This window comes from Sphingopyxis sp. GW821-FHT02C12, assembly GCF_059421785.1.
In genome coordinates this window covers 1310513-1368183 of record NZ_JBWKVQ010000001.1, presented here as the reverse complement: position 1 = coordinate 1368183, position 57671 = coordinate 1310513, and the positions used below count along the sequence as shown (strand labels likewise).

General features: G+C 66.0%; 47 protein-coding genes and 1 riboswitch (2 of these 48 running past the window's edge). Of the genes, 24 read left to right on the top strand and 23 right to left on the bottom strand.

What is annotated here, in order from left to right; all coding sequences use genetic code 11:
• A protein-coding gene (gene gluQRS / locus AC07U1_RS06405) for a tRNA glutamyl-Q(34) synthetase GluQRS (protein ID WP_495177101.1) crosses the window boundary here: on the bottom strand, positions 1-253 show its beginning. 596 nt of this gene lie to the left of the window's left edge; only the first 253 of its 849 coding nucleotides appear in the window; its start codon is at positions 251-253; the stop codon falls past the left edge of the window.
• Positions 254-424: 171 nt separating this feature from the next.
• On the opposite strand from gluQRS, the gene AC07U1_RS06400 reads away from it, so the two are divergent.
• Complete coding sequence (locus AC07U1_RS06400) at positions 425-991, top strand: HNH endonuclease (RefSeq protein WP_056342256.1); 567 nt, start codon at positions 425-427, stop codon at positions 989-991.
• Between the two features lie 81 nt (positions 992-1072).
• Entirely contained in the window at positions 1073-1495 is a 423-nt protein-coding gene (locus AC07U1_RS06395) for a YbaY family lipoprotein (RefSeq protein ID WP_492737842.1), read from the top strand.
• Between the two features lie 15 nt (positions 1496-1510).
• Here the strand turns inward: AC07U1_RS06395 and AC07U1_RS06390 are convergent, their stop codons facing one another.
• Positions 1511-2401, bottom strand: a complete 891-nt coding sequence (locus AC07U1_RS06390) for a hypothetical protein (protein WP_495177102.1) — start codon at positions 2399-2401, stop codon at positions 1511-1513.
• Between the two features lie 35 nt (positions 2402-2436).
• Positions 2437-2907, bottom strand: coding sequence for a hypothetical protein (locus AC07U1_RS06385; protein ID WP_495177103.1), 471 nt, complete (start codon positions 2905-2907; stop codon positions 2437-2439).
• 168 nt (positions 2908-3075) lie between these two features.
• Between AC07U1_RS06385 and ppc the strand changes: the two genes are divergently transcribed.
• A complete protein-coding gene (gene ppc, locus AC07U1_RS06380; RefSeq protein WP_495177104.1) occupies positions 3076-5754 on the top strand; it encodes a phosphoenolpyruvate carboxylase in 2679 nt (892 codons plus the stop codon).
• A 129-nt stretch (positions 5755-5883) separates the two neighbouring features.
• On the opposite strand, the gene AC07U1_RS06375 is transcribed toward ppc, so the two are convergent.
• The 4 genes from AC07U1_RS06375 to AC07U1_RS06360 all read right to left on the bottom strand — a co-directional run bounded on the left by AC07U1_RS06375 (position 5884) and on the right by AC07U1_RS06360 (position 9796).
• Positions 5884-6399, bottom strand: coding sequence for a hypothetical protein (locus AC07U1_RS06375; protein ID WP_187139193.1), 516 nt, complete (start codon positions 6397-6399; stop codon positions 5884-5886).
• A gap of 156 nt (positions 6400-6555) precedes the next feature.
• A complete protein-coding gene (locus tag AC07U1_RS06370) occupies positions 6556-7359 on the bottom strand; it encodes an SDR family oxidoreductase (protein WP_495177105.1) in 804 nt (267 codons plus the stop codon).
• A gap of 133 nt (positions 7360-7492) precedes the next feature.
• Positions 7493-8611: an acyl-CoA dehydrogenase family protein gene (locus AC07U1_RS06365; protein ID WP_495177106.1), complete on the bottom strand. Its 1119-nt coding sequence runs from the start codon at positions 8609-8611 to the stop codon at positions 7493-7495.
• A 3-nt stretch (positions 8612-8614) separates the two neighbouring features.
• Positions 8615-9796, bottom strand: a complete 1182-nt coding sequence (locus AC07U1_RS06360; protein ID WP_495177107.1) for an acyl-CoA dehydrogenase family protein — start codon at positions 9794-9796, stop codon at positions 8615-8617.
• A gap of 171 nt (positions 9797-9967) precedes the next feature.
• On the opposite strand from AC07U1_RS06360, the gene AC07U1_RS06355 reads away from it, so the two are divergent.
• The 11 genes from AC07U1_RS06355 to AC07U1_RS06305 all read left to right on the top strand — a co-directional run bounded on the left by AC07U1_RS06355 (position 9968) and on the right by AC07U1_RS06305 (position 22134).
• A complete protein-coding gene (locus AC07U1_RS06355) occupies positions 9968-10825 on the top strand; it encodes an SDR family NAD(P)-dependent oxidoreductase (RefSeq protein ID WP_056342234.1) in 858 nt (285 codons plus the stop codon).
• Positions 10822-12279 carry an MFS transporter gene (locus tag AC07U1_RS06350; protein ID WP_495177108.1) on the top strand — a complete coding sequence of 486 codons (1458 nt, stop codon included), beginning with the start codon at positions 10822-10824 and terminating at the stop codon, positions 12277-12279. The genes AC07U1_RS06355 and AC07U1_RS06350 overlap by 4 nt, the downstream gene beginning before the upstream one ends.
• Positions 12280-12390: 111 nt before the next feature.
• On the top strand, positions 12391-13680 hold the full coding sequence (locus tag AC07U1_RS06345) for an acyl-CoA dehydrogenase family protein (RefSeq protein ID WP_495177109.1): 1290 nt from the start codon (positions 12391-12393) through the stop codon (positions 13678-13680).
• A 118-nt stretch (positions 13681-13798) separates the two neighbouring features.
• Complete coding sequence (locus tag AC07U1_RS06340; protein ID WP_495177110.1) at positions 13799-14890, top strand: Zn-dependent alcohol dehydrogenase; 1092 nt, start codon at positions 13799-13801, stop codon at positions 14888-14890.
• Positions 14887-15954, top strand: a complete 1068-nt coding sequence (locus tag AC07U1_RS06335) for a phosphotransferase family protein (protein ID WP_056342223.1) — start codon at positions 14887-14889, stop codon at positions 15952-15954. Before AC07U1_RS06340 ends, AC07U1_RS06335 begins: the two co-directional genes overlap by 4 nt.
• Positions 15951-16724 carry an SDR family NAD(P)-dependent oxidoreductase gene (locus AC07U1_RS06330; RefSeq protein ID WP_056342220.1) on the top strand — a complete coding sequence of 258 codons (774 nt, stop codon included), beginning with the start codon at positions 15951-15953 and terminating at the stop codon, positions 16722-16724. The genes AC07U1_RS06335 and AC07U1_RS06330 overlap by 4 nt, the downstream gene beginning before the upstream one ends.
• A 1-nt stretch (position 16725) precedes the next feature.
• Positions 16726-17529: an SDR family NAD(P)-dependent oxidoreductase gene (locus AC07U1_RS06325; RefSeq protein WP_056342217.1), complete on the top strand. Its 804-nt coding sequence runs from the start codon at positions 16726-16728 to the stop codon at positions 17527-17529.
• Positions 17530-17540: 11 nt separating this feature from the next.
• Positions 17541-18488: an aldo/keto reductase family protein gene (locus AC07U1_RS06320; protein WP_495177111.1), complete on the top strand. Its 948-nt coding sequence runs from the start codon at positions 17541-17543 to the stop codon at positions 18486-18488.
• Positions 18485-19699 carry a serine hydrolase domain-containing protein gene (locus tag AC07U1_RS06315; RefSeq protein ID WP_495177112.1) on the top strand — a complete coding sequence of 405 codons (1215 nt, stop codon included), beginning with the start codon at positions 18485-18487 and terminating at the stop codon, positions 19697-19699. Before AC07U1_RS06320 ends, AC07U1_RS06315 begins: the two co-directional genes overlap by 4 nt.
• Positions 19700-19720: 21 nt before the next feature.
• On the top strand, positions 19721-21754 hold the full coding sequence (locus AC07U1_RS06310; protein WP_187139201.1) for a 3-hydroxyacyl-CoA dehydrogenase NAD-binding domain-containing protein: 2034 nt from the start codon (positions 19721-19723) through the stop codon (positions 21752-21754).
• Between the two features lie 152 nt (positions 21755-21906).
• Positions 21907-22134 (top strand): hypothetical protein, encoded by a 228-nt coding sequence (locus AC07U1_RS06305; RefSeq protein ID WP_495177113.1) that lies wholly within the window; start codon positions 21907-21909, stop codon positions 22132-22134.
• A gap of 115 nt (positions 22135-22249) precedes the next feature.
• On the opposite strand, the gene mmsB is transcribed toward AC07U1_RS06305, so the two are convergent.
• From mmsB to AC07U1_RS06260, 9 genes are all read right to left on the bottom strand, one after another.
• Positions 22250-23119: a 3-hydroxyisobutyrate dehydrogenase gene (gene mmsB / locus AC07U1_RS06300; RefSeq protein WP_495177114.1), complete on the bottom strand. Its 870-nt coding sequence runs from the start codon at positions 23117-23119 to the stop codon at positions 22250-22252.
• Positions 23120-23237: 118 nt separating this feature from the next.
• A complete protein-coding gene (locus AC07U1_RS06295; RefSeq protein WP_495177115.1) occupies positions 23238-24020 on the bottom strand; it encodes an enoyl-CoA hydratase-related protein in 783 nt (260 codons plus the stop codon).
• On the bottom strand, positions 24017-25063 hold the full coding sequence (locus AC07U1_RS06290) for an enoyl-CoA hydratase/isomerase family protein (RefSeq protein ID WP_495177116.1): 1047 nt from the start codon (positions 25061-25063) through the stop codon (positions 24017-24019). Before AC07U1_RS06290 ends, AC07U1_RS06295 begins: the two co-directional genes overlap by 4 nt.
• 180 nt (positions 25064-25243) lie before the next feature.
• A complete protein-coding gene (locus AC07U1_RS06285; protein WP_495177117.1) occupies positions 25244-26389 on the bottom strand; it encodes an acyl-CoA dehydrogenase family protein in 1146 nt (381 codons plus the stop codon).
• A complete protein-coding gene (locus AC07U1_RS06280) occupies positions 26386-26790 on the bottom strand; it encodes a RidA family protein (protein WP_495177118.1) in 405 nt (134 codons plus the stop codon). Before AC07U1_RS06280 ends, AC07U1_RS06285 begins: the two co-directional genes overlap by 4 nt.
• Positions 26783-27082, bottom strand: coding sequence for an I78 family peptidase inhibitor (locus tag AC07U1_RS06275; RefSeq protein WP_495177119.1), 300 nt, complete (start codon positions 27080-27082; stop codon positions 26783-26785). Before AC07U1_RS06275 ends, AC07U1_RS06280 begins: the two co-directional genes overlap by 8 nt.
• A 23-nt stretch (positions 27083-27105) precedes the next feature.
• Positions 27106-27648, bottom strand: a complete 543-nt coding sequence (locus AC07U1_RS06270; RefSeq protein ID WP_495177120.1) for a hypothetical protein — start codon at positions 27646-27648, stop codon at positions 27106-27108.
• Between the two features lie 47 nt (positions 27649-27695).
• On the bottom strand, positions 27696-28631 hold the full coding sequence (locus AC07U1_RS06265; RefSeq protein ID WP_495197666.1) for a polysaccharide deacetylase family protein: 936 nt from the start codon (positions 28629-28631) through the stop codon (positions 27696-27698).
• 10 nt (positions 28632-28641) lie between these two features.
• Positions 28642-30135: a CoA-acylating methylmalonate-semialdehyde dehydrogenase gene (locus AC07U1_RS06260; RefSeq protein WP_492737886.1), complete on the bottom strand. Its 1494-nt coding sequence runs from the start codon at positions 30133-30135 to the stop codon at positions 28642-28644.
• Positions 30136-30230: 95 nt separating this feature from the next.
• On the opposite strand from AC07U1_RS06260, the gene AC07U1_RS06255 reads away from it, so the two are divergent.
• The 4 genes from AC07U1_RS06255 (at position 30231) to AC07U1_RS06240 (ending at position 36772) form a co-directional block, all read left to right on the top strand.
• Positions 30231-31118: a LysR family transcriptional regulator gene (locus AC07U1_RS06255; protein WP_495177122.1), complete on the top strand. Its 888-nt coding sequence runs from the start codon at positions 30231-30233 to the stop codon at positions 31116-31118.
• A gap of 161 nt (positions 31119-31279) precedes the next feature.
• Positions 31280-32068, top strand: a complete 789-nt coding sequence (locus tag AC07U1_RS06250) for an ImuA family protein (RefSeq protein WP_495177123.1) — start codon at positions 31280-31282, stop codon at positions 32066-32068.
• The gene (locus tag AC07U1_RS06245; protein ID WP_495177124.1) at positions 31971-33509 is read left to right on the top strand and encodes a Y-family DNA polymerase; all 1539 of its coding nucleotides are present in this window, start codon (positions 31971-31973) and stop codon (positions 33507-33509) included. Before AC07U1_RS06250 ends, AC07U1_RS06245 begins: the two co-directional genes overlap by 98 nt.
• Positions 33506-36772, top strand: coding sequence for an error-prone DNA polymerase (locus AC07U1_RS06240; protein WP_495177125.1), 3267 nt, complete (start codon positions 33506-33508; stop codon positions 36770-36772). The genes AC07U1_RS06245 and AC07U1_RS06240 overlap by 4 nt, the downstream gene beginning before the upstream one ends.
• A 17-nt stretch (positions 36773-36789) precedes the next feature.
• On the opposite strand, the gene AC07U1_RS06235 is transcribed toward AC07U1_RS06240, so the two are convergent.
• On the bottom strand, positions 36790-37383 hold the full coding sequence (locus AC07U1_RS06235) for a TetR/AcrR family transcriptional regulator (protein WP_495177126.1): 594 nt from the start codon (positions 37381-37383) through the stop codon (positions 36790-36792).
• Between the two features lie 151 nt (positions 37384-37534).
• Here AC07U1_RS06235 and AC07U1_RS06230 point away from each other — a divergent pair, with 151 nt between their 5' ends.
• From AC07U1_RS06230 to AC07U1_RS06220, 3 genes are read left to right on the top strand one after another with little or no spacing between them, the layout of a single operon-like run.
• Positions 37535-38704, top strand: a complete 1170-nt coding sequence (locus tag AC07U1_RS06230; protein WP_492737897.1) for an efflux RND transporter periplasmic adaptor subunit — start codon at positions 37535-37537, stop codon at positions 38702-38704.
• A complete protein-coding gene (locus AC07U1_RS06225; protein WP_495177127.1) occupies positions 38701-41901 on the top strand; it encodes an efflux RND transporter permease subunit in 3201 nt (1066 codons plus the stop codon). The genes AC07U1_RS06230 and AC07U1_RS06225 overlap by 4 nt, the downstream gene beginning before the upstream one ends.
• A complete protein-coding gene (locus AC07U1_RS06220) occupies positions 41901-43310 on the top strand; it encodes an efflux transporter outer membrane subunit (RefSeq protein WP_495177128.1) in 1410 nt (469 codons plus the stop codon). The genes AC07U1_RS06225 and AC07U1_RS06220 overlap by 1 nt, the downstream gene beginning before the upstream one ends.
• 99 nt (positions 43311-43409) lie before the next feature.
• Here AC07U1_RS06220 and AC07U1_RS06215 read toward each other — a convergent pair whose 3' ends face one another.
• Positions 43410-44378 (bottom strand): NAD(P)H-dependent flavin oxidoreductase, encoded by a 969-nt coding sequence (locus AC07U1_RS06215; RefSeq protein ID WP_495177129.1) that lies wholly within the window; start codon positions 44376-44378, stop codon positions 43410-43412.
• Positions 44379-44510: 132 nt separating this feature from the next.
• Here AC07U1_RS06215 and AC07U1_RS06210 point away from each other — a divergent pair, with 132 nt between their 5' ends.
• The gene (locus tag AC07U1_RS06210; protein WP_495177130.1) at positions 44511-46202 is read left to right on the top strand and encodes an N-acyl-D-amino-acid deacylase family protein; all 1692 of its coding nucleotides are present in this window, start codon (positions 44511-44513) and stop codon (positions 46200-46202) included.
• Positions 46203-46205: 3 nt separating this feature from the next.
• Here AC07U1_RS06210 and AC07U1_RS06205 read toward each other — a convergent pair whose 3' ends face one another.
• The 4 genes from AC07U1_RS06205 to AC07U1_RS06190 are packed head-to-tail and all read right to left on the bottom strand — an operon-like array spanning position 46206 to position 50762.
• Positions 46206-46973 (bottom strand): ABC transporter ATP-binding protein, encoded by a 768-nt coding sequence (locus tag AC07U1_RS06205; RefSeq protein WP_495177131.1) that lies wholly within the window; start codon positions 46971-46973, stop codon positions 46206-46208.
• Positions 46970-47953 carry a FecCD family ABC transporter permease gene (locus tag AC07U1_RS06200; protein WP_187139219.1) on the bottom strand — a complete coding sequence of 328 codons (984 nt, stop codon included), beginning with the start codon at positions 47951-47953 and terminating at the stop codon, positions 46970-46972. The genes AC07U1_RS06205 and AC07U1_RS06200 overlap by 4 nt, the downstream gene beginning before the upstream one ends.
• Positions 47953-48858 (bottom strand): ABC transporter substrate-binding protein, encoded by a 906-nt coding sequence (locus AC07U1_RS06195; RefSeq protein ID WP_495177132.1) that lies wholly within the window; start codon positions 48856-48858, stop codon positions 47953-47955. The genes AC07U1_RS06200 and AC07U1_RS06195 overlap by 1 nt, the downstream gene beginning before the upstream one ends.
• The gene (locus AC07U1_RS06190; RefSeq protein WP_495177133.1) at positions 48858-50762 is read right to left on the bottom strand and encodes a TonB-dependent receptor plug domain-containing protein; all 1905 of its coding nucleotides are present in this window, start codon (positions 50760-50762) and stop codon (positions 48858-48860) included. Before AC07U1_RS06190 ends, AC07U1_RS06195 begins: the two co-directional genes overlap by 1 nt.
• Positions 50763-50939: 177 nt before the next feature.
• A riboswitch (cobalamin riboswitch) is annotated at positions 50940-51157 on the bottom strand.
• A 172-nt stretch (positions 51158-51329) separates the two neighbouring features.
• Between AC07U1_RS06190 and AC07U1_RS06185 the strand changes: the two genes are divergently transcribed.
• Positions 51330-52739 (top strand): sugar porter family MFS transporter, encoded by a 1410-nt coding sequence (locus AC07U1_RS06185; protein ID WP_495177134.1) that lies wholly within the window; start codon positions 51330-51332, stop codon positions 52737-52739.
• Positions 52740-52789: 50 nt separating this feature from the next.
• Here the strand turns inward: AC07U1_RS06185 and AC07U1_RS06180 are convergent, their stop codons facing one another.
• Complete coding sequence (locus tag AC07U1_RS06180; protein WP_495177135.1) at positions 52790-54292, bottom strand: tryptophan halogenase family protein; 1503 nt, start codon at positions 54290-54292, stop codon at positions 52790-52792.
• A 179-nt stretch (positions 54293-54471) separates the two neighbouring features.
• Here AC07U1_RS06180 and AC07U1_RS06175 point away from each other — a divergent pair, with 179 nt between their 5' ends.
• Positions 54472-57671 carry the 5' portion of a TonB-dependent receptor gene (locus AC07U1_RS06175; protein WP_495177136.1) on the top strand. It continues 97 nt past the right edge of the window, so only the first 3200 of its 3297 coding nucleotides appear in the window; its start codon is at positions 54472-54474; its stop codon lies off the right edge, out of view.

The window sequence follows — 57671 nt, the reverse complement described above, 5'->3', positions numbered from 1 at the left end:
CGAGCGCCGCCCGATAGGCCCCGAGCCTTTCCGACTGGCGCAGCGGTGCGCCGTCCCAGGCGAGGCCGAGCCAGGCGAGGTCGGCGAGCGACGCCGCGACATAGGCCTCGCGCGAGCGGCTGCCGTCGATATCGTCGATGCGGATATGGAAGGCGCCGCCGGCGCGCCGCGCGGCGTCGAACGCGAGGACGGCGCTATAGGCGTGGCCAAGGTGAAGCTCGCCGGTCGGGCTGGGGGCGAAACGGGTCAGCATGGTTTAAACCGGATTTTCCACATCATGTGGGACTCTCGGGGAAACCTTCCCATATGTTGCGGACGATGCCCCCTTGACGTCAGATTCTGATACGTCATGTAATGACCTTGTCACTTGAGGAAGGCAGTGGCGCGCCAACCCGAGAAGCAAAGGGGGCTGCGTTACCAAGCCATGTTCCATCCCGATCTTGCCCGGCATCCCGATAGTTGCCCCGCGCTTGTTTTGAACGCCGACTATACGCCGCTCAGCTATTACCCGCTCAGCCTGTGGCCGTGGCAGACCGCGGTCAAGGCGGTGTTTCTCGACCGCGTGACGATCGTCGAAAATTACGAGCGCGAAATCCATTCGCCGACGCGGACGATGCCGATCCCGAGCGTCATCGCGCTGCGGCAATATGTGAAGCCGTCGCAGCATCCGGCGTTCACGCGCTTCAACCTGTTCCTGCGCGACCGCTTCGCGTGCCAATATTGCGGGTCGGGCAAGGATCTGACCTTCGATCATGTCGTCCCGCGCCGCCTCGGCGGGCGCACGACGTGGGAGAATGTCACCACCGCCTGCGCGCCGTGCAATCTGAAGAAGGGCGGGCGCACCCCGCAACAGGCGCATATGCCGATCCACCGCCAGCCCTGGCGCCCGACGTCGTGGCAGCTGCAGGACAATGGCCGCTGTTTCCCGCCGAACTATCTGCACACGAGCTGGATCGACTGGCTGTACTGGGACGTCGAACTCGAAGGATGACGGGAACATAACGAAGCGGACAGCGTAGGTTCAGCGGGGCGGCGCTAGCGGGCCGCATCGATCGAAAACAGGAGAAACCTCATGGCGCGCTTCACCCGCAACCTCGCGCTCGCCCTCGCCGCCCTGCCGCTCGCCGCCTGCGCGACGATCATGCCGTCCGAACAGCCGGTGTCGGTCACCGGCAGCATCACCTATCGCGAGCGCATGGCGCTGCCGCCGACCGCGCAGGTCGAGGTCACGCTCGCCGACGTCAGCCTGATGGACGCACCGTCGAAGACGATCGCGCAGCAGTCGTTCACCGCCGACGGCCGGCAGGTGCCCTTCGCTTTCTCGCTGACGGTCGACGAGCGCCGCCTCGACCCGCGCGGCCGCTATTCGGTCTCGGCGCGGATCACCGACGCCTCGGGCAGGCTGATGTTCATCACCGACACGCACAATGGCGTGACCTTCGACGGCCGGCCGCGGATCGACCTGGGAACGCTGGTGCTGGTGAAAACGCGCTGAGCGAAAGCCCGCGCGTCAGCGCGGTGCGGCCGCAATCGACTGATCGACGGCGAGCACCGCGGCCTCGCCCACCTCGCGCACAGCGATGGCGCGCATGTCGCGGGTTTGTATCACGAGCGCCGGCTGCGTTATCTGCGAATAGACGATCCGGGCGTCCACCGCGGGATCGGCTTCGGCCATCGCCGCTTCCTCGCTGAGGGCCGCACTCGCGATATAGGCATTAAGCGGGTTGGGCTTGGCGTCGGCCGTCACCGTGGCCTGAAGCACGCCCGCCTTGCGCGCGAGTTCGTCGCGTTCGCATTTGTCGATCGCTTGCAGATAGGCAGTTCGGCCCTGGGCGTCGGAGCGGAATTGCGCACGGACGGCCTCCGGAACCACGAGTATTTCGGATGCCGCCATCATGTTACAATAGCGGTCGTGCCGCGCTTTTTGAGCGCGGAGCGGCCAGGAGGCGCAGCTGTTGGCTTCGGTTGCGCGCGACAGCATGAACTGGACCGAAAAGGCGGCCCTGATCGAACTGATCGTGTTGGCGGTATGCGCCTCGAACGGAAGCAGGTTGTTGTTCGAGCAACTGTCGGGCCGATTGCGCGAGAGCTGAATTGTCGCGGGCCGGCTGATCGGCAGCAGCCGTAACTCCAGCGGATAGCTGGTTCCGTCGGCGTAAAGAACTTCGACGGCATAGCGCCGTTCGCCGACCGCCGGCCGCGTCAGCTGGGTCGATGCCTGCTCGACGCCCGCGAGCGCCAGCTGCGTGCCTTCGTTCGGCAGGATGATCTGCTGCGGCCGATCCGTGGCGGGCCAGCCGAACGTCACCGTCACCGGCCCGCCCGGCGTCTGCGCGATCGCTGTGGGACACCATGCGGCGACCGCAGCCAGCAGAGGCATGAATCCCGTAGCGCGTTTCATTCGCTCTCCTCCCGATCGTCTTGCCCTGCGCCGCGTCAGCTCAGCTTCAACCCGACCTGAACCGACAGCACTCCGAGCACCCACGCGATGAACCCGCCCAGCATCAGGTTCGCCGCCTTGCCATAGGCCGTCGCTTCGTCGATTCCCGATGGCGCCCAGTCATAGAGGTGCCGCGCGAGCGTTTCGTCGCCAAGCAACACCAGCATGGTCATCGCCGAGGCGAGCGCGACGACGCACAGGACGACGGTGACCCAGAATATCAGCGGGCGGCGATCGGGGTCGGCGACATAGGCGGCACCGACCGCGAGGATGGCAGCCAGCGCCTTGCCGGTGATTCCGGCACCGCCGTTGGCGACGATCAGATTGAACAGCCAGCCAATGCCATGCTCGCCGGTGATGGTGAACCGCGCCATCGCGATGCAGGACAGCAGCAGCATGAGGCTGCTAGCCCCCAATATCAGCATCAAAATGCCGATTGCCGCATATTCCCGCCGCTCGCCGTCCATGACCCCATCCGCCTTGGAATTCGCCCCGCCAGCATCATGGCGGTTGTGGCGGCCCTTTGTATTGGACGGAAGCGCCAAGCGCAGGCGCTTATTCGACAGATCCCGCATAGCTATGCTCCGCACCACCATGCTTGACCCTGCGCCTTCGCAGGTGCAGCATCCGCACTCATGGGGCCTCCGATCCAGATCTCGCAAAATCCCGACATCCGCTATCTGGGGCGGATATTGGGCGACGTCATTCGCGCCTATGGCGGCGAGAAATTGTATCGACAGACCGAATATATCCGCTCGGTCAGCGTCGACCGGCACCGCGGGATCGACGGGGCCGAGGCGATCGACACCGGGCTCGATGCGCTCAGCCTCGACGACACGATCGCCTTTGTCCGCGGTTTCATGCTCTTCTCGATGCTCGCCAACCTTGCCGAGGACCGGCAAGGGATCGCGGCCGAGCCCGAGGCGACGGTCGCGGCGGCGCTGGCGCGACTGAAGGACGGCGGGATCGATAGCGACGCGGTCGCGCAGTTGATGAGCGCCGCGCTGGTCGCGCCGGTGCTGACCGCGCACCCGACCGAGGTGCGACGCAAGTCGATGCTCGACCACAAGAACCGCATCGCCGAACTGATGCTGCTGCGCGATGCGGGCGCCGAGGAGACCGCCGAGGGCGATATCGTCGAGGACGCGATCCGCCGCCAGATCGTGCTGTTGTGGCAGACACGGCCGCTGCGCACCGAGAAATTGTTCGTCGCCGACGAGATCGACAATGCGCTGACTTACCTGCGCGACGTGTTTCTGCCGGTGCTGCCCAAACTTTATGCGCGCTGGGAGAAGGAGCTGGGGCAGCGTCCCGCGAGTTTCCTGCGCGTCGGCAGCTGGATCGGCGGCGACCGCGACGGCAATCCCTTCGTCACCGCAGGGACGCTGCGCGAAGCGACCGCGCGCAACGCCGCCGCGGTGCTCGGCCATTATAGCGACGCGGTCCACGCGCTCGGCGCCGAACTGTCGGTGTCGGCGGGACTTGCCCCCGTGCCCGAAGCGGTCGAGGCGCTGGCCGAGACGAGCGGCGACACCGCGCCGAGCCGCCGCGACGAACCCTATCGCCGCGCGCTGTCGGGAATTTATGCCCGGCTCTGCGCGACCTTCACCGCGATCACCGGCAAGCCCGCGCTGCGCCCGTCGGCGCTGACCGGCGAACCCTATGCCACCCCCGGCGATTTCCGCCGCGATCTTGTCACGCTGGCGGACGGGCTGGAGGCGAGCGGCGAAGGCCAGCTGGGCGGGATCGGCGCGCTGGGGCGGCTGATCCGCGCGGTCGAAGTCTTCGGCTTCCACCTCGCGACGCTCGACATGCGGCAGAACAGCGCGGTCCACGAACGCGTGCTCGGCGAAGTGCTGCGCGTCGCGGGGGTGTGCGACGATTATGCGGCGCTCGATGAAGAGGCGCGCGTTGCGCTGCTCACCGCCGAGCTGGCGAGCGACCGGCCGCTCGCGGCGTCGTGGCACGAGTGGAGCGAGGAGACCGAAAGCGAACTGGCGATCGTCCGCGCCGCCGCCGATGTCCGCGCGCGGCTGGGTCCCGATGCGATCTGCCAGTGGATCATCAGCATGGCGCAGACCTTGTCGGACCTGCTCGAAGTCCATGTGCTGGCGCGCGAAGCCGGGCTGTGGCGGAGCGGCGAAGCGGCGGGCAAGAGCAATTTGATGGTCGTGCCGCTGTTCGAGACGATCGCCGACCTCGACAAGGCGCCGGCGATCATGGCGCGATACTTCGCGATGCCCGAAATCGGCCCGCAAGTGGCTCTGCGCGGGCATCAGGAAGTGATGATCGGCTATTCGGATTCGAACAAGGACGGCGGCTATCTGACCTCGACCTGGGGGCTGCACCAGGCGTCGCAGGCTTTGACCCCGGTCTTCGCCGCCGCTGGACCCTCGATGCAATTGTTCCACGGCCGCGGCGGCGCGGTCGGGCGCGGCGGCGGCAGTGCCTTTGCCGCGATCCGCGCCCAGCCTGCCGGCACGGTGCAGGGGCGCATCCGCATCACCGAACAGGGCGAGGTGATCGGCGCGAAATATGGCACGACGGACAGCGCGGCGACCAACCTCGAATCGATGGTGTCGGCGAGCCTGCTCGCCAGCCTCGAGCCCGAGATATTGGGAGCGGCCGACTGCGTGCGCTTTACCGCCGCGATGGACGCGGTGTCGGACGGCGCCTTCGCCGCCTATCGCGGGCTGGTCTACGACACCCCGACCTTCAAGGATTTCTTTCGCGCGATGACCCCGATCGCCGAGATCGCGACGCTGAAGATCGGGTCGCGGCCGTCGAGCCGCACCAAGTCGACCGCGATCGAGGATTTGCGCGCGATCCCCTGGGTGTTCAGCTGGGCGCAGGCGCGCGTCATGCTGCCCGGCTGGTACGGGACGGGCGAGGCGTTTTCGGGGTTCGCCGACAAGGTGCTGCTCAAGGATATGGCGGCGAGCTGGCCCTTCTTTGGTGCGCTGCTCGGCAATATGGAGATGGTGCTCGCGAAATCCGACATGGGGATCGCGGCGCATTATGCGGGGCTGGCGAGCCATATCGACGGGCACGACGCGATCTTCGGGCGGATCAAGGACGGCTGGAACCGCGCGCACGACGGCCTGCTCGAAATTACCGGCCAGACGCGGTTGCTTGAGAAGAATCCGGCGCTCGAGGCGTCGATCCGGTTGCGGCTGCCGTATATCGAGCCGCTCAACCTGCTCCAGATCGAGCTGATGAAGCGCCACCGCGCGGCCGAGACCGATGCCCGGATCGCCGAGGGCATCCAGCTGACGATCAACGCGATCGCGACGGCGCTCAGGAATAGCGGTTAGGCTTTAGAACCTTCGTCATTGCGAGCGTAGCGAAGCAATCCAGAGTAGGAGTAAACCGCTCTGGATTGCCGCGTCGCCCCGGATCAAGTCCGGGACTCCTCGCAATGACGCGGCATGGTAACGCGCACCCTATTTCGAAACGATCCGCACCTCGCCCTTGGCGTTCGCGCCGTCAGGGGCGAAGGCGACGGTGAAGGCGTCGCCGTCCTTGTCCGTGCCCGCGAGCGTGTCGCCGGTGCGGCTGACCTTGATCGATTTTTTCGCGAATTCACCCGCCATCCAGTCGGCCGCCTTCGCCGGGGTCGCGGGCGAGGTGAAGCCGAACTTCACCACCGCGTCATTGGCGCCATTCTTGTCATTGGCGTTGATGTCCATCGTGGTGATCTGGCTGCCCGGGAACAGCTTCACCCCATCGATGTCGAAATCGCTGTTGATGTCGAGGTCGGCGATATCGGGGATGTCGAGGTCGATATTGACCCCGGTGCCGTCGATCTTGAGCTTGCCGCCGTCCTTGCCCGAGGTGATGTGGACCGCGCCGCCGTCGCCGTCGGCGTTGATCGTCAGTTCGGGCGAATTCTTCGGCTTTTCGTCCTGCCCGCAGGCGGCGAGGAGCATCATCGGGGGAATGAGGAACGCGAAACGCATGGGCCATCTCCTTGGTGCATTAGTTATATAATACACCAAGGTTCGGGGTGAGTCAATTTCCTCTCATTTCGTCACCCCGGACTTGATCCGGGGCCTGCCTTATTCTTGCAGGAAAAAGGCGGGTGCCGGGTCAAGCCCGGCATGACGATAAGAAGATCAGGCGTCGATGCTCGTGCCGACATTGCCATGGACCAGCCCGCCGTCGACGGTGATCGTGTCGCCGACGACATAGTCGCCCGCCTTCGAGGCGAGGAAGATCGCAGCGCCCGCCATATCCTCGGGCACGCCGATGCGCTTGACCGGGATGCTCTGCGCCACCGCGTCGCCATGGTCGCGCGCGGCCTTGTTCATGTCCGACTGGAAGGCGCCGGGGGCGATCGCGGTGACGAGGATATGATCCGAAACCAGCCGCGCCGCGAGGCGCTTGGTGAGGTAGAGGATCGCCGCCTTCGACGCATGATAGCTGTAAGTTTCCCAGGGGTTGAGCCGCTGGCCGTCGATCGAGCCGATGTTGATGACCTTCGAGGGCCGCGCCGCGGTGCCGCCGGCCTTGAGCAGCCCGTGGAGCCCCTGCGTCAGGAAGAAGGGCGATTTGACGTTGATGTCCATCACCTTGTCCCAGCCCGCCTCGGGGAAACCCTCGAAGGGTTCGCCCCAGGCCGCGCCGGCATTGTTGACGAGGATGTCGAGGCGTTCCTCGCGCGCTTCGAGTTCCTTGGCGAGCGCGCGGCAGCCCTCGACGGTCGAGAGGTCCACCGGAAGCCCGATGACCTTGCCCGGATAGCGCGTCTCGAAATCGGCGACGGCTTCCTCGATCTGCGCACTCTTGCGCGCCGAGATATAGACGCGCGCGGCGCCAGCGGCGAGATAGCCCTCGACGATCATCTTGCCGATGCCGCGCGAGCCGCCGGTGACGAGCGCGATGCGGCCGTCGAGGCCGAACATGTCCTGGAGATTCATTGTCTCATCCTTTTGCTCCCTCCCCTTCAGGAGAGGGTTGGGGTGGGGCCTGTGGGCTCGATGCCCTCCCCGCTGCGACTAGCGAACGAGTTCGCAAGTCTCGCTGCCCCTCCCGCTTGCGGGAGGGGTGAGATCAGTAGCCGTTCATCCGCGCCACCTGGTCGATGTGGTAATGCACATCGCCCATATACTCCGCCAAAGCGCGGTCGCGTTTCATGTAGAGGCCGATGTCATATTCGTCGGTCATGCCGATGCCGCCGTGCATCTGGACGCCCTCGCGTACCGCGAGGTTGGCGGCGCGGCCGGCCTTGGCCTTGGCGACCGAGACCATCAGCCTGGCGCCCTCGCTGCCCTGATCGAGCAGTTCCTGCGCCTTCATCACCGTGGCGCGCGCGACTTCCATCTCGCCATAGAGGTGCGCGGCGCGGTGCTGGAGTCCCTGGAACTCGCCGATCAGCTTGCCGAACTGCTTGCGTTCCTTGAGGTAGGTGACGGTCATATCCATCGCCCCCTGCCCGACGCCGACCATTTCGGCGGCGGCACCGGTGCGGGTCGCGGCAAGCAGCGCGTCGAGGATGTCGCCGCCGGCATCGACCTCACCGATCACCGCGTCGGCATCGAGTTCGACACCGTCGAGCGTGACATGGCTGGCGAGGCTCGAGTCGACGAGGCGGCGCGGATCGACGGTGACGCCCTTGGCATCCTTGGGCACCGCGAACAGCGTGATGCCGCCGTCGGTCTTCGCCGCGACGATGCTCATGTCGGCGACATGGCCGTGGAGGACGAAGCTTTTCTTGCCGTCGAGGCGGAAGCCGTTGCCCGAGCGCGTCGCGCTGGTCGCGATGCGGTCGGGGCGGTGCTTGGCGCCCTCGTCGATCGCGAGTGCGATGATCGCTTCGCCGCTGGCGATCGCGGGGAGCCAGCGCTCGGCCTGCGTGCCGCCGGCCTTCGCCAGCGCGGCGACCGCGCCGACGCTCGTCGACAGGAAGGGCGACGGGGTCAGGTTGCGGCCGATTTCCTCGAGCACGATGCCCGCCTCCATATGCCCCATGCCGAGCCCGCCATGCGCCTCGGGAACGAGCATGCCGGGCAGGCCCATGTCGGTGAACTGCGCCCAGAGGTCGCGCGAAAAGCCGGTGGCGTCGGCGGTATCGCGCAGCTTGCGCAGGTGCGAAACCGGCGCCTGTTCGGCGACGAAGGGCGCGACGCTGTCCTTGAGCATCGCCTGGTCTTCATTGTGATACAAAGGCATGGGTCAGGCTCCGGGCAGGTCGAGGATACGCTTGGCGATGACGTTGAGCATGACTTCGCTCGTCCCGCCTTCGATCGAATTGGCCTTGGTACGCAGCCAGCCGCGCGCGCGCGCGCCGCCCTTGGTCTCTTCGCTGTCCCATTCGAGCGCTTCGCTGCCACCCCCCGACATGACGAGTTCGTGGCGGCGCTTGTTGAGCTCGGTCCCGACATATTTCATCATGTTCGACGAGGCGGGATGCGCGCGGCCGGTCTTCCACATGTCCATGAAGCGCTCGCCCATTGCGCGATAGGCAAAGACATCGACGTCGAACGCCGCCATTTCGGCGCGCAGGATCGGGTCGTCGAGTTCGCCCGCGGCATTCTTGCCGAAGGCCTTGGCAAAGGCGCCGCCGATGCTGACCATGTCGCCGCCGGCGCCGCCGCCCGAGATCATCTCGCGTTCGTGGCCGAGCAGATATTTGGCGACGTCCCAGCCGCGGTTGATCTCGCCGATGAACTGCGTCTTCGGCACCTCGACATCGTCGAAGAAGGTTTCGCAGAAAGGGCTGTTGCCCGAGATCAGCAGGATCGGCTTCGTCGTGACGCCCTTGCTCGCCATGTCGAAGAGCATGAAGGTGATGCCCTGATATTTGTTCGCCTTGTCGGTGCGGACGAGGCAGAAAATCCAGTCGGCCTTGTCGGCATAGCTCGTCCAGATCTTCGACCCATTGACGACCCAATGATCGCCCTTGTCTTCGCCGAAGGTCTGCAGACTGACGAGGTCGCTGCCCGAGCCGGGTTCGGAATAGCCCTGGCACCAGCGGATTTCGCCGCGCGCGATCGGGTTCAGATACTCGACCTTCTGCTCTTCGGTGCCGAATTGCAGCAGCGCGGGGCCGAGCATCCAGATGCCGAAGCTGTCGAGCGGCGAGCGCGCATGGATGCGCTTCATTTCCTGTTTGAAGACCTTGGTCTGCTCGGGCGTCAGCCCGGCGCCGCCATAGGGTTTGGGCCAGTCGGGGACGGTGTAGCCTTTGGAAACACAGGCATCGAGCCATTGCTTCTGCGCCGCGTTCTTGAACTTGAAGTTGCGCCCGCCCCAGCAGACGTCATCCTCGTCACGGATCGGTTCGCGCATTTCGGCGGGGCAGTTCGCCTCCAGCCATTCCCGCACGTCGGTGCGGAAAGCGTCCAGTTCGCTCATCCTTCGGGCTCCTCTTCTGCCGCCAAATCTACGTCCGCTTCGCTAGTTTACGCAAGCGTCAACTTGGGACCCGCGACCTGCCGTTACGGCACCGTAGCGTCCGATTGCCGGGCGTTGACGCGCCTTTCCACGCGCCTAAGCTTAGGTCGCAAAATAAAACGGGAGCAGGATATGCGATTCGCAGGCAAGGTCGCCGTCGTCACCGGCGCAGCATCGGGCATCGGCAAGGCTGCGGTGCTGAAACTCGCCGGCGAGGGCGCACATGTCTTCGCCGCCGACATCGACGAAAAGGGCGGACAAGCGCTGGCCGAACAGTCGAACGGCAAGATCGATTTCGTCCGCTGCGACGTCACGCAACCCTCGGACATCGAAGCGCTGATGGATGCCGCCGCCGCGAAGGCGGGCGGCATCGACATCGTGTTCAACAACGCCGCCGCGGGCGGCGATCGCGCGCCGATCGACGAAATCACCCCCGAGGGCTGGGACCGCACGATGGACCTGGTGCTGAAATCGGTGGCGATGGGGATTCGCTACGCCAGCCCGCATATGAAGGGCCGCAAGGGCGCGGCGATCGTCAACACCGCCAGCGTCGCAGCGCTCGGCGCGGGCTATTCGCCGACCGCCTATGCCGTGGCGAAGGCGGGCGTGCTCCACCTGACCAAGGTCGCGGCGACCGACCTCGCGCGCTATGGCATCCGCGTCAACGCGATCTGTCCGGGCTTCATCAACACCAATATCTTCACCGCCTCGCTCGACGTGCCCGACGCGATGAAGAGCGAGGCCAATGCGATCATCGCAGGGATGAGTGCGCAGGCGCAGCCCGTCGCGCGCGGCGGCCAGCCCGAGGATATCGCAAACGCGGTCGCCTATCTGGCGAGCGAGGAATCGAGCTTCATGACCGGCACCCATATGCTCGTCGACGGCGGGCTGACGATCGGTCAGCGCCACGCCTGGGACCCCGAAGCGCCCGGGATGTTCGACGCCCTGACAGCGATGGAGGAGGCGGCGAAGGCGGGAGCACCCGCGTGAGCGCAACGGCGAGCGCGCTACCGCCCTCCGGAAAGCTGCCCCTGCACATCAAGCTCGGCAACGGCTTCGGGTCGATTGCCTATGGCGTGAAGGACAATGGCTTCGCCACCCTCCTCATGCTGCTCTACAATCAGGTTCTCGGGCTCGATGCGCGGATCGTCGGGCTTATCTTGCTGCTCGCGCTGTTCATGGATGCGATCATCGACCCGATGGTCGGTTACTGGAGCGACAAGACGCACAGCCGCTGGGGCAAGAGGCACCCGTGGATGTATGCGGCGATCCTGCCGATGGCGTTCGCCTGGATCATGCTGTGGCACCCGCCGTCGCTCGATCAGCAGTGGCTCTATGGCTATCTGCTGCTTTTCGCCTTCCTGATGCGCGCCGCGGTGTCCTGTTATGAAATCCCCGCGCTGTCGGTCGTCCCGGCGCTGACCAGCGATTATGACGAAAGGACCTCGCTGACGCGCTGGCGCTTCGTCTTCGGCTGGGCCGGCGGGCTCGTCATGCTGACGCTGGCCTTCGGTTTTTTCCTTGTCCCGAGCGAAAAATACCCCGTCGGCCAGCTCAATCTCGATGGCTATCAGCTCTATGGCTGGACCGGCGCGGTGCTGATGATCCTTGCGACCAGCGTGTCGGCCTTGACCACCCACCGCCGCCTCGCCCACCCCGACGCGGCGCCGCCGACGCACCTGCCGCTGGGACAGACGCTGCGCAAGATCAAGACCATCCTGTCGAACAAGGCTTTCCTTGTGTTGCTTGGCAGCTCGGTCTTCGCCTTCGTCAACCAGGGCCTGACCTTTTCGATCACCGCCTATCTCCTCACTTATTATTGGCTGATGCCGCAGGCGGGCTTCATCGCCTATTCGGCGACACTCTTCGTCGGCGTGGTCGGCGCCTTCCTCGTCGTCGGGCTGCTCCAGAAACGGATGGAGAAGCGAACCGGCGCGGTGGCGGCGGGCGTGCTCGCGCTGTGTTTCGGGGTTTCCCCCTATCTGCTGCGCTTCATCGGCCTGTTCCCCGACAATGGCGCATCGGCGCTGATCCCGACGCTGTTCGCGCTGATCACCATCTCGAACGCCTTTTCGGTCGCGTCGATGATGCTCGCCCAGTCGATGGCATCGGACATCGTCGAGGCGTCGCAGGAAAAAACAGGTGAGCGGTCCGAAGGCATTTTCTTCTCGGCCTATTTCTTCGTCCAGAAATGCGCGACCGGCATCGGCCTGTTCCTGACCGGGCAGATCATCGGGGCGGCGAATTTTCCGGCCAAGGCGACGCCGGGTCAGGTCGACCAGTCGATCCTCGACAATCTGGCGGTCTATTTCCTGGCCGTGCTTGTCCTCTTCGCCATCGCCAGCATCTGGTTCATCTCGCGATTCCCGATTTCGCGTGCCGATCATGAAGCCCGTGTCGCGGCGATGGCAGAAGCGGCGGAAGCGGCAAGACCACATCCGTAACGGAAAAGTTCGCGGCGCGGCGAAAGGGTGTAATTTTCAGGCCGCAGGGCTTGGCAAGCGGGGCCGAATCGGTCCATGGGCTTACGTAAACGTAAAGGGAAGGATGCGAGCATGGATTTCGATCTCACCGACCGGCAGGTCTATTGGCGCGACCGCGTACGCGATTTCATCGAGCGCAAGGTGCGTCCCGCCGTCCCCACCTATGACAAGCAGGACAAGGAAGGCGACCGCTGGAAAGTGATCCAGGTCGTCGAGGATCTGAAGGCCGAGGCGAAAGAGGCTGGCATCTGGAACCTGTTCATGCCGCCGCGCAGCGCCGCGCACCACCATGTCGACGAAACGATCGAGTTCGAAGGCCCCGGCCTCACCAACCTCGAATATGCGCTGTGCGCCGAGGAAATGGGCCGCGTCGGTTTCGCCAGCGAAGTGTTCAACTGCTCGGCGCCCGACACCGGCAACATGGAGGTGTTCCACCGTTACGGGACGCGCGCGCAGAAGGAAAAATATCTGCTGCCGCTGATGAACGGCCAGATCCGTTCGGCCTTCCTGATGACCGAACCGAAAGTGGCGTCTTCCGACGCAACCAACATCGAGACACGCATCGAGCGCGACGGCGACGATTATGTCATCAACGGCACCAAATGGTGGTCGTCGGGCGCCGGCGACCCGCGCTGCAACATCGCGATCGTGATGGGCAAGACCGATTTCGCCGCCAAGCGCCACGCGCAGCAGTCGATGGTGCTGATGCCGCTCGACGCCCCGGGGGTGAACATTTTGCGCCACCTGCCCGTCTTCGGTTACGACGATGCGCCGCACGGCCATATGGAAATCGAGCTGAAGGACGTCCGGGTCAACGCCGAAGAGGCGATGCTGCTCGGCGAGGGCCGTGGCTTCGAGATCGCGCAAGGCCGCCTCGGGCCGGGCCGCATCCACCATTGCATGCGCACGATCGGCGTCGCCGAGGAGGCGATTTCGAAGATGGCCAAGCGCCTCCAGTCGCGCGTCGCATTCGGCAAGAAGGTCGCCGAATACAGCATCTGGGAACATCGCCTGGCGCGCGCGCGCATCGACATCGAAATGACCCGCCTGCTGTGCCTCAAGGCCGCAGACATGATGGACAAGGTCGGCAACAAGTCGGCCGCGGCCGAGATCGCGATGATCAAGGTCCAGGCACCGAACATGGCGCTGAAGATCATCGACGACGCGATCCAGGCGCATGGCGGCGCGGGCGTGTCGGAAGATTTCGGGCTCGCCAAGGCCTATGCGCATCAGCGCACGCTGCGGCTCGCCGATGGTCCCGACGAAGTGCATGAGCGCGCGGTGGCGCGGATCGAATTCGCCAAGCATAGCGAAGCGAGCGAGCCGGGTTTCTCGTCGGGCGACATCGGCGTGTCGCGCTAAACTTTCCTCCCGCTTGCGCGAGGGATTGGGGGAGGGCCTGTTCCTCCCCCGCATCGCGACCGACACGCCCTCCCCTATCCCCTCCCGCAAGCGGGAGGGGGATGATATGGAGCTTTAGATGACCAAAGCCGCCATCCTGATCGAACCCGGCAAGCCGCTGCAGATCGAGACCGTCCAGATCGCCGATTGCGGCCCGCACGAGGTCCGCATCCGCACCGCCGCGTGCGGCCTCTGCCATTCGGACCTGCACTTCATCGACGGCGCCTATCCGCACCCGCTGCCCGCGATCCCCGGCCATGAGGCCGCCGGTATCGTCGAGGCGGTCGGCAGCGAAGTGCGCACGGTCAAGGTCGGCGACGCGGTGGTGACTTGCCTGTCGGCCTTTTGCGGCCATTGCGAATTCTGCGTCAGCGGCCGCATGTCCTTGTGCATGGGCGGCGACACCCGCCGCGCCCCCGGTCAGCCGCCGCGCATCACGCGCCCCGACGGCAGCATCGTCAACCAAATGCTCAACCTCAGCGCCTTTGCCGAGACGATGCTGGTCCACGAACATGCCTGCGTGCGCATCGACCCCGACATGCCGCTCGACCGCGCCGCGGTGATCGGCTGCGCGGTGACCACCGGCGCGGGAACGATCTTCAACGCGTGCAAGGTGACCCCGGGCGAGACCGTCGCGGTCGTCGGCTGCGGCGGCGTCGGCCTCGCGACGATCAACGCCGCGAAGATTGCCGGCGCGGGGCGGATCGTCGCCGCCGATCCGGTGCCCGAAAAGCGCGCGCTGGCGATCAAGCTCGGCGCCACCGACGTCGTCGACGCCCTCGCCGACGATGCCGCGAAGCAAATTCTGGAGCTGACCAAGGGCGGCGTCGACCATGCAATCGAAGCGGTCGGGCGCCCGGCCTCGGCCAGCCTCGCGGTCGCGTCGCTGCGCCGCGGCGGAACCGCGACGATCCTCGGCATGATGCCGCTCAGCGAGAAGGTCGGCCTGTCGGCGATGGACCTGCTCAGCGGCAAGAAACTGCAGGGCGCGATCATGGGCGGCAACCGCTTCCCCGTCGATATTCCGCGCCTCGTCGATTTCTACCTGCGCGGACTGCTCGACCTCGACAGCATCGTCGCCGAGACGATCCCGCTCGCGCAGATCAACGAAGGGTTCGACAAGATGAAGAAAGGCGACGCCGCCCGTTCGGTGATCGTATTCGACCAATGACATTGGACGCACAAAAGGCCTTCAGCGGCACCGTCGCGCCCGAGGGCGCCGATATCCTCGACGAGGCGAAGCTGACCGCATGGATGGAGGCGAATGTAGAGGGCTTCGAGGGCCCGCTGACGCAGGGCAAATTTGCCGGCGGCCAGTCGAACCCGACCTACAAGATTTCGGCGCCGTCGGGCAATTATGTCCTCCGCCGCAAGCCCTATGGCCAGCTGCTGCCCTCGGCGCACGCGGTCGACCGCGAATATAAGGTGCAAGCGGGGCTCCATAAGGCCGGTTTCCCCGTCGCGCGCCAATATGGCCTGTGCACCGATGACAGCGTCGTCGGCAGCTGGTTCTATGTCATGGGCATGGTCGATGGCCAGACGATCTGGGACGGCGCGATGCCGGGGTCGACGCCGGAGAATCGCCGCGCCACTTACGAGGCGATGATCGATACGCTCGCCGCGCTGCACAATGTCGATGTCGAGGCGGCGGGGCTGTCGGACTATGGCAAGCCGGGCAATTATTTCGGCCGCCAGGTCGACCGCTGGACCAAGCAGTACCGCCTCTCCGAAACCGAGACGATGGACGAGATGGAGCGGCTGATTGCGTGGCTGCCCGCGACGCTGCCCGAACAGACGCGCACCAGCGTCGTTCATGGCGATTACCGCATCGACAATATGATCTTTGCCAAGGACCGCCCCGAAGTGCTCGCGGTGCTCGATTGGGAGCTGTCGACGCTGGGCGATCCGCTCGCCGATTTCACCTATGTCGCGATGGCGTGGGTCACCGAAAATGGCGGCCGGTCGGGGGTCGAGGATCTCGACCGCGTGGGCCTGGGCATTCCCGAACTGGGCGAAATGGTCACCCGTTATTGCGCCGCGACGGGCCGCGACGGGGTGCCCGACATGAACTGGTATTTCGCCTATAATTTCTTCCGCCTCGCGGGCATCATCCAGGGCATCAAGAAGCGCGTGATCGACGGCACCGCCTCGTCGCAGCATGCCAGGGACATGTCCGAGCGCGTCCGCCCGCTCGCCGAAAGGGCGTGGGATTTCGCAAAGAAGGCGGGCGCATGAACCTGTTCGACATGACCGGCGAGGTCGCGCTGATCACCGGATCGTCGCGCGGCATCGGCAAGGCCATCGCCGAGGCGATGGCCTTCCACGGCGCCAAGGTCGTGATTTCGAGCCGCAAGCAGGACGCGTGCGACGCGGTCGCGGCCGAACTCAACGCGCAATATGGCGAAGGCACCGCGATCGCGATCGCCGCCAATATCTCGTCGAAGGACGGGCTGCAGAATCTGGCCGACGAGACCGTCGCGGCCTTCGGCCCGGTCACCGCGCTCGTCTGCAACGCCGCGTCGAACCCCTATTACGGGCCGTCGGCGGGAATCAGCGACGACCAGTTCCGCAAGATCATGGAAAACAACATCCTGTCGAACCATTGGCTGGCGCATATGTGTGCGCCCGCGATGCTGGCGGCGGGCAAGGGGTCGATCACGATCATTAGCTCGATCGGCGGCCTCAAAGGCTCGTCGATCCTCGGCGCCTATGCGATTTCGAAAGCCGCCGACATGCAGATGGCGCGCAATTTGGCCGACGAATTCGGGCCGCAGGGCGTGCGCGTCAATTGCATCGCGCCGGGGCTGATCAAGACCGATTTCGCCCGCGCTTTGTGGGAAAATCCCGAGAATCTGGAAGTTTCGACGCGGCGATCGTCGCTGCGCCGGATCGGCGAGCCCGAGGAAATCGCCGGGGCGGCGGTGTTCCTCGCCAGCCGTGCCGGCGGCTTCACCACCGGCCAGACGATCGTCATCGACGGCGGCAACACTTCGAGCGGAGGATAAGATGGGCGCATTGGACGGCAAGATCGCGATCATCACCGGCGCCGGTTCGGGTATCGGACGCGCGAGCGCGCTGCGCTTCGCCGCCGAGGGCGCGAAGCTGGTGCTCGGCGACAAGACCGCAGCGGTGCATGATACGGCGCAGTTGGTGAAGGACGCGGGCGGCGAGGTCGTCGCGCTCGAAATCGACGCGGGCGTCGAGGCCGATGTCGAAAAGCTGGTCGCGACCGCGAAGGACAGCTTCGGCGGACTCGACGTGGCCTTCGCCAACGCCGGTATTATCGGCGACATGGGCGGTATTTTCGATTTCGATCCGGCCGCCTGGGCCGAGACGCTGCGCGTCAACCTGATCGGCCCGGCGTTGATGGTGAAGCATGCCGGCAAGGCGATGGTCGACCAGGGCCGCGGCGGCGCGATCGTCCTGACCGCGAGCGTCGCGGGGATCAATTCGGGCGCCGGCCCCGGCGCCTATTCGGCGTCGAAGGCGGGGGTGATCAACCTCGCCAAGACCGCCGCGCAACAGCTGACCACCAGCGGCGTGCGCGTCAACGCGATCTGCCCCGGCCTCACCGAGACCGGCATGACCAAGCCGACCTTCGACTATGCCAAGGCCAAGGAAGTTACGCACAAGCTCGGCCAGCTCAATCCGCTCAAGCGCGCCGCGCAGCCCGAGGAACTCGCCAATGTCGCGCTCTTCCTCGCCAGCGACCAGGCGAGCTATGTCAACGGACAGGCGATCGCGGTCGATGGCGGGCTCACCAGCTCGCACCCGGTGACGCGCCAGCTATTGGGCCAGACCTCGCACTGAGGAGAGACGAGATGCAGTATCGGCAGCTTGGCGACAGCGGCATCGAGGTTTCGGCGATCTGCCTCGGCAGCTGGCTGACCTATGGGGTCGGGGTCGACGACAGCGCGGGGCGCGCCTGCGTCGATGCGGCCTTCGATGTCGGGATCAACTTCATCGACACCTCGAACATCTATGGCCGCGGCGCGGCCGAGAGCTTCCTCGGCGACGTGCTGAAGGAGCGGCCGCGCGACAGCTATGTGCTCGCGACCAAGCTCTTCTTCCCGATGACCGAGACCGACAAGGGTTTGTCGGCGGCGCAGGTGGCGAAGCAGATCGATGCGAGCCTGACGCGGCTCCAGACCGACTATATCGACCTCTACCAATGCCATCGTTACGATCCCGACACCCCGCTCGAGGAGACGATGGAAGCGCTGAGCGAGGTCGTGCGCAGCGGCAAGGCGCGCGCGATCGGCTTTTCCGAATGGTCGCCCGAGCAGATCGAGGCAGCGGTCGCGCTTGCCCCGCCATGCGTCAAATTCGTTTCGAGCCAGCCGCAGTACAGCCTGATCTATCGCCGCGCCGAAGCGAAGGTGATCCCGGTCAGCATCGCGAACGGCATCGGGCAGATCGTCTGGTCGCCCCTCGCGATGGGCGTGCTCAGCGGCAAATATGCGCCCGGCGCGGCCCCGCCCGCGGGCACCCGCGCGGCGGGCGACGATGCGGCCTTCATGAAGCTCTATATGACCGACCCGGTGCTCGAAGCGGTGCAGGGCCTGAAGCCGATCGCCGACAAGGCGGGCTGTTCGATGGCGCAGCTTGCGATCGCCTGGGTGCTTGCGCAGCCGGGCATCACCAGCGCGATTGTCGGCGCAAGCCGCCCCGAACAGTTGCGCGAGACCGCCAAGGCCGCCGATCTGGCGATCGACCCGGCCTTGCTCGCCGAGGCCGCCGCCATCCTCGAAGGAGTTCGTGTTTCGTGAGTGGTTCGAAGAATCAGGGTTTCGACGCCGCGCGGCTGGACCGCATCCCCGCCTTCCTCAAGGCCAAATATGTCGATGCCGGGCGCCTGCCGCACGCCGCGACCCTCGTGTCGCGCGGCGGCGAGATCGCGCATCTGTCGCTCGTCGGCGAGGGCCGGCCGGGCGAAGCGCTGAAGGAAGACGCGATCTTTCGCATCGCAAGCATGACCAAGCCGATCACCAGCATCGCCTTCATGATGCTGGTCGAGGAGGGCAAGGTCGCGCTGAGCGATCCGCTGACCAAATTTTGCCCCGAGTTCAAGGACACTGGCGTCTTCGTCGCGGGCGGGGGCAATGTGCCCTTCCTGACCCGGCCGCCGACGCAGCCGATCCGCATGGTCGACCTGCTGCGCCACACCGCCGGGCTGACTTACGGGTTTCAGGAGCGCACCCCCGTAGACGCCGCGTACCGCAAGGCGCGAATCGACGATTTCGACGCCGATTATACGATGGACAGCTTCATCGCGGGGCTCGCGAAAATCCCGCTGCAGTTCGACCCCGGCGCGCACTGGAACTATTCGATGGCGACCGACGTGCTCGGCGCGGTGGTCGAACGCATCGAGGGCAAGCCGTTCGCGCAGGTGCTGCAGGAGCGCATCTTCGGCCCGCTCGCCATGGTCGACACCGGCTTCAAGGTCCCCGCCGACCAGCAGCATCGGTTGACCGACTGCTATATGTTCGACCCGCAGGCGAAGATGAAAGCGTTCGACAGCGGCGACAAGAGCCGCTGGGCGAAGGATCGCAGCTTCCATTCGGGCGGCGGCGGGCTGGTCTCGACGCTCGCCGACTATCATCGTTTCTGCCTGATGCTGCTCGGCGGCGGGCAACTCGACGGCACGCGGATCATCAGCCGCAAGACGCTGGCGCTGATGACCGCGAACCATCTCGTCGGCGGCGGCGACCTCGTCCAGCATAGCGTCGGCATCTTTTCGGAGGCCGAAAATGCCGGGGTCGGCTTCGGGCTCGGCTTCGCGGTGACCGAGCAGCCGGCGCAGACGCTGACCCCCGGGTCGGTCGGCGATTATTATTGGGGCGGCATGTTCTCGACCGGCTTCTTCGTCGATCCGGTCGAAGAAATCGCGATGGTCTTCATGACCCAGCTCATGCCCTCTTCCACCTATCCCGTGCGGCGCGAGGTCAAGACCTTGATCCACGCCGCGCTCAACGACTGATCCCCATTCAAGGAGCCTGAAATGTCCGAAGAAACCCCGAACAGCGTCACGCTGGAGAAGGACGGCAATGTCGCCGTCGTCATCGTCAACAACCCGCCGGTCAACGCGCTGAGCTGGCACGTCCGCGAGGGCCTCGCCAATCACTTCGCGACCGCGCTCGCCGACGACAGCGTCGAGGCGATCGTGCTGCGCTGCGACGGCAGCACCTTCATCGCCGGCGCCGACATCAGCGAATTCGGCAAGGCGCCGCGCGGTCCCGATTTCAACGCGGTGCTCAACAGCATCGAACAGGCGACCAAACCGGTCGTCGCCGCGATCCACGGCACCGCGCTCGGTGGCGGGCTCGAAACCGCGCTCGTCTGCCATTACCGCGTCGCGGTGCCCTCGGCGAAGCTCGGCGTGCCCGAGGTCAAGCTCGGCCTGCTGCCCGGTGCCGGCGGCACCCAGCGCCTGCCGCGCGTCGTCGGCGTCGAAGCCGCCGCGACGATGGTGTCGTCCGGCGATCCGCTGCCTGCCGCCAAGGCGAAGGAACTCGGCCTCGTCGACGCGCTCGCGGGCGAGGACAGCCTCGCCGCCGACGCGATCGCCTTTGCGCGTACCAAGATCGCCGACGGCCCGCGCCCGACGCGCGAACGCGCCGTGTTCGGCGACGTCGCGATCATCGAACAGCTCAAGACCGCCAACGCCAAAAAATGGCGCGGGTTCGACGCGCCCTATGCGAACCTCGCCTGTGTGGAGGCCGCGACGCGGCTGCCGTTCGACGAGGGCCTCGCCTTCGAGCGCCAAGAATTCACCAAGCTGATGTTCGGCAGCCAGTCGGCGGCGCAGCGCCACATCTTCTTCGCCGAACGCCAGGCCGCGAAGATCGACGGCCTGCCCAAGGACACCGCGCTGCGCGACATCAAGAAGGTCGGCGTGATCGGCGCCGGCACGATGGGCGGCGGCATCAGCATGAACTTCCTCCAGAAGGGCATTCCCGTCACCATCGTCGAGATGCAGCAGGAAGCGCTCGACCGCGGCACCGGCGTGATCCGCAAAAATTACGAGGCTTCGGCTGCCAAGGGTCGCTTCAAGCCCGAGCAGGTCGAGCAAATGATGGGCATATTGACCCCGACGCTCAACCTCGACGATCTCGCCGACTGCGACCTGATCATCGAGGCGGTCTATGAGAATATGGACGTGAAGAAGGAAATCTTCGCGAAGCTCGATACGATCGCCAAGCCCGGCGCAATCCTCGCGTCGAACACCAGCTACCTCGACATCGACGAGATCGCGACCGCGACGAGCCGCCCGGGCGACGTGCTCGGTATGCACTTCTTCTCGCCCGCCAATGTCATGAAGCTGCTCGAAGTGGTGCGCGGCGACAAGACCGCGCCCGACGCTCTGGCCACCGCGATGGCGATCGGCAAGAAGATCGGCAAGGTCGCGGTGGTCGCTGGGGTGTGCGACGGCTTCATCGGCAACCGCATGCTCAAGCCGCGCCAGGTCGAGGCGATGAACCTGCTGATGGAAGGCGCGACGCCGCAGCAGATCGACAAGGTCCATGTCGATTTCGGCATGCCGATGGGCCCGTTCCAGATGAGCGATCTCGCCGGCGTCGACATCGGCTGGCACCGCGACCCGACGCGCATCGAAAGCATCCGCGACGCGCTCGCCGCCAAGGGCCGCTGGGGGCAGAAGACCGGCAAGGGCTTCTACGACTATGACGAGAAGCGCAACCCGACCCCGAGCGCCGAAGTCGCCGAGATCATCGAGGATTTCCGCCAGCAGTCGAACAAGGCGAAGCGCGAGATCAGCGACCAGGAAATCATCGAGCGCACGCTATACCCGATGGTCAACGAAGGCGCGCTGATCCTGGCTGAAGGCAAGGCGCAGCGCGCGTCGGACATCGATGTCGTGTGGATCTATGGCTATGGCTGGCCGGTCTATCGCGGCGGCCCGATGTTCTGGGCGGGACTGGAAGGCACCGACAAGATCGTCGCGGCGCTCGAGAAGCATGGTTTCGCAGTCGCCCCGCTGCTCAAGGAAAAGGCCGAGGCGAAGAGCGGCTTCTAAAACCCCTTCGCTCACGAAAGGCAGGCCGTCTGTCCCACCGCGGGGCAGGCGGCCTTTCTTTTGCCCGGGAGCCGCCGCAGGCATGAGCGAAGACTTGCGATTCAGGGTTAAAGCGCTGGCAAGACCTGCCGTTAGGGCAGAGCATGAATGCCATGTCCCTGCTCGCCATCCTGATGCTCACCGGAAGCACGGCCGCCTCGGCGCCGGTCGCGACGCCGCAAGCGAGCGCGGTCGGCATCGCGCGGGCGCGGATCATCGCGCCGGCGGAAGTGCGGCGGGTCGATGGGCGGCTGGAAGTCCGCACGGGCGACCGCAAGGCACCGACGCAGGTGCATCGCGGCGAACGGAAGGATGGCGGCGAGACCGCGGATTTCTACTAGCAGCCGTCATCCCAACCTCCCGTTTGTGTCGAGCGAAGTCGAGACACGCCAGCACCGCGCCAGACGCATCTCGACTTCGCTCGATGCAAACGGAGTGGGGTTTGGATTGGCTGGGTTAGAGCGTCTGGATGATCGCCGAAAAGTCGCGGCCGTCCTTGTCGGCCTCGACAAACGCCTCATAGAGTTCGCGCGCCTTCGATCCCATCGGAACATCGGCGTCGACGCTCGCCGCCGCCTCCATCGCGAGACGCAAATCCTTGAGCATCAGAACCGCGGCGAAGCCGCCCGCATAGCCGTTGTCGGCAGGGGTCACCGGGCCGACGCCGGGAAGCGGTGCGTAGCTGGTCAGCGACCAGCACTGCCCCGACGACACGCTGGCGATGTCGAAGAATTTCTGCGGATCGAGTCCGAGCTTCTGCGCGAGCGCAAGCGTTTCGCACGTCGCGATCATCGAGGCGCCGAGCAGCATGTTGTTGCAGATCTTCGCCCCCTGCCCCGCGCCCGCGTCGCCGGCATGGATCACCGCCTTGCCCATCCTGGCAAGGATCGGTTCGGCGCGCGCGAAGCCCTCGCCGGTGCCGCCGACCATGAAGGTCAGCGTGCCGGCATTGGCGGCGGCGATGCCGCCCGACACCGGCGCGTCGACCGCAACGAGGCCCTTGGCGGTGGCGGCTTCGATGTTCGAACGCGCGGTCGCGACGTCGATCGTCGAGCAGTCGAGCAGCAAGGTGCCCGGCGCGGCGTTGGGGAAGACGTCGGCTTCATAGACGCCCGCGACATGCTTGCCCGCGGGAAGCATCGTCACGACCGCCTCGGCGCCGGTGACGGCTTCGGCCGCCGATGCGGCGCGGGTGCAGCCTGCCTCGACCGCGCGGGCGAGCGCTTCCTCGCTGAGGTCGAAGGCGCGGACCTCGTGGCCCGCCTTGGCGAGATTGGCAGCCATGCCGCCGCCCATATTGCCGAGTCCGATGAATGCGATTTTCATTGTCTCTCCCCTCCCGCTTGCGGGAGGGGCCGGGGGAGGGCCTGTCCCGAATATTGCACTGATGGAGAGGAAACAGACCCTCCCCTAACCCCTCCCGCAAGCGGGAGGGGCACCGGGCTCACCGCCCCTTCCACACGCCTTCGCGCTTTTCGATGAAGGCGGCCATGCCTTCGGCCTTGTCCTCGGTCGCGGCGAGGATCTGGAACAGGCGGCGTTCGTAGATCAACCCCTGGTCGAGCGTCGTTTCGAACGCGGCGTTGACCATGTCCTTGTTCACCATCGCGGCCATCGGCGGCATCGCGGCGATCGTGGTCGCGGTCTTCACCGCTTCGTCGACGAGGCCTTCATGCGCGACGACGCGCGCGACGAGGCCCGAGCGTTCGGCTTCGGCGGCGTCCATCATCCGGCCGGTGAGGCACATTTCCATCGCCTTCGCCTTGCCGACCGCGCGGGTCAGCCGCTGCGATCCGCCCATGCCGGGGGCGACACCGAGCTTGATTTCGGGCTGGCCGAATTTCGCTTTTTCGCTGGCGATGATGAAATCGGCCATCATCGCGAGCTCGCAGCCGCCGCCCAATGCGAAGCCGTTCACCGCGGCGATCCAGGGCTTGCGGACCTTCTTCACGAAGTCGCTCGTCCATTTCGAGAAGAAGTCCTCGAGGTAGAAATCGGCGGCAGGCTTGTCGGCCATTTCCTTGATGTCGGCACCCGCAGCAAAGGCCTTGTCGCCCGAGCCGGTGAGCACCGCGCAGCGCTGGCTATCATCGGCTTCGAACGCTGCGAAGGCCGCAATCAGGTCGTCGAGCACGCCCGAGTTCAGCGCGTTCAGCGCCTGCGGACGGTTCAGCGTGACGAGCGTCACCGCGCCCTTTTGTTCGACGAGGATGGTTTCGTAGGTCATAGCGGTTTCCATTCTTCCTGTTCGGGGAGCGGCGCGAAGATCGCGGTGATCAGATCGTCGCCGACGCCTTCGGGCGTCGCGGGATTCCATTGGGGGGCATTGTCTTTCTCGACGATCACCGCGCGCACGCCCTCGGCGAAGTCGGGGCGGGTCAGGACGCGGCTGCCGATACGATATTCCATCGCCATGTTGGCGGCGAAATCGGGCAAATCGAGACTGTCTGCCAGCTGGCGCAGCGCGACCTTGCATGTCTGCGGGCTTTTGGTGCGCAGCGCCGCGAGTTCCTTCGCCGCCCATTCGCCGTCGTCGGCCTCGAGCGCGGCGAAGATATCTTCGAGCCGGTCCGATGCGAAGAGCCGGTTGATCAAGGGAATCTGCGCCGCGATCTTCGCCTCGGGCGGGGTCACCGACAGCTCACCCAAGATGCCGCCGATGCGGTCGGGGTGCTCGGCGATGCGTGCCTTGGCCTCGGTCAGCTTGTCCGCCGGGAGATAATGGGTCGCGAGACCGAGCGCGAGGCATTCGGCGCCGTCGAGCCGTGCGCCGGTGAGCGCGAGGAAGGGACCCACGCGGCCTTCGAGCCGCGAGAGATACCAGCCGCCGCCGACGTCGGGGAACAGGCCGATCCCGGTTTCGGGCATCGCGAGGCGTGTGTTCTCAGTCGCGACGCGATAGCGGGCGGGCAGCGAAATCCCGACCCCGCCGCCCATGGTGATGCCGTCCATGAAGGCGACCACCGGCTTGCCATAAGTGAAGAGCAGATGGTTGAGCTGATATTCGTCGTGGAAGAAGCGGCGCCCCGAGACGCCGTCGTCGGTCAGCGCCGAGTTGCGCAGGAAGGCGATATCGCCCCCGGCGCAGAAACCGCGCCCTTCGCTATGATCGAGCAGCACCGCCTGCACCGCGGCATCGTCTTTCCACGCGACGAGTGCGTCGGTCATGGCATGCACCATGTCGAGATTGAGCGCGTGGATCGCCTTGGGGCGGTTGAGCGACAGCCGGCCCGCGCCGCCTTCGGTCGAGATGAGAATATCTTCGGTCATTCACCCTCACAAACCTTCTCCCATTGGGAGAAGGATATCGAAGCCTTACCGCTGAAAGCGGTTAGGCGGAGTTGGACGAGGGGTTACGCCCTGTCGATGGCGCACCGCCCCTCACCCAGCTACGACCAGCCAGCAAGCTGGCAAGTCTGCGCAACCCTCTCCCGACGGGAGAGGGGATAACTACTGCCGCAGCAGGTCCCGTCCGACGATCATCCGCATGACCTGGTTGGTGCCTTCGAGGATCGAATGGACGCGCAGGTCGCGCCAGAAGCGCTCGATCGGATAATCGCGCAAATAGCCATAACCGCCGAACAATTGCAGCGCGTCGTTGACGATCTTGCTGCCGTTATCGGTCGCGAGCCGCTTCGCCATCGCCGAGAAGCGCGATTTGTCGGGGGCGTTCGCGGTGACCTTCGCCGCCGCGAGATAGAGCAAGGCGCGCGAGGCTTCGAGGTCGGTCGCCATGTCGGCGAGCATGAACTGGGTGTTCTGGAAATCGGCGATCGGCTGGCCGAACTGCTGGCGGTCCTTGGTGTAGGCGATCGCCTCGTCGAGGCAGCGCTGCGCGCCGCCGAGCGAGCAGGCGCCGATGTTGAGCCGCCCGCCGTCGAGCCCCGCCATCGCGAAGCGGAAGCCGTCGCCCTCGGCACCGACGAGATTTTCGACCGGCACGCGGCAATCCTCGAAGATCACCTGCGCGGTCGGCGATGCATTCCAGCCGAGCTTCTTCTCGGGCGCACCGAAGCTCAAACCCGGCGTATCCTTTTCGATGACGAGGCAGCTGATCCCCTTCGACTTTTCCTCGCTGGTGCGGACCATGCAGACATAGATGTCGTTATACCCCGCGCCCGAGATGAACTGCTTGGTGCCGTTGAGCACATAATGGTCGCCATCGCGTTTCGCGGTGGTCTTGAGCGCCGCGGCGTCGGAGCCCGAACCCGGTTCGGTCAGGCAATAGCTGGCGATCTTCTCCATGCTGACGAGGTCGGGCAGGAAGTGCGCCTTGATCTCGGCGCCGCCGAAGCGGTCGATCATCCACGTTGCCATATTGTGGATCGACACATAGGCGCTGGTCGCGGGGCAGCCATAGGCCATCGCCTCCATGATCAGCGCCGCCTCCATCCGGCCGAGCCCGATGCCGCCCGATTCCTCCGCGACATAAATCGCGCCGAAACCCAGTTCGCCCGCCGCCTTCCACACATCGACGGGATAATGGCTTTTCTCGTCCCATTCGGCGGCGAAGGGCGTGATGCGATCGGCGGTGAACTTGCGCGCCATGTCCTGGATGGCGAGCTGGTCGTCGGTAAGCTGGAACTGGTCGGTCATGCGCTCTTCTCGATAAGGATGGCTTCGGCTTCGATTTCGACTTTCCACTCGGGGCGGATCAGCGCGGGGATGACGAGCATCGTCGATGCCGGGCGGATGTCGCCGAACATCGCGCCATGCGCGCGCCCGACGAGGTCGGCGTCGGCGGGGTCAGTGATGTACATGCGCGTGCGCACGACGTCGGCGGGCGACCCGCCGAGCGCCGCGAGTGCTTCGGCGATAATCGTCAGGCAGCGTGCGGCCTGCGCCCCGGCATCGCCGGGGGTCGACGAGCCGTCGGCTTCGATCGGCGCGCAGCCGGCGACGTCGATGCGATTCCCCACCCGAACCGCACGGCTGTAGCCATAGACGGGTTCGAACGGGGACGCCGAAGAGTGGTTACGCCGGGACGCGTCAGCCACAGGTGACCTGCGTGATCTTGTACGCGTCGTCATACATGACGTTCACGCGATCGACGCGGTAGTCCATCGTCATCGCCGAACGCGGCGGGCCCCAGCGAAGCGTGCGCGCGCCCGATGCCTTGAGGATCGCGCCGCCAAGATCGGGGGTTGCGATCTGGCCGACATAGGATTGCGCGGCATCGGCCTTGCAGGCCGCTTCGGCAGGCGGCGGGGTCGATTCGACGGGCGCATCGCTGCCCGCACAGGCGGCAAGCGGCAGGACGGCGGCGATTGCGAGCAGGCGAATGTCCATCGTGAGTCTCCCTTTGAAAACCATTATCCGGCGCAGCGCGTATAGCGCATCGCGTCCGGCGCGGCACCATCGCCATAGTCGCGACGGACGAGCGCCTTGCCGCCGTCGGCCACTCTGAGCACCATCAGCCGATCCCAGTCCATCCCCTCGCCGCTGAATTTATAGTCGGCGACGATACGGGTCGCGCCGCGTTCGCGCACCCGCGCCAGTTCGCCGTGCGATTCGTGGAAGCGCAGGTTCGCGGCGTCGATCACCAGTGCGGTCAGATCGGTGCCCGGGCGCTTGGGACAATCGCTCGCGTCGAGCGCCCAGCGCCCCTGGATCGCGGCGGGAATCGCCTTGTCGCCGCTACCGACGCCCGCTTCGAACGCGGCGGGCGGTTTGATCGCCGGATCGGGCTTATAGTCTTCCGTGGCGGTCGCCGCCGGAGCTGCGGGCGAAGTTTCGGCAGGCGCATCGGGAACGGCGGGCGCGACGCTGGCCTTTTCCTCGGGCGCGGCCTTGTCGGTCGCATCGCCGCAGGCGGCGAGCATCAACACACCAAGGGGGAGCAGATAGGCTTTCATCGTCATTCTCCTTCGCGAGGAGAAATGCGCGGGCGCCGGGAGCGGTTTCATTCGCCGCCCCCTTCGTGCAGCACCTTGGCATTGAATTCGGCGGTCGCGAGCGCGGGGTCGTTGTAGCGATACCAGCGCGGTGCGGGCAGCCCGGCCTGCCAGGCCAGCGCCTCGGTCAGCGTGCCCTGCGCCGATGGCACGTCGGGCATCAGCGTGCCGATCGGGTCGGCATAGGCGGTGTCGGCGCTGACCACGGTCCAGCCCGCCGCCCGCAAGGCCCGGACGAGGTCGCCGATATAGAGCGCGGCGAGGTCGGTTTCGTGGAGCAGCATCACCTGCACCGGCTGGCGCCCGATCACCTGCTGCATCAGCCCGTCGGCATAGTCGGCGGCCTCGACATGCCAGGTGACATAGAGGTCACCGAGCGCCGCGCGGTCGATCGGCTTGCCGGCCTTGGCCGCCGCGATCGCCAGCGATTCGAGATGCCAGTCGGACGATTCGGCGGTGACATAGCCATTGCGCAAGCCGCGCGCCGCGAGCCCCGCACGCAGCGCATCACGCTTGACCTTGTCTTTGCCGCCCTCGTCAAGGAAGGGGAAGCGGAACCAGGGGCGATAGCCGGGGCGGCCCTTGAGCCAGACCTCGGCGGCATCGATGTCGGCGAGATAGGCATCCGCCGTCATGCCGCTCAGATGCGGGTGGGTATTGCTGTGGTTGGCGATGACATGCCCGGCGGCGACATAGGCGGCGAGCTGCGCCTCGCCATTGACCCCGTCGCCATGCCCGATCGCCGCCGGGTTGACGAAAAAGACCGCCTGCGGCGCCTCCGCTTTTTTCAGTTCGGCGACGATGCGCGCGGTGCGCTCCTCGGGCGTGAAGAAAGCCCCGCGCCCCCGCGGCGCGTCGTCGAACGACAGCGCGATCATCTTCTGCGCCGCCGCCGGAACCGGCAGCAGCAACAGAATCAGCAGAGGCAGGAACAGCCGCCGCAACAAGGCAGTGTCAGCCCATCGTCGGGATGACGAAAGCATTGCCGCCGTCGGGCGATCCGTCGGGCCAGCGCGCGGTGATCGTCTTGACCTTGGTCCAGAATTTCACGCCTTCCATGCCGTGCTGGTTGGTGTCACCGAACGCCGAACGCTTCCAGCCGCCGAAGCTGTGATAGGCGACCGGCACCGGGATCGGCACGTTGATGCCGACCATGCCGACGTTGACCCGCGCCGCGAATTCGCGCGCGGCATGGCCGTTGCGCGTGAAGATCGCGACGCCATTGCCATATTGATGCTTCGAGGGCAGCGCCAGCGCGGTTTCGAAATCGGGGGCGCGGACGATCTGCAGCACGGGGCCGAAAATCTCTTCCTTGTACGATTCCATGTCGGTGGTGACATGGTCGAACAGGGTCGGGCCGATGAAGAAGCCCTTTTCATGCCCCTGCAGCGAAAAGCCGCGGCCATCGACCACCAGCTCGGCGCCCTCGTCGGCGCATTTTTGGATCCAGCCCTCGACCTTTTCCTTGTGCGCCTGCGTCACCACCGGGCCGTAATGCGCCTCGGCATCGGTCGACACGCCGACGCGCAGCGCCTCGATCGCGGGGATCAGCTTGGCCTTGAGCCGCTCGGCGGTCTCGTCACCGACGGGGACCACCACAGGAAGCGCCATGCAGCGTTCGCCCGCCGAGCCGAAGGCGGCGCCGGCAAGGTCGTTCACCACCTGGTCGAGGTCGGCGTCGGGCATGACGATGCCATGGTTCTTCGCGCCGCCCATCGCCTGGACGCGCTTGCCGTTGGCGACGCCGCGATTGTAGACATAATGCGCGATGTCCGACGAGCCGACGAAGCTGACCGCGCCGATGTCGGGATGATCGAGGATCGCGTCGACCATTTCCTTGTCGCCATGGACGACCTGGCAGATGCCTGCGGGCAAGCCGGCTTCGAGGAAGAGTTCAGCGAGGCGCACCGGAACGCTGGGATCGCGCTCGCTGGGCTTGATCAGGAAGGCGTTGCCGGTCGCGATCGCGACGCCGGACATCCACAGCGGGATCATCGCGGGGAAGTTGAACGGGGTGATGCCCGCGCCGATGCCGATCGGCTGGCGCATCGAATAGACGTCGATGCCCGGACCCGCGCCCTGCGTATATTCGCCCTTCAGCACATGCGGGATGCCGCAGCAGAATTCGATGACCTCAAGGCCGCGCTGAATGTCGCCCTTCGAATCGGCGATCACCTTGCCATGTTCGCTCGACAGCAGATGCGCGAGTTCGTCCATATTGGCTTCGACGAGGCGCTTGAACTCGAACATCACGCGCGCGCGGCGCTGCGGGTTGGTCGCGGCCCAGCCGGGCTGCGCCGCCTTCGCCGCGGCGACCGCCTTGTCGAGCAGCGCCGCGTCGCCCAAAGCGACCTCGGCCTGCACATTGCCGTTGTTGGGGTCGAAGATCGGGCTGCGGCGGCTGCTGCCACCGGCGCCGCCGACGATAAGATGGTCGATCTGTCGCATGGTCTGTCTCCCAAAAATGTTGCGCCTTCCACAGACCAAGCGCGCCGCGATTGCAAGGGATAGACTTGCAGGGCAATGCTGCATATTTGCAGGCTGTGGACTGGGATAAGCTGCAATATTTCCTGACCGTCGCGCAGCAGGGCACGCTCGCGCGCGCCGGGGCGGCGCTGCAGGTCGACGCGACGACGGTCAGCCGCCAGCTGAGCGCGCTTGAGGCCGCTTTGCAACAGACATTGTTCGAACGCGCGCCGGGCGGTTTCCTGCTTACGGCGGCCGGCCGCGCGCTCGTCCCGCATGCCGAGGCGATGGCGGCGGCGGCGGCGCGCATCCGCTCGGCCGGCGACGGCGGTGCGGCGCTGTCGGGGCAATTGCGGATCAGCGTGTCCGAAGGGTTCGGGGGCAATTTCATCGCGCCGCGGCTGGCGGGTTTCGTCGCCGCGCATCCCGAGCTCGAGATCGACCTCGTCGCCTCGTCGGGGTTTCTCAACCCCTCGCGGCGCGAGGCCGATATGGCGGTGCTGCTCGCGCGGCCTAGAAAAGGCCCGCTGATCACGCGCAAATTGTCGGACTACAGCCTCGGCCTCTATGCCCCCGCCGACCGACCCGACTGGCAAGCGGCGGTCGCCGCGACGCCGCTGTCGCGCGCCGGGGTGCCGGTGATCGGCTATGTGCCCGACATCCTCTATGCCCCCGAACTCGACTATCTGGGTGAGATCGAGCCGGGGCTGCGTGCCGGGGTGCGCTCGTCGAGCATTCTCGCGCAAAGGCGGATGATCGCGGGCGGCGCCGGGGTCGGGGTTTTGCCTTGCTTCCTCGCCGCGAACGACCCGGCGCTGGTGCGGGTGCGACCCGAGCAGGTCATCGCGCGCGCCTTCTGGCTCGCGCTCCACCGCGACGTCGCCCCGCAACCACGCATCCGCGCCTTCATCGACTGGCTCGACGCCGAGGTGCGCGAGAGCCGGGGGTTGTTCGTGCCGGATTAGCCTCTTTCGTCATTGCGAGCGAAGCGAAGCAATCCAGAGCGGTTTACGCGCGCCCTGGATTGCCGCGTCGCTTCGCTCGCAATGACGATGGAAATCACAAGCCCTGACTCGCCTTGACAAGCGCACAGCCAAAAGCGCTAATAGAACAAATCAGGAACAACATGCCCCACGAGTCGCACCCTAATATCGCCGGCCTGCGTCGGCGTCTCGCCCGGATCACCGGCGAGGCCGAACCGCGTGGGCCAATCGCGGGGCGGCTGACGAGCGGTCATGCGGGTTTCGACGCCGCGCTCGGCGGCGGACTCGCGACGGGGCGCGTGCATGAATTCTTCGCCGCCGACGCACTCGACGCGACCAGCGCCGCCGCCTTCGCCGCGCTGCTCGCGCTGCGCCTGCCCGGCCCGGCGCCACTGGTCTGGCTGCGCACCGCCGACGCCGCGCGGCGCGGCGGGCAACTCTATGCGCCCGGCATCGCCGAACTTGGCGGCGATCCCGACCGGCTGCTGCTGATTGAGGCGCCCGATCCCAAATTGTTGCTCGCCTGCGCCAATGATGCGATCCGCTGCGCCGGATCGGCGGCGGTGATCGTCGAAAGCTGGGGCAAATTCCCGCTGCTCGACCTGACCGCGGGGCGGCGGCTCGCGCTCGGCGCGCGCGATGCGGGAACCACATTGCTGATGCTGCGGCTGAACGCGGTCCCCAGCGCAAGCGTCGCCGAAACGCGCTGGAGCGTCGCCGCCGCGCCGTCGCTCGAACTGGAAGCCCATGCGCCGGGCGCTCCCGCCTTCGACCTCGAACTGCTGCGCTGGCGCGGCGGCGCCGCCGGCGGACGCTGGCAAATGGAATGGCATCATGATGAACAAGCCTTTGGCGAAGCGGCGCTATCTGGCGTTGTTCTTCCCGTGGCTGCCCGCCGAGCGGCTTTGCCGCACGGCGCCGCGGCCGCCTGACGCCCCGCTCGTCTTCGCCGAAAAGGCGCGCGGTGCGCTCCGCCTTGCGAGCGTCGACCGCGCAGCGCAGGCGGTCGGGCTCGCCCCCGGCATGCCGCTCGCCGACGCGCGCGCGCGGGTGCCCGACCTGCTGGTCATCGCCCACGACCCGGTCGCCGACACCGCCTGGCTCGACCGGCTCGCGCTCGGCTGCAATCGCTATACCCCGCTGGTGGCGATCGACGCCCCCGACGGCCTGATCCTCGACATCGCCGGGGCCGAGCATCTGTTCGGCGGCGAGGCGGCGCTGATCGACGATCTGGAAATGCGCCTGTCGCGGCTCGGCATGACCGTCCGTCCCGCGCTCGGCCCGACCGCCGACGCGGCGCGCGCGCTCGCGCGCTACCAGACGCGCGCCGCACCCGACGAAGCCGGCGCGATCCGCCGCCTGCCCGTGGCGGCGCTCGAACTCGAAGCCGAAGCGACCACCGCGCTGATCCGCGCGGGGCTCAAGACGATCGGCGACCTCGCGAGCCGGCCGATGGCGAATATCGCCGCACGCTTCGGCGCCGGGGCCGCCACCGCGCTGCGCCGCATCCTCGGCGACGCGCCGAGCCCGCTCGCCCCGCGCATCGCCCCGCCCCCCGTCGCGACCGAACGCCGCTTTGCCGAGCCGCTCGGTAGCACGACGTATGCGACCAAAATACTGGCCGAACTCCTCGACGAAGCCGCCGCCCAAATGCGCGAGCGCGGCAAGGGCGGGCGTCATTTCCGCGCGACCTTCTTTCGCAGCGACGGCCTCGCGCGCAGCATCGAGATCGAGACCGGCCACCCGACGCGCGACACAGCGCTGGTGATGCGCCTCTTCGCTGAGCGCATGGACAGCCTCGCCGACCCGCTCGACCCCGGCTTCGGTTTAGACATGATCCGCCTCGCGGTGCCGCGGCTCGAGGCGCTCGGCGCGACGCAATTGAAGCTCGAAGGCGGCGCGGTGCGCGATGCGAAGATGGACGAACTCGTCGACCGGATGACGACGCGGCTGGGCCGCGTCCGCGTCCGGCGCCTGATCGCCGCCGACACGCATATCCCCGAACAGGCGCAGCTCGCGCTGCCCGCGATCGACGCGCCGCCGCCGCTGCCGTGGGAGATGCCCGAGCCCGGCGAACCACCGACGCGGCCCTTCCATCTGTTCGACCCGCCGCAGCCGATCGAGGTGATCGCCGAGGTCCCCGACGGCCCGCCGCACCAGTTCCGCTGGCGACGGGCGACCCACGCGGTGCGCCGCTATGAAGGCCCCGAACGCATCGCCGCCGAATGGTGGCACCGCCGCGACAACGCCGGGCTGACGCGCGACTATTACCGCGTCGAAGATGCCCAAGGCCGCCGCTTCTGGCTGTTCCGTCACGGGCTGTATGAGGAGAAGGAGCATCCGCTCTGGTATATCCACGGGGTGTTCGCATGAGCGAGACACCCGCCTTTGCCGAGCTGGTCGCGGCGACCAATTACAGCTTCCTACGCGGCGCCTCGCACCCCGCTGACATGGTCGCCGAGGCGATCGCGCTCGGCATGCCCGGCATCGGCATCGCCGATCGCAACAGCGTCGCCGGGGTGGTGCGGGCGCTGACCGGATTACGCAAGCTGGGCGAGGAGGCCGCCGAGGAGGGGGTCGAACTTCCGCCGCTCAAGATCGTCGTCGGCGCCCGGCTGGTGTTCGACGACGGCACCCCCGACATCATCGCCTATCCGACCACGCGCCACGGCTGGGGCCGCCTGACCCGCATGCTCACCATCGGCAATCGCCGCGCCGAAAAGGGCAGCTGCATACTCAAGTTCAAGGATCTGCTGATCCATTGCGAGGATATGCTGCTGATCGCGATGGGGACGGAGAAGGATGAATTTCTGCTGCGCCGCCTCGCGAGGCGCGCGCCGGGGTCCTTATGGCTCGGCGCGACGATGTCGCAGGGCGGCGCGGATCGGCGACGCCTCGCCCAGTTGGAGGCTTTGGCCAGCCGCATCGGCATTCCGCTGCTCGCGACCAACGATGCGCTTTATGCGACGCGCGAGCAACGGCCGCTCCACGATGTCGTCACCTGCATTCGCGAGGGCAAGACCCTGAACGATGCCGGCCGCCTGCTGCGCGCCAATGGCGAGCGTCACCTGAAATCGCCCAAGGAAATGCGCCGCCTCTTCCGCAGCTGTCCCGGGGCAGTCGACGAGAGCATCCGGATATTGGATCGCATCACCTTTTCGCTCCGCGACCTTACATATGAATATCCGCACGAGCCGGTCCCCGAGGGGTGGGAGCCGCAAAGCTGGCTCGAACATATGGTGAAGCAGGCCGCCAACAAGCTGCATCCCGATGGCTTGCCCCGACGCTGGCAGGAGGTGCTCGATGAGGAACTGACTCTCATCGGCAAATGCAACTTCGCCTGCTATTTCCTGACCGTCCACGATATCGTCAACTTCGCACGCACGCAGGCGCCGCCCATTCTCTGCCAGGGCCGCGGGTCGGCGGCCAATTCGCTCGTCTGCTATTTGCTCGAAATCACCTCGATCGATCCGATCGCCAACAACCTGCTCTTCACCCGCTTCCTGTCCGAAGAACGGCGCGAGCCGCCCGACATCGACGTCGATTTCGAGCACGAGCGGCGCGAGGAGGTGATGCAATATGTCTATCGCCGCTACACGCGTCGGCGCGCGGGCATCGCCGCGACGGTGATCCACTATCGCCCGCGCAGCGCGGTACGAGAGGCGGGTAAGGCGCTGGGGCTAAGCGAAGATGTCACTGCTCGTCTTGCCGACACCACTTGGGGCAGCTGGGGCAGTGAGATGCCGATCGAGCGGTTCGTCGAAGCGGGGCTGGACCCTGAGCAAGACGATATCGCGCGGCTGCAATGGGTCGTCGCGCAGCTGCTGACCTTCCCCCGCCACCTGTCGCAGCATGTCGGCGGCTATGTGCTGACCGAGGATCGGCTCGACGAGACGGTGCCGATCCACAATGCCGCGATGGCAGACCGCACCTTCATCGAATGGGACAAGGACGACATCGACGAACTCAAGCTGATGAAGGTCGATGTCCTCGCGCTCGGGATGCTGACCTGCATCCGCAAATGCTTCGACCTGATGCGGCTGCACGATCTGGACGATCACGACCTCAAGAGCGTGCCGCCCGAAGACCCGGTCGTTTACGACATGCTGTGCGAGGGCGACAGCATCGGGGTGTTCCAGGTCGAGAGCCGCGCGCAGATCAATATGCTGCCCCGCCTGCGCCCGCGCGAGTTCTACGATCTCGTCATCCAGGTCGCGATCGTCCGGCCGGGGCCGATCGAGGGCGATATGGTCCACCCCTATCTGAAGCGCCGCAGCGGCGAAGAAGCTGTGGACTATCCGTCGCCTGCGCCGCCGCACGACCCCAAGGAACTGTATAATCTGCTTCGCAGGACATGCGGCGTCCCCCTTTTTCAGGAACAGGCGATGAAACTCGCCATCGTCGCCGCCGAATTCACGCCGGACGAAGCCAACGGCCTGCGGCGTGCGATGGCAACCTTCCGCAATGCCGGGACGATCCATCAATATAAGGAAAAGATGATCGGGGGCATGGTCCGCCGCGGTTATGAGCCGGACTTCGCCGCGCGCTGTTTCAAGCAGATCGAGGGTTTCGGCAGCTATGGCTTTCCCGAAAGCCATGCCCAGTCTTTCGCCAAGCTCGTCTATGTCTCGTCCTGGCTGAAATGCCACCATCCCGCGGTCTTCGCCTGCGGGATTTTGAACGCTCAGCCGATGGGTTTCTACGCCCCCGCCCAGCTCGTCCGCGATGCGCGCGAGCATGGGGTCGAGGTGCGCGCGGTCGATGTCAATTTCAGCACCTGGGACAACAGCCTCGAACGGCGCGATGATGGCAGCCTCGCGCTCAGGCTCGGCTTTCGGCAGGTCGACGGATTTCGCGAGGCGTGGGCGGAACAGATCACCGACGCCCGCACGACGCCGTTTGCCAGCGTCGAAGAACTCGCGCGACGCGCGGGCCTGCCATCGCGTGCGCTACGGCTGCTCGCCGAGGCCGATGCGTGTCATTCGATGGGACTCGAGCGCCGCCCCGCCTTGTGGGATGCGCGGCGGGTGCGGCAGGGGGTGCTGCCCTTGTTCGGCGCCGCCGAAACGAACGAACTCGGCAACGAGGCGGACGCCGCGCTGCCCCCCACCCCGCTCGTCGAACATGTGCTGACCGATTACCAGACGACGCGGCTGTCGCTCAAAGGCCATCCGATGGCGTTTTTGCGGCAGCGTCTCGACGGCGAAGGGGTTTTGAGCTGCCTCCAGATCGGCGCGGCAAAGAATGGCGCGCTCGTCCGCACCGCCGGAGTGGTGCTGATCCGCCAGCGCCCCGGCAAGGGCAATGCGATCTTCATCACGCTCGAGGATGAGGGCGGGATCGTCAATGTCCTGCTCTGGGCGCGCCAGTTCGAGCACTATCGCCGTGCCGTCATGGCGTCGCGGCTGATGGAGGTTGCGGGCGAGGTGCAGCGGAGCAGGGAGGGCGTCGTCCATCTGATGGCGAACCGTATCGTCGATCGCACCGCGCTGCTCGACACGCTGGGCAGCGACCGGTCCTTCGAGCCCGAGCTATGCCGTGCCGACGAGGTCGTGCATCCGCAGCAACCACGCGGGCTTCGCCACGGGCATCCGCGCGATGTCCGCATCCTGCCCAAATCGCGGGATTTTCATTGATGCTTGTCGTGAAATATTCAGCAGGTCAGCGCCGCCGCGAACAGGCTGCGGAAGCGCTCGGCGCATTCGGCGATCACGGCTTCCTCGTCTTCCTCGTCCGCGAAGCCGTCGACCATCATGATCGAACGCAGCACCCCGACCCCCATCAGGATCGCGAGCAGCATATTCGCGCGCAGTTCACCCTGTTCGCCGCCGATGAGTTCGGTGAGCGGGGCGAGGACATCGCGATGGACGAACTCACGGATGATCGCACCGGCCTGCGGCGAGGAGGCCGAGCGGAGCATGATGATGAACATCTCCATCCGCTTTTCGAGGTCCTCGTCGGCGTCATCGACGACAAGCTGCGCCAGAAAAGCGGGGAGCTCGTCGATGCTTTTCGGCTCGAAAAAGATCTTCGGCTTCTCCTCGTCGGCGACGACTTCGCGGAACAGCCCCTCCTTGCCGCCGAAATAGCGGCTGATCAGTGCGACATCGACCTTCGCGTCGCCCGCGATATCGCGCAGGCCGACGCTGCCGTAGCTTTCGCGCAGGAAACGCTGGCGCGCCGCCGCAAGGATCGCGGCGCGTGTCGCGACCGCGTCACGTTTCTTGACGATGATTTCTCTCTCCATGGCGTCCTATTATCGCGGCTGAGAAATAAATCAACACCTGTTGACTTAATCGCTAACCCAGATTAGGCGGCAAAGTCTGGCATCGCGTGGCGCCTCCCCCCTCCCTGTCGCGCGATGCCGGACCGCCCTGAAAAAAGAAAAGATACACGCTATGACCTTGCGCTTTCCCATCGCGCTTTCGATTCTGCTGTCGCTGACGCTCGCCGCCTGTTCGGGTGCTGACGACGCCCAGGGCGGCCCGCCCCAGCTCCCCGTGACCGCCGCCGCGCCGCTGGTGCGCGACGTGACCGAATGGGACGATTATGTCGGCCGCTTCGAAGCCGTCGACAGCGTCGAGGTCCGGCCGCGCGCCTCGGGCTATCTGCAGCGCGCCCATTTCACCGACGGCCAATATGTCCGCGCCGGGCAGTTGCTGTTCACCATCGACGCGCGCCCGAGCCAGGCCGCGCTCGACCAGGCCCGCGCCCAGCTTGCCCGCGCGCAGGCGACACTTGCCAACGCCCGCACCGAACTCGCACGGTCGACGACGCTCGCCGCATCGCAGGCCGCGAGCCAGGAAGAAGTCGAACAGCGCCGCTCCGCCGTCCGCACCGGCGAGGCCGATGTCGCCGCCGCCAATGCCGCGATTCGCGCCTCGGCGCTCAACGTCGGCTTTACCCGCGTCGTCGCGCCGATTTCGGGCCGCGTGTCGCAACGCCTGGTCGATCCGGGCAATTCGGTGATCGCCGACCAGACGATCCTGACCACCATCGTGTCGACCAGCCCCATCCATTTCAGCTTCCAGGGCTCCGAAGCCAGCCTGCTCGACTATGAGCGGCGCGGCGACACGCTGCAGAACGCCCCGGTGCGCATCAAGCTGCAGGGCGCCGACGATTATGCCATCAACGGCCGCATCGATTTCGTCGATAATGCGCTGTCGAACGGATCGGGCACGATCGCCGTCCGCGCGGTCGTCCAGAACCCCGACGGCAAGCTGCGCCCCGGCCTGTTCGGCCAGCTCCAGCTCGCCGCCTCGGCGCCGCGTCCGGCCTTCCTGCTGCCCGACACCGCGATCGTCACCGACGGCGCGCGCCGCGTCGTTTACGTCATCGGCCCCAAGGATGTGGTGCAGGCGCGCCCGGTCACCCTCGGCCCCGTCGTCGACGGGCTGCGCGTGATCAAGACCGGCGTCACCGCGAAGGACCGCATCATCGTCGGCGGCCTCCAGCGCGCGCGGCCGGGCCAGCCCGCCAAGGTGCAGGCCGGGACGATCGCGGCTGACGGCAAGGTGCTGACGGCCAAGGCCGCGCCCGCCGCGAAGGGCGGGGCGAACAGCAAGTGAATATCAGCCGCTTCTTCGTCGACCGCCCGATCTTCGCGGCGGTCATCGCGATCTTCATCACGCTGATCGGCGCCTTCGCCTATCCGCAGCTTCCGCTCGCCCAATATCCGGAGATCGCGCCGCCGACGATCAGCATCACCGCCGCCTATCCCGGTGCCTCGTCCGAAACGATCGCCGAAACGGTCGCCTCGACGCTGGAGCAGGAGATCAACGGCGTCGAGAATATGCTCTATATCCAGAGCAGCTCGACGCAGGGCGCCGCGCAGATCACCGTGACTTTCGAACCCGGCACCGATCTCGATGCCGCGCAGGTGCTGGTCCAGAACCGCGTCGCGCTCGCCGAGCCGCGCCTGCCCGAACAGGTGCGCCAGATCGGTGTGCAGGTGAACAAGCAGGAATCGGGCTTCCTGATGATCGTCGCGCTGACCTCGACCGATCCGGCGATCGATACCGATTATGTCGGCAACTACGCCAATTCGACGCTGCGCGACCGCCTGCTCCGCCTCGAAGGCGTCGGCGGCGTCCAGATCTTCGGCGGCGGCTATTATTCGATGCGCGTGTGGATCGACCCCGACAAGGCCGCCGCGCGCAACCTGACCGCGCCCGAAATCGTCGCCGCGCTGCAAAGCCAGAACGTCCAGGTCGCCGGCGGTTCGGTCGGCGCCCCGCCCTATGGCAAGGGCAATCCGGCGTTCGAACTGCCCGTCGAAGTCCCGGGCCGCCTCGTCACCCCCGACCAGTTCGCCAATGTCGTGATCAAGACCGACACGACGAACGGCGCGATCACGCGGCTGAAGGATGTCGCGCGCGTCGAGCTCGGCGCGCAGGACTATGGCGTGCGCGGCGTGTTCAACGGCCGCGAAGGCGTCGGCATGGCGGTGATCCAGCAGCCGGGTGCCAATGCGCTCAACGCCGCGAACCTCGTGCTCGAGGAAGTGAAGAAGGCCTCGGCCGACTTCCCCCCGGGACTCGAATATGAAATCCCCTTCAACCCGACCGAATATGTCCAGGCGTCGGTGACCGCGGTGCAGGAAACGCTCGTCGAGGCGATCTTCCTCGTCGTGCTCGTCGTGCTCGTCTTCCTGCAGACCTGGCGCGCCGCGATCATCCCGATCGTCGCCATTCCGGTGGCGCTCGTCGGCACCTTCGCGGTCCAGCTCGCGCTCGGTTTCTCGATCAACTCGCTGTCGCTCTTCGCACTGGTGCTCGCGGTCGGGATCGTCGTCGACGACGCGATCGTCGTCGTCGAGGCGGTCGAAAAGCATATCCGTGAAGGCCTCAGTCCGCGCGAAGCCGCGCACCGGACGATGGAGGAAGTGTCGGGGGCGCTGATCGCGATCGGGCTCGTGCTCGTCGCGGTGTTCGTGCCGACCGCCTTCGTCCCCGGCATCCCCGGCATCTTCTACCAGCAGTTCGCGGTGACGATCGCGGCGGCGACGGTGTTTTCGCTGCTCACCTCGCTCACCTTGTCGCCCGCGATGGCGGCGCTGCTGCTCAAGCCGCACGAAGAGCATCATGAAGAGCCAAAGAACCCGGTGATGCGCGTCGTCCGGCGCGCAGCCGACAAGTTCAACAGCGGCTTCGACAAATTGTCCGACCGCTATGGCCGCACCACCGCCACGCTGGTGCGCAAAGGCGGACTGATGCTCGCCATCTATGCCGTGCTGCTCGCGACGACCGGCTGGCGCCTCGCCGACACGCCGACGGGCTTCATTCCCGACCAGGACCAGGGCGTGCTGATCGGCGTCGTCCAGCTGCCGCCGGGCGCGTCGCTCGACCGCACCAGCGAAGTCCTCGCCCGCGCGCAGCAGGAAGTGAAGAAAGTGGGCGGCGTCGCCAGCATCGCGACCTTCTCGGGCCTCGACGGATCGAGTTTCTCGACCGCCTCGAACGCCGGCACGATGTTCATCCGCCTGACCGACTGGGGCGAGCGCGGCAGCAAGCTCTCCGCGACCGCGCTGTCGCAGCAACTGTCGGGCGTGCTCGCCAACGCCTTGCCCGAAGCGAACGCCTTCGTCATCGCGCCGCCTGCGGTACAGGGGCTGGGCAACGGCAACGGCTTCACGATGATGATCCAGGCCCGCAGCGGCGAAAGCTACAAGGAGCTCGAACAGGCCACCGGCGCCATGATGGGCGGCGCGGCGCAGATGAAGGATGTGCAGCAGGTCTTCTCGCTGTTCAACACCGGAAGCCCGCGCATCTTCGCCGATGTCGACCGCGACAAGGCGCAGATCCTGGGTGTCGATCCGAGCCAGGTCTATGCCGCGCTCGGTACCTATCTGGCGTCGACATACGTCAACGACTTCAACTTCCTTGGCCGCACCTTCCGCGTGACCGCGCAGGCCGAACCGACCTCGCGCGCCAGCATCGAGGATGTCGGACGGCTGCAGGTGCGCTCGACCTCGGGCGAGATGGTGCCCCTGTCGTCGGTGGCGACCTTCCGCGACGACAGCGGCCCGACGCGCGTCGTGCGCTATAACCTGTTCCCCGCGGTCGAACTGCAGGGACAGGCGGCGCCGGGCGTGTCGTCGGGTGCGGCGCTCGCCGCGATGGAGGGCCTTGCCGACAAGACATTGCCGTCGGGCTTCGCCTATGAATGGACCGGCCTCGCCTATCAGGAAAAGGCGGCGGGCGGCGGCGCGGTGCTGATCTTCGGCCTCGCGGTGGTGTTCGTCTTCCTCGTGCTCGCGGCGCAATATGAATCGCTGCCGCTACCGCTCGCGGTGATCCTGATCGTGCCGATGTGCATCCTCGCGGCGATGCTCGGCGTCAACCTGCGCGGGATGGACAATAATATCCTGACACAGGTCGGTCTGGTCGTGCTCATCGCGCTCGCCGCGAAGAATGCGATCCTGATCGTCGAGTTCGCGAAACAGGCCGAGGAACAGGACGGGATGAGCACGATCGACGCCGCGGTCCACGCCGCACGCTCGCGCCTCCGCCCGATCCTGATGACCAGCTTCGCCTTCATCTTCGGCGTCGTGCCGCTGGCGATCGCGAGCGGCCCGGGACAGGAAATGCGGCAGGCGCTGGGCACCGCGGTGACCTTTGGCATGCTCGGCGTGACGATCTTCGGACTGATCTTCACCCCGCTCTTCTATGTCCTCTGCCGCAAGCTCGGCGACAAGGCGACCGCCTTCGCCCGCCGCGACCGCAAGCAGAAACAGCCGGACACCAGCCCGGCGGAGACCCGCTAATGACCCGCAACCTGATCCTTGCCGCCGCGAGCATGCTGGCGCTGTCGGCCTGTACCGTCGGCCCCCGCTATGTCTCGCCGGTTCCCGCGGCGCCGTCGCAGGCGCCCTTCCTCGAAGCCGGCAAGTCGCCCGCCTTCAGCGGCGAACAGCCGCCGGGTCCATGGTGGAGCCTGTTCGGCGACCCGTTGCTCGACCAGCTCGTCGGTGAAGCGCTCACGGCGAACACCGATCTTCGCGTCGCCGCCGCCAATCTGGCGCAGGCGCGCGCGGTGCTGCGCGAATCGCGCGCCGGCCGCCTGCCGACGACGACGGTGGGCGCCGGCGGCACCTATGCGCGCCAGGCGAACCCGCTCGGCGCCGGCTCGATCGAGGGCGACAGCTATGACGTCGGGCTCGACATCGGCTATCAGGTCGACCTGTTCGGCCGCGTCGAAAGCGCGATCCGCGCCAGCCGCGCCGACGCCGATGCGGTACAGGCGGCGTTCGACCTGACCCGCATCACCGTCGCCGCCGAAACGACGCGCGCTTACACCGACGTCTGTTCGTTCAACCGCCAGATCGCGGTCGCCGAGGACACGCTGCGCATCCAGCAGCAGACCTTCGACCTCACCCGCCGCCTGTTCGAGGGCGGGCGCGCGACGCGACTCGAAACCGGACAGGCGGGCGCACTGCTCGAACAGACACGGGCGACGATCCCGACGCTGACCGCGCAGCGCGCCGCCGCGCTCTATCGCCTCGCGGTGCTCACCGGCAAGCCGCCCGCCGAAGCGCCCGCGGCAGTGCTCGCCTGCCAGGCACCGCCCGAATTGAACCGCCCGATCCCCGTTGGCGACGGCGCTTCGCTGCTGGCACGTCGCCCCGACATCCGCCGCGCCGAGCGCCAGCTCGCCGCAGCGGCGGCGCGGGTCAATGTCGCGACCGCCGATCTGTACCCGAGCATCAGCCTCGGCGGCTCGGTCGGCTCGACCGCCAGCTCGATCTCGGGACTCGGCAAGTCCGACGGCTTCCGCTTCTCGCTCGGCCCGCTGATCTCGTGGAGCTTCCCGAACATGGAGGTCGCGCGGTCGCGGCTGAAACAGGCCGAAGCCGGGGCCGATGGCGCGCTCGCGAGTTTCGACGGCACCTGGCTGACCGCGCTGCAGGAAAGCGAAAGCGCGCTCGCCAATTATGCGGGCGAACTCGACCGGCTCGCAGCGCTGCGCCGCGCGGCGGCCGAGGCCGGCGACGCCGCCCGCATCGCGCGGCTGCGCTATCAGGCGGGACGCGAGAATTTCCAGGTCGTGCTCGATGCCGAGCGGACGCTGGCATCGATCAACGCGAGCATCGCCCAGTCCGAACAGACCCGCGCGACGAACCTCGTCTCGCTGTTCCTCGCGCTGGGCGGCGGCTGGCAGGAGCCGGCGGTTTAATTCCGAGCTTCGCCATTGCGAGGAGCGAAGCGACGTGGCAATCCAGAGTGGCGTAGACCGTCCTGGATCGCTTCGCTTCGCTCGCAATGACGGCGGATATTACCCCGCGATCTTCGCCCGAACTTCCTCGGCCTGACGCATGATATTCGCGACCAGCTGGGCGCACGTCGGGATGTCGTGGATCAGCGCCTGGCTCTGGCCGCTGGTCCAGATGCCGCCATCGACGTCGCCGTCGCGCAGCACATTTTCGCGCCCGCGCACGCCCGCCATCAGATGCTTCACATCCTCGAAGGTCTTGGTCGGGTCGCGCTGGATCTCGGCGACCTCAACCGACACCGCATTCTTCGCGACGCGCGCGGTGTTGCGCAGCGTGCGGCCGACGAGCACCGTGTCGGTCTCGGTCGCGTCGACGATGCGCTGCTTCACATTCTGGTGGATCACGGCCTCGACGGTAGCGCAGAAGCGCGTGCCCATGTTGACCGCATCGGCGCCGAGCGCCAGCGCGGCGACGATGCTGCGCCCGTCGGCCATGCCGCCCGAGGCGATGATCGGGGTATCGGGCAGTGCATCGACCGTCGCCGGCAGCAGCACCACGAGGCCGACATCGTCCTCGCCGGGGTGACCCGCGCATTCGAAGCCGTCTATGCTGATCATGTCGACGCCCTTTTTCACCGCCGACACCGAGTGGCGCACCGAGGTGCATTTGTGGATCACCGTGACCCCGGCGTCCTTGAAGGCCGGCAGGTGGTCGGTCGGGGCGCGGCCCGCGGTTTCGACGATCCTGATGCCACTGGCGATGATCGCCTCGCGATATTCGTCATAGGGAATGGGGTTGATCGACGGCAGCAGGGTGAGGTTCACGCCAAAGGGCTTGTCGGTCAGCTTGCGGGTGGCCTCGATCTCGTCGAACAAGGCCTGGCCGGTCGGATACATATGCGCGGTGATGAAGCCCAAGGCCCCCGCATTGGCGACCGCGGCGACGAGCGGGCCATAGCCCACGCCGGTCATGCCGCCCATGATGATCGGGGTTTCGATGCCGAACTTCTCGGTAATGCGCGTCTTGATCAAAGCTTCCTCCCATCGGTTTTGTTGCGAAACCCTTGGCGCGCGGGCTGGCGGCGATCAAGCCCGATAATGCGCATGGCCAAGTGCATCTTGCTCGGGCAGGATATGCCCTCGGCGGCGAACAGGAGACGGGACATGGCGGGCAGGCAGAATATCGGACGATCGCTCGTCCTCGTCGCGAGCTGGATCGCGCTGACCGCCGCAAGTGCCGAACCCGCCTATGACGTCGTGATCCGCGGCGGCACGATCTACGACGGGTCGGGCAAGTCCCCCCTCACCGGCGACGTGGCGATCAAGGACGACCGCATCGTCGCGGTCGGCAAGGTCGAGGGCAAGGGTCGCAGCGAGGTGTCCGCTAGCGGCATGGCGGTCGCGCCGGGGTTCATCAACATGCTGAGCTGGGCGACCGAATCGCTGATCGCCGACCCGCGCAGCCAGAGCGATCTCCGCCAGGGCGTGACGCTGGAGGTGATGGGCGAAGGCTGGTCGATGGGGCCGATGAACGCGGCGATGAAGGTCCAGGAGACCGAGCGCCAGGGCGATATCAAATATGCCATCGAGTGGACCAGCCTTGGCGATTATCTGACGTATCTGGAGAAGCGCGGCATCGCGCCCAATGTCGCGAGCTTCGTCGGCGCCGCGACGGTGCGTATCCATGAACTGGGCGAAGACGATGTCGACCCGACCCCCGAGCAGCTGGCGCGCATGCAGACGCTCGTGCGGCAGGCGATGGACGAGGGCGCGCTCGGCGTCGGCAGCTCGATCATCTACGCCCCCGGCTCCTATGCCGAAACCGACGAACTGGTCGCGCTAACCAGCGCGGCCGCGAAATGCGGCGGCATGTATATCAGCCATATGCGATCCGAGGGCGACCGGCTCGAGGAAGCGGTCGACGAACTGATCGAGATTTCGCGTCGTTCGGGCGCCCCCGCCGAAATCTATCACCTCAAGATGGCGGGCCGCGACAATTGGGGGAAATATGATTCGGTCGTCGCCAAGGTCGAAGCGGCGCGCGCCGCGGGCCAGCGGATCACCGCCGACATGTACACCTATACCGCCGGCGCGACCGGGCTCGACGCCGCGATGCCGACCTGGGTGCAGGCGGGCGGACTCGAGGCGTGGATCGAGCGGCTGAAGGACCCCGCGACCCGCGCCCGCGTCGCCGCCGAAATGCGAAAGCCGGGGAGCGACTGGGAAAATCTCTTTTACGGCGCGGGCGCCGACAAGATGATCCTGTCGGGCTTCAAAAGCGATAAGCTCAAACCGCTGACCGGCAAAACGCTCGCCGAAGTCGCGGCGATGCGCGGGAAGAGCCCCGAAGAGACCGCGATGGACCTGGTGGTCGAGGACGGGTCGCGCGTCGGCACCGTCTATTTCCTGATGTCCGAGGACAATGTCCGCAAGCAGGTCCAGCTGCCGTGGATGAGCTTCGGGTCCGACGCCGCGTCGCAATCGGCCGAGGGGGTGTTCCTGAAATCGGGGTCGCACCCGCGCACCTATGGCAATTTCGCGCGGCTGCTCGGCCGTTACGTCCGCGACGAGAAGCTGATCCCGCTCGAACAGGCGGTGTACCGGCTGACTACCCTGCCCGCGACCAACCTCGGGATCGCCGAACGCGGGGCGCTGAAGCCCGGCTATTATGCCGATGTCGTGATCTTCGACCCCAGGGCGATCGCCGACCATGCGACGTTCGAGAAGCCGCACCAATATGCGACCGGTGTGCGCGACGTCTTCGTCAACGGGGCTGCCGTGCTCAAGGACGGCGAGCCGACCGGCGCCACCCCCGGCCGCGCGGTACGCGGCGCCGGGTTCGGGAAATGCCGCTGAGGTTCAGTCGCGAAAGCGGATCGCGGCACCGTCGGCATCGCGGGTGATACGCACCCGCACCTCGTAAAGCGCGCCGAGCATATCCTCGGTCATCACCTCGGCGACCGATCCCGCCGCGAGCAGCGCGCCGTCCTTGATCGCGACGACATCGTCGGCATGGCGCAGCGCGAGGTCGAGGTCGTGGATCGCCATGATCACGGTGCGCCCGGCATCGGCACGCGCGCGCAGCCGCCGCGCCGCGTCGAGCGCATGACGCGGGTCGAGCCCCGCGGTGGGCTCGTCAACGATCAGCAATTCGGGATCGCCGACGATCGCGCGCGCCAGCATCGCGCGGGCGAGTTCGCCGCCCGACAGGCTGGTCGCCGGGCGGTCGCGCAAGCTGGTGAGGTCGCAGGCGGCGAGCGCGTCATCGATCGCGGGGCGCAGCGCGGCTGGCAGATCGCCGAAGCTCGGCAGCACCGGGGTCAGGCCGAGCGCGACGACGCGCTCGACGCTGATAGGCCATTCGACCTCGGCGCGCTGCGGCAGATAGGCGCGGCGCCGCGCGAGCATCCGGCGACCGATGCTCGCGAGCGATTGCCCGCCGAGTTCGACGCGTCCGGCATCGGGCACGCGTAGCCCCGCCGCGACTTCGAGGAGCGTACTTTTACCGGCGCCATTGGGGCCGATCACCGCAGTCAGCCGGCCCGGCGCAAAAACGGCGTCTATGTCGCGCAGCACGACGCGCGCATCGCGTTTCGCGGCCACTGCGGCGAAGGTCAGCGCGCTCATGCGGTGCGCCTTTGCACATGAAGGACGAGCCACAGGAAAAAGGGCGCGCCGAACAGGCTGATGAACACCCCGAGCGCGAGGATCTTGCCGTCGACGACGAGCAGCCTTGTGCCGACATCGGCGAGGGTCACGAGCAGCGCGCCGACGAGCGCAGCAGGGACCAGCGTCTGGCCGGGCCGGTGCCCGACGAGCGGTCGAACGATATGCGGCGCGATCAGCCCGACGAAGCTGATCGCCCCCGCGACCGAGGTCGCCGCGCCGACCCCCATCGCGGTACCGAGCAGCGCGAGCAGGCGGGTGCGCGCGACATGGATGCCGAGACTTTCGGCCTGCGCCTCGCCGAGCGCCAGCGCGTCGAGCGCGCGGCCGGTGAGCAGCAACAGCATAGCGCCAACGAGGATGAAAGGCGCCGCGAGCCAGACATGGTCCCAGCTGCGGTCGACGAGCGAGCCCATCAGCCAGACCATGATCTCGTATGCCGCATAGGGGTTGGGCGCGACGTTGAGCGCGACGCTGACCCCGGCGGCGGCGATGCTGCTGACCGCGGCGCCGGCGAGGATCAGCGACAATGTGCCGCCGCGCCGCGACAAGGCGAGCGCGGTGCCCGCGGTGACGAAACCGCCGACGAGGCCGAACAAGGGCGGCGCCATCGCGAAGCTCGCCGCGAAGCCGAAATAGATCGCGATCACCGCGCCGAGCGACGCCCCCGCCGACACCCCGAGCAGCCCGGGTTCGGCGAGCGGGTTGCGCAGCAGCCCCTGCAGCACCGCACCCGACAGGCCGAGGATCGCGCCGACCATCAGGCCGAGGATCAATCGTGGCAGGCGGATTTCGATGAGGATCAGCGACGCGAGGTCGGTGCGGCCCGCGAGCAACCCGCCGAGCGCCTGTTCGGGGGTCAGCCACACCGTTCCGGCGAGCAGCGAGACGAAACCCGCGGCCAGCAGCAGGACGAGCAGCAGCGGGACGAACCAGCGCATCACAGCGCATGAACCCCGGCAAAGGGAAGCGGGGTGCGGACCCGGCTCGCCGCGGCGCGCAGTTCGGCGCGCAGCCGGATCGCCGCTTCGCTGATCCTGGGGGTGCCGCAGCCATAATAGGCCGGCGAAATCGCCACCGTCCGCGCGCCGTCCCAATAGCGGCGAACGAGCGGATGACGCTCGATATTCTCGCGCATTCCATATTCGGGGCGGACCCCGGCGCCCTTGACGAGCAGGGTCGGCGCGGCGACGAGCAGCACTTCGGTGTCGGGGCGATTATAGCGCGACACCGGCGGCTCGTTGGCGATGTTCACCGCGCCCGCCGCTTCGAGCACCGCGTTATAGAGCGACCCCTTGCTCGCGCTGAAACCACCGCCGTCCCACGCGACGACACGCAGCGGCGGCCCGGGATCGCGAGCCAGTTCGGCAAGCTCGCGGTCCATTTGGGCGATCATCGCCTCGCCGCGCGCGACTTCGCCGACCGCCCGCGCGACCTGCCGGACATTGGCGCGGATCGCATCGAAGCTGGTCGCGTCGTCGACCTCGATCATCGGATAGCCGAGCCGTTTGAGCATCGCCCGCGTCGTCGGTTTCGAAAAACGGTCGGCGACGATCAGATCGGGTTGTTGCTGGACGACCTCTTCGGCAAGGCCGTGATTGATGCCGACTCGCTGCGCCGCCTCGGCCATCAGCGACCCCGACGGATCGCGCGACAGCCAGGTCACCGACGCGATCCGTTCGGGCGGCAGCAGCGCCAGCACCAGCTGGTCGGTGCACTGGTTCGTCGACATGACGCGCAGTGGCTTAGAAGGCGGCGGCCCGGCGTCGGGCGGCGCCACGGCGCTGCCGGTCGAAACCAGCAGCACCGCGGCGGCAAACACAGACGCCAGGCCGACCCCCTGCATCAGATTTTTACGCGGATACCAATGGCGGCTGTGCGACCGTAAGTATTATAGCCTTTGACAACCACATAATCCTCATCGAACAGATTTTCGATCCGGCCATAAACTTCGAGCTGATCGGTGATTGGGAAAGCCGCACGCACGGCGGTCAGCCAGTATCCGTCGAGGCGATTGGCGAAGCTGTTGTTGATATTGTCGAAACTGTCGCCGGTCAGGGCAATCGTTGCACCCAGTTTCAGGCCCCAAGGCGATTTCCAGTCGGCGACGAAACTCGCTTTGTCCCTTGGGCGGCGGGCAAGCTGGTTGCCAAAATTGGCACCCGGGGAGCGGGTGGTAGCATCGACCAGTGCGTAATTCACCCGTACGTCCAGATTGTCGTTGGGCCGGACGATAAGTCCAAGCTCGACGCCCTCCGACTTCACCCGCCCGATATTCTCCGATTGGAATGTCGCGGGATTATAGGCGATGAGGTCGTTGCTTTTGCGATGGAAGTAGGTCGCGGTCGCCGTGACTTTGCGATCGATAAAACTGTGCTCGATTCCGGCGTCAAAGCCTTTGGAGGTTTCCGGTTTCAGATTGATGTTGCCGAATGGCGGCAATGCCTCGCTCAACGTCGGCGCACGAAAACCTTCGGCATAGCTCGCGCGGAATATGGTCTTGCCATCATTGGGCGTATAGGCCGCGTCGGCACCAAAGCTTGTGTGGTCGCCATATTGTGAATGATCTTCGTATCGCACGCCGCCGTTGACCGCCAGGCCGTCAAACGGGTGTACGCCAATCTGTCCGTAAAAGCTGGAATAGTCGCTTTTGAACCTGGTGGGTGTGGTGTCACCGCCCAAGGGATAGAAAGTGCTGGCGAACGTCTCTTCATGGGCGCCGCCGAAAACCAGTGACGCGATGCCGAAGTCGACATTGCCGTCATAGGCAAAACGGTCGACTTTGCCGCGCGCGGTGAAAACATTGTAGTTGAAAGGACCGGTCGCGCCATCCTCGCTGCCTTTGCGGGTCAGGTCGGTACGGCTGTACGACAGGCGCCCCTTCCACTTGCCGTCGAGCAGGTCGTGGTTCAACCCGGCATAGCCGACGAACTGTTCGTTATCGGATTCGGGAATGGAATTTGCCGGGTTGCCCGGAAAGGCAAAGGCGTCGTCATATTCAATCCGGCCCTTGTTGTAATAACCGCGCAGATCGAGCGCGAGGGCAGGCGAGAATTCGACGAGCAACTTTCCGTTGGCGGAAAAGTTCCTGTACCCATCGCGTTCGGTGCCGCCGATGAGCGACGAAATACCGTCGGTGCGATAATAGCCGGCGCCGACGCTGCCGGAGATGATCCCACTCTTGCCCGACACATTGCCAAAGACTTTGGCGGTGTCATGGCTGCCATATTCGGCGAAAGCATTGGCCGACAGCGTGTCCGTGGGTGCGACGGTTTGCACGCTGATGACGCCACCGATCGCCTGGCTGCCCCAGATGACCGAATTGGCACCGCGCAGCACCTCGACCCGGTCGATATTGCCCGTAAGCAATCCACCGAAATCGAACGCGCCATTGGGCGTCGAAGGATCATTGATCCGCACGCCATCGATCAGCACCAGCGTCTGGCTGCTTTCGGCGCCGCGGATAAACACGCTGGTTTGCGATCCGACGGGTCCGCTTTGTGCGACAGCTACGCCTGGCACGAGGTTTAAAGCGTCGCTGATCGACGTCACTTGCGATGTTTCCAGATCGTCGCGCGTGATAACGGAAATGGTGTGGCCCGTTTCGGTGCGGCTCTGTTCGACGCCGCTGGCGGTGACGACAATGGTATCACCGTTCGCGTCGGTCGATGTTTCGTCGGGATTGGACTGCGCGAAGGCGGGCGTCGCCGCCGTCAGCGCGAGGAGGGAAATGAAACCGGTCTTCAACATGGGATAAGCCCCCTTTGCGCCAGAGCGAAGTGGCGGGGGCGTACCGGCGAACCGGTCGGTGCAGGCGAAGGGCGGGCACAAGTCGCTCCGTCGCCACGCACCGATGCGGCCCCAGCCGCACAGGTCGTCGCTCAGACGGAGGATTACCGTGCCATGACCATCCCCTGGACCAAGGCAAGAGCGACCGGTGCGCTGGCAGGTCTCCTGGCTCGCGGGTCACAGCTTGATGCACGCCTTCCCAGGTTGCCCCAGTGGCTGGCCCGGACAAGGATCCGGACCGGTGCATCGCGCTCACCGCTTACAGTTGCAGGGACAGCCTCGGAGTCGAAAGCCCGAGCCGGGCCTTCTCACCGTGTTCCCGTTTTAAGCCCTTTCGGGCACCGGCGCGATCTTGCGGGGGCCAGGCCCCCGCGGCGCAAGCCCATAGAGCAATGCCGCGCTTTCGCAATCGGCTTTATCGCGGTCGCCGTCGCGTACAGGCGTTCCGCCGCGGCGTGAATGGGGCTTGCGCGCGCGCGGCTTGCCCTTCATGATAGCGCTACCATAACAGAACCTTGGGAGAGGTGAATGAACACAGCGTCGCGAGGCCAGACCAATCTGGCGCTCATTACGGCGATCGTCGCGGTGGCGACGATCGGCGGATTATTGTTCGGATATGACAGCGGGGCGGTCAACGGCACCCAGGACGGGTTGCGGTCGGCGTTCTCCCTGAGCGAGGCGGGGCTCGGTTTCACCGTCGGATCGCTGTTGATCGGCTGCTTCGTCGGCGCCTTTCTTGCCGGCACGCTCGCCGACGCGATCGGGCGTCGCAACGTCATGATCCTGTCGGCGATATTGTTCCTCATCGGCGCGCTGATCCAGGGCTTTGCCCATGCCCAGCCGCTGTTCGTCGTCGCCCGGATGATGGGCGGCATGGCGGTGGGCGCCGCGAGCGTGCTGTCGCCGGCCTATATCTCCGAGGTCGCCCCCGCCCATATCCGCGGCCGGATGACGACGGTGCAACAGATCATGATCATCACCGGGCTGACCGCCGCCTTCGTCGTCAATTATTTCCTCGCCGCCAGCGCCGGAGCATCGACCGCGCCCTATTGGGCGGGGATCGAGGCGTGGCGCTGGATGTACCTGATGCAGGCGGTGCCAGCGGCGGTCTTTCTCGTGGCGCTGTTCTTCATTCCCGAAAGCCCGCGCTATCTGGTGTCGAAGGGGCGGATCGACGAGGCCGGCAAGGTGTTGACCCGCCTGTTCGGCGCCGCCGCCGCCGCGACCAAGGTCGACGAGATCAGGGCCAGCTTCAGCGCCGACCATCGCCCGCGCCTGTCCGACATATTCGATCCGGTGAAGGGCGGGGTGCGCCCGATCGTCTGGGCCGGGCTGTTGCTCGCGGTGTTCCAGCAGCTCGTCGGGATCAACGTGATCTTCTATTATGGTGCAACGCTGTGGCAGCTCGCCGGTTTTACCGAGGACCAGTCGCTGCAGATCAACATCGTGTCGGGGATCGTGTCGATTGCCGCCTGTTTCGGAACGATCCTGCTCGTCGATCGCATCGGCCGCAAGCCGCTGCTGCTGATCGGGTCGGCGGGCATGGCGGTGACCCTGTTCGCGCTCGTCTATGCCTTTGCCAACGGCACGCTCGACGCCGGCGGGAAGCTCCAGCTCTCGTCGTCGCTCGGCACGCTCGCGCTGATCGCGGCCAATCTTTACGTGATCTTCTTCAACCTCAGCTGGGGCCCGATCATGTGGGTGATGCTGGGCGAAATGTTCCCGAACCAGATCCGCGGCTCGGCGCTGGCCGTGTGCGGATTCTTTCAGTGGTTCGCCAACTTCCTCATCTCCTTCACCTTTCCGATCATGGCGGTCGGGCTGGGGCTGGCGGTGAGCTACAGCTTCTATGCGATTTGCGCGGTGATCAGTTTCTTCCTGGTCCAGCGCTTCATCGTCGAGACCAAGGGCAAGGAGCTCGAAGCCATGGAAGGCTGAGCGAGTCCCAGCGACGCCTTCAAAGGGGACCGGGCGACCGGTCCCCTTTTTCATGCGGCGCAATGGTCGCGGATATAGTCGCGGTGGCGCGGCATATGGTCGACCGATGCGGTCACCGCCGCCTTGATCTGGCGCAGCCGGTCGCGCGTCTGTTCGATCGGCATCAGTTCGGCGACGGGATCGTAACGGCGCGCGCCGAGCCGCTGCCCCTCCATCACCGCGAACCAGCTGGTGTCGTTGAACAACTCCTCATGTTCGCGAAAGGCGCGCCCGCTGCTCTGAAAGACGCGGATCTTTTCGGCGAGCCGGTCGGGGATCGGCATCGTCCGGCAATAGTTCCAGAAGTCCGAATCGTCGCGCGTCGTGACATGATAATGGAGCACGAGGAAATCGCGCACCAGCTCGCTCTCCTCGACCATCAGGCGATTATAGCGGTCGATGCTCGCGGCTTCGAAGCCGGCATCGGGGAAGTTGGACAGGAGGCGCGCGATGCCGGTCTGGATCATCCAGATGCTCGTCGATTCCAGCGGCTCCATGAACCCCGCCGACAGCCCGATCGACACGCAGTTCTTTTCCCAGAAGCGCGCGCGGTGGCCGGTGGTGAATTTCAGGAAGCGCGGATCGGCGAGCGGCTTGCCGCCCAGATTGGCGAGCAACACCGCCGCCGCCTCGTCGTCGCCGATATAGTCGCTGCAATAGACATGGCCGTTGCCGACACGGTGCTGGAGCGGGATGCGCCACTGCCAGCCCGCCGAGCGCGCGGTCGAGCGCGTATAGGGGGAAAAGTCTTCGCCGAGTTCGCACGGCACCGCGACCGCGCGGTTGCACGGCAGAAACGCCGACCAGTCGATATAGGGCACTTCGAGCTCGCGGCCGATGAGCAGGCCGGCAAAGCCCGAGCAGTCGATGAACAACTGCCCACCCACCGTGCGGCCGTCCTGCATCGTCACATTTTCGATATGGCCGCTCTCGCCGTTTCGCGTGACGCCGGTGATTTTGCCCTCGATCCGGGTGACCCCGCTGCCCTCGGCCAGCTCACGCAGATAAAGGGCGTAAAGCCCGGCATCGAAATGAAAGGCATAGGCGATCGACGAGAGCAGCGAGCCGGGGGCGGTGGTCGGGCGCATGAACTTGCCATGGCGCGCCGCCTTGGCCATCACCGAAAAATCCTCGACGTCGGCGAATTCGGCTTCGCCGCGCAGCCGCTGCCAGAAAGCATGGAACGACACCCCGCCCATATCGACCCCGATATTGCCGAAGGGATGGAAATAGCGCTGGCCGATGCCGCCCCAGTCGACGAATTCGATCCCGAGCTTGAAGCTGCCCTTGGTACGGCGGACGAAGTCGTCCTCGTCGATCCCGAGCATGCGGTTGAAGATGTTGATCTGCGGGATCGTCGCCTCGCCGACCCCGACGGTGCCGATCTCGTCCGATTCAACCAGGGTGATGCTGGCATAATCGGGGCCCAATATCCGCGCGAGGGCCGCCGCGGTCATCCAGCCGGCGGTGCCGCCGCCGACGATGACGATCGATTGAATCCTGGTCGCTTCCATCGCACTCCCCCTTCAACGTCGGCATTTTTATCACACACGATCGTCGCTATTCGTCGCTAAGGCAAATCACCGCTTGTCGAAACCCGGCCTATATCATATGACAGGTAAATGGTAGCGCTACCTTTTCGGCAGCGCAACCCGATGAGGCCGAAAAGGCCCATGACATGGGAGGGGTTTAAATGCCTGTTGTAACGACGTTTTCTCGTGACGTTCGGCTCACGAATCACAACGCGCCCTGGCTTCGCCTGGGCGTTTCGACGCTGGCGCTCGTCGCCTCCGCGATAATCGCTACCCCGGCCTTTGCCCAGGACACCGACACCAACGAGGTCGCCGACCCGTCGAACGCGCCCGAGATCGTCGTCACCGGCTTCCGCGCCGCGCTGCAAAGCGCGCAGGGGCGCAAGGAAAACGCCGACACCGTCATCGATTCGATCACCGCCGAAGATATCGGCGCGCTCCCCGACCGCTCGGTGACCGAGGCGCTGCAGCGCATTCCCGGGGTCACCATCAACCGCTTTTCGGCGGGCGTCGATCCCGACCATTTCTCGGTCGAGGGATCGGGCGTCACCATCCGCGGCCTCAGCTATGTCGGATCGCGCTTCAACGGCCGCGACGCGTTCAGCGCCGGCAACGGTTCGGGGCTGAGCTTCGCCGACGTGCCGTCGGAACTGCTCGCCGGGGTCGACGTCTACAAGACCCCGTCGGCCGACCTGATCGAAGGCGGCATCGGCGGCATCGTCAACCTGCGCACCCGCCTGCCCTTCGACCAGAGCGGCCTGCTCGTCGCGGGCTCGCTCGAACTCAACTATGGCGATTTCGTCAAGAAATCGGCGCCGACCTTTTCGGGATTGATCAGCAACCGCTGGTCGACCGGGATCGGCGAAATCGGCCTGCTCGCCAGCGCCTCCTATTCGCAACTCTATTCGCAGGCCGATCGCATCGGTATCTCCAGCTTCCGCCCGCGCACCACCTATTCGGACGGGACGCGCACCGACGTCGTACCGTTCGCCGGCGCGACCGCGGGACCCTCGGCGCTGTTCCCGCGCGGCGCCGTGCTCGGCCGCCAGAATTTCAACCGCGAACGCTATGGCTATTCGGCCGCCGCGCAGTGGGAAAGCAACGACGGGACGCTCGCGGCGACCTTCCAGTTCCTGCGGTCCGACGCGCGTCAGGCGTGGAGCGAGAATACGATCGAAATCGCCACCGACAATGTGTCGAACAATGGCGATTCGCGCGCCGTCGCGGGCACCTCGCTGGAATTCGACGACAGCGGCGTCTTCGAAAATGGCGTGATCACCGGCCCGACCGGCTGGCGCGCCGACCAGCAAAATGCGACGGGTGACATTCGCACGCCCATATTGGGGCTGCAGTCGAACAATATCCGCCGCGACCATTATGAACGGATCAAGACGACCGATTATTCGGCGAACTTGCGCTGGACCCCCAGCGAAAACCTCGCGATCAATCTCGACTATCAGCATGTCGATTCGAAAAGCGACGTCGAGGACAATACGCTTTGGGGCTCGACCTATCAGGATGCGATGATCGACCTCAATGGCCATGGCCTGCCATTCGTGCAGTTCATCCCGCCGCAGAATTGCGATCCCGCGCCCTGCCAGGGCAATCCCGGCTTCGCCGCCAATTCGCCCTCCTATTTCACCGGCAGCCACCAAAGCTTCACCGATCCGTTCAACAGCTTCTACCGTTCGGCGATGGACCATCTGGAACAGAGTGATGGCAGCGAGGACGCCTTCCGCGTCGACGCCGAACTGTCCTTTCCCGACAGCGGCTTCCTGAAATCGCTGCAGGTCGGCGGACGCTATGCCGACACCGAGCAGACCGCGCGTTTCTCGATCTACAATTGGGGCGTGCTCAGCGAGCAATGGGGCAATGGCGGCCCGGTGTGGTTCGACGACAATGTCGACAACGTGACCGGCGGCAATGGCGGGGCACCGCTGCCGGGGTATGAAGAGGTCTTCTATCCCAATTTCTTCCGCGGCGCCGCCAACAACCCGATCGCGGGCCAGGGCCGCCTTTTCTATTCGGGTAACACGGTCAAGGACCGCGCCGCCTATATCGCCTATGCCAATGCGATCGCGCGCGAATGGCAGGGGACGACCACCTGCGGCATCGACGGCCGGACGATCAATGCGGGGTGGAACTCGCTGGCCGATCGCTGCGGCAATGTCGCCGGTACGCCGTTCCAGCCGGGCGAGATCAATCCGCAGCAGAACAAGAATCTGGCGCTTTACGGCATGATCAAGTTCGACAGCGAATTCGGCAGCGGGATGCGCTTCACCGGCAATGTCGGGCTGCGGTATACGCGCACCAAGCGCACCTCGCAGGGGTTCCAGCAGTTCGCCAACAACCCGACGTCGATCACCAGCGAACAGGCTTGCATCGATGCGGCGAACGCCGGGCAGCCGGCGACGGGTTTCTGTACCTTCACCCCGGCGGTGCGCCAGCAGGCACGCAACTATCTGAACGGCGCGCTGCTGCCGATCGACGCCAAGACCAACTATGATTATTTCCTGCCGAGCGTGAACCTGAAGCTCGAAGTCGGCGGCGGGCTGCAATTCCGCGCCGGCTATTTCAAGGGCGTCTTCGCCCCGCCCTTCGGCTTCTCGCGCAACTATTTCAACGTCACGGGTCTCAGCGCCAACCAGAATGTCGACAGTAGCGGCGCGGCGATCCCGGGCAGCTTCACGATCCAGTCGACGGTCACGGCGGGCAATCCCAATCTGCTGCCGACGACATCGGACAATTTCGACCTCACCGCCGAATATTATTTCAGCAAGGTCGGACAGGTGACGCTATCGATGTTCCACAAACGGCTGCACAATGTCGTGACCAACGCGACGGTTTCGACCGACCTGACCAACAACGGCGCGACCTTCCCGGTGGTGCTGACGACCGCGATCAACTCGCCCGACACCGGCAAGGTCACCGGCGCCGAGGTGTCGTACCAGCAGGTCTTCGACTTCCTGCCGGGACCTCTGTCGGGACTCGGGCTGCAGGCGACCTATACCTATGTCAAATCGTCGGGGGTGCCGCAGACGACGCTGTCGGCGACCGACCCCGATGTCGCCGCGGGGCGCCAGTCGGCGATTTCCGGCGACAGTTTCCCGCTCCAAGGGCTGTCGAAGCATACGATCAACATCACGCCGTTCATCGACATCGGCCCGCTGTCGCTGCGCGCCTCGTACAATTGGCGCTCGCGCTATCTGCTGACGATCCGCGACGTGATCACGCCGTTCGATCCGATCTTCCAGCGCGCCTATGGCCAGCTCGACGCCTCGGCGACGGTCACCGTCACCGACCAGTTCAAGCTGGGCATCCAGGCGGTGAATATCCTGAACTCGCAGACCAAGACCGAAGC

Coding starts and splice junctions, on each gene's coding strand:
- mmsB (WP_495177114.1), bottom strand. CDS start 23,119: ATGAAAATCGCATTCATCGGACTCGGCAATATGGGCGGCGGCATGGCT.
- AC07U1_RS06330 (WP_056342220.1), top strand. CDS start 15,951: ATGAACCTGTTCGACATGACCGGCGAGGTCGCGCTGATCACCGGATCG.
- AC07U1_RS06240 (WP_495177125.1), top strand. CDS start 33,506: ATGAGCGAGACACCCGCCTTTGCCGAGCTGGTCGCGGCGACCAATTAC.
- AC07U1_RS06220 (WP_495177128.1), top strand. CDS start 41,901: ATGACCCGCAACCTGATCCTTGCCGCCGCGAGCATGCTGGCGCTGTCG.
- AC07U1_RS06190 (WP_495177133.1), bottom strand. CDS start 50,762: ATGTTGAAGACCGGTTTCATTTCCCTCCTCGCGCTGACGGCGGCGACG.
- AC07U1_RS06375 (WP_187139193.1), bottom strand. CDS start 6,399: ATGCGTTTCGCGTTCCTCATTCCCCCGATGATGCTCCTCGCCGCCTGC.
- AC07U1_RS06340 (WP_495177110.1), top strand. CDS start 13,799: ATGACCAAAGCCGCCATCCTGATCGAACCCGGCAAGCCGCTGCAGATC.
- AC07U1_RS06185 (WP_495177134.1), top strand. CDS start 51,330: ATGAACACAGCGTCGCGAGGCCAGACCAATCTGGCGCTCATTACGGCG.
- AC07U1_RS06400 (WP_056342256.1), top strand. CDS start 425: ATGTTCCATCCCGATCTTGCCCGGCATCCCGATAGTTGCCCCGCGCTT.
- AC07U1_RS06260 (WP_492737886.1), bottom strand. CDS start 30,135: ATGCGACAGATCGACCATCTTATCGTCGGCGGCGCCGGTGGCAGCAGC.
- AC07U1_RS06230 (WP_492737897.1), top strand. CDS start 37,535: ATGACCTTGCGCTTTCCCATCGCGCTTTCGATTCTGCTGTCGCTGACG.
- AC07U1_RS06235 (WP_495177126.1), bottom strand. CDS start 37,383: ATGGAGAGAGAAATCATCGTCAAGAAACGTGACGCGGTCGCGACACGC.
- AC07U1_RS06325 (WP_056342217.1), top strand. CDS start 16,726: ATGGGCGCATTGGACGGCAAGATCGCGATCATCACCGGCGCCGGTTCG.
- AC07U1_RS06200 (WP_187139219.1), bottom strand. CDS start 47,953: ATGCGCTGGTTCGTCCCGCTGCTGCTCGTCCTGCTGCTGGCCGCGGGT.
- AC07U1_RS06370 (WP_495177105.1), bottom strand. CDS start 7,359: ATGAATCTCCAGGACATGTTCGGCCTCGACGGCCGCATCGCGCTCGTC.
- AC07U1_RS06275 (WP_495177119.1), bottom strand. CDS start 27,082: ATGGACATTCGCCTGCTCGCAATCGCCGCCGTCCTGCCGCTTGCCGCC.
- AC07U1_RS06305 (WP_495177113.1), top strand. CDS start 21,907: ATGTCCCTGCTCGCCATCCTGATGCTCACCGGAAGCACGGCCGCCTCG.
- ppc (WP_495177104.1), top strand. CDS start 3,076: ATGGGGCCTCCGATCCAGATCTCGCAAAATCCCGACATCCGCTATCTG.
- AC07U1_RS06195 (WP_495177132.1), bottom strand. CDS start 48,858: ATGCAGGGGGTCGGCCTGGCGTCTGTGTTTGCCGCCGCGGTGCTGCTG.
- AC07U1_RS06295 (WP_495177115.1), bottom strand. CDS start 24,020: ATGACCTACGAAACCATCCTCGTCGAACAAAAGGGCGCGGTGACGCTC.
- AC07U1_RS06310 (WP_187139201.1), top strand. CDS start 19,721: ATGTCCGAAGAAACCCCGAACAGCGTCACGCTGGAGAAGGACGGCAAT.
- AC07U1_RS06365 (WP_495177106.1), bottom strand. CDS start 8,611: ATGCCTTTGTATCACAATGAAGACCAGGCGATGCTCAAGGACAGCGTC.
- AC07U1_RS06355 (WP_056342234.1), top strand. CDS start 9,968: ATGCGATTCGCAGGCAAGGTCGCCGTCGTCACCGGCGCAGCATCGGGC.
- AC07U1_RS06285 (WP_495177117.1), bottom strand. CDS start 26,389: ATGACCGACCAGTTCCAGCTTACCGACGACCAGCTCGCCATCCAGGAC.
- AC07U1_RS06385 (WP_495177103.1), bottom strand. CDS start 2,907: ATGGACGGCGAGCGGCGGGAATATGCGGCAATCGGCATTTTGATGCTG.
- AC07U1_RS06320 (WP_495177111.1), top strand. CDS start 17,541: ATGCAGTATCGGCAGCTTGGCGACAGCGGCATCGAGGTTTCGGCGATC.
- AC07U1_RS06250 (WP_495177123.1), top strand. CDS start 31,280: ATGCCCCACGAGTCGCACCCTAATATCGCCGGCCTGCGTCGGCGTCTC.
- AC07U1_RS06180 (WP_495177135.1), bottom strand. CDS start 54,292: ATGGAAGCGACCAGGATTCAATCGATCGTCATCGTCGGCGGCGGCACC.
- AC07U1_RS06290 (WP_495177116.1), bottom strand. CDS start 25,063: ATGACCGAAGATATTCTCATCTCGACCGAAGGCGGCGCGGGCCGGCTG.
- AC07U1_RS06205 (WP_495177131.1), bottom strand. CDS start 46,973: ATGAGCGCGCTGACCTTCGCCGCAGTGGCCGCGAAACGCGATGCGCGC.
- AC07U1_RS06270 (WP_495177120.1), bottom strand. CDS start 27,648: ATGAAAGCCTATCTGCTCCCCCTTGGTGTGTTGATGCTCGCCGCCTGC.
- AC07U1_RS06335 (WP_056342223.1), top strand. CDS start 14,887: ATGACATTGGACGCACAAAAGGCCTTCAGCGGCACCGTCGCGCCCGAG.
- AC07U1_RS06360 (WP_495177107.1), bottom strand. CDS start 9,796: ATGAGCGAACTGGACGCTTTCCGCACCGACGTGCGGGAATGGCTGGAG.
- AC07U1_RS06390 (WP_495177102.1), bottom strand. CDS start 2,401: ATGAAACGCGCTACGGGATTCATGCCTCTGCTGGCTGCGGTCGCCGCA.
- AC07U1_RS06210 (WP_495177130.1), top strand. CDS start 44,511: ATGGCGGGCAGGCAGAATATCGGACGATCGCTCGTCCTCGTCGCGAGC.
- AC07U1_RS06345 (WP_495177109.1), top strand. CDS start 12,391: ATGGATTTCGATCTCACCGACCGGCAGGTCTATTGGCGCGACCGCGTA.
- AC07U1_RS06245 (WP_495177124.1), top strand. CDS start 31,971: ATGATGAACAAGCCTTTGGCGAAGCGGCGCTATCTGGCGTTGTTCTTC.
- AC07U1_RS06395 (WP_492737842.1), top strand. CDS start 1,073: ATGGCGCGCTTCACCCGCAACCTCGCGCTCGCCCTCGCCGCCCTGCCG.